Annotated in this window: 49 protein-coding genes, 2 tRNA genes, 1 pseudogene and 1 other annotated feature; of the genes and pseudogenes, 24 read left to right on the top strand and 28 right to left on the bottom strand. The window is 39.1% G+C overall.

What is annotated here, in order from left to right; genetic code table 11:
- Positions 1-141: 141 nt before the first annotated feature.
- Positions 142-255: a WCX domain-containing protein gene (locus H6G68_RS27975; protein ID WP_242045345.1), complete on the top strand. Its 114-nt coding sequence runs from the start codon at positions 142-144 to the stop codon at positions 253-255.
- A 203-nt stretch (positions 256-458) separates the two neighbouring features.
- Positions 459-842, top strand: a complete 384-nt coding sequence (locus tag H6G68_RS20950; RefSeq protein ID WP_190908370.1) for a hypothetical protein — start codon at positions 459-461, stop codon at positions 840-842.
- A gap of 124 nt (positions 843-966) precedes the next feature.
- Here the strand turns inward: H6G68_RS20950 and H6G68_RS20945 are convergent, their stop codons facing one another.
- From H6G68_RS20945 to H6G68_RS20935, 3 genes are all read right to left on the bottom strand, one after another.
- The gene (locus H6G68_RS20945; RefSeq protein ID WP_190908369.1) at positions 967-3,387 is read right to left on the bottom strand and encodes a hypothetical protein; all 2,421 of its coding nucleotides are present in this window, start codon (positions 3,385-3,387) and stop codon (positions 967-969) included.
- Positions 3,388-4,412: 1,025 nt separating this feature from the next.
- Positions 4,413-6,014, bottom strand: coding sequence for a helix-turn-helix domain-containing protein (locus H6G68_RS20940; protein ID WP_190908368.1), 1,602 nt, complete (start codon positions 6,012-6,014; stop codon positions 4,413-4,415).
- A 560-nt stretch (positions 6,015-6,574) separates the two neighbouring features.
- Complete coding sequence (locus tag H6G68_RS20935) at positions 6,575-7,504, bottom strand: tyrosine-type recombinase/integrase (RefSeq protein ID WP_190908367.1); 930 nt, start codon at positions 7,502-7,504, stop codon at positions 6,575-6,577.
- Between the two features lie 474 nt (positions 7,505-7,978).
- Between H6G68_RS20935 and H6G68_RS20930 the strand changes: the two genes are divergently transcribed.
- The 7 genes and pseudogenes from H6G68_RS20930 to H6G68_RS20900 all read left to right on the top strand — a co-directional run bounded on the left by H6G68_RS20930 (position 7,979) and on the right by H6G68_RS20900 (position 12,487).
- Positions 7,979-8,052: transfer RNA gene (locus H6G68_RS20930), tRNA-Ser, on the top strand.
- Between the two features lie 115 nt (positions 8,053-8,167).
- Positions 8,168-8,368 carry a hypothetical protein gene (locus H6G68_RS20925; protein ID WP_190908366.1) on the top strand — a complete coding sequence of 67 codons (201 nt, stop codon included), beginning with the start codon at positions 8,168-8,170 and terminating at the stop codon, positions 8,366-8,368.
- A 468-nt stretch (positions 8,369-8,836) separates the two neighbouring features.
- A complete protein-coding gene (locus H6G68_RS20920; RefSeq protein WP_190908365.1) occupies positions 8,837-9,562 on the top strand; it encodes a hypothetical protein in 726 nt (241 codons plus the stop codon).
- A gap of 32 nt (positions 9,563-9,594) precedes the next feature.
- Positions 9,595-9,665 (top strand) — tRNA-Leu (locus H6G68_RS20915).
- Between the two features lie 234 nt (positions 9,666-9,899).
- A pseudogene (locus H6G68_RS27930) lies at positions 9,900-9,956 on the top strand (SEC-C metal-binding domain-containing protein); the annotation flags it as partial.
- A gap of 273 nt (positions 9,957-10,229) precedes the next feature.
- Positions 10,230-11,669 carry a vWA domain-containing protein gene (locus H6G68_RS20905; RefSeq protein ID WP_190908364.1) on the top strand — a complete coding sequence of 480 codons (1,440 nt, stop codon included), beginning with the start codon at positions 10,230-10,232 and terminating at the stop codon, positions 11,667-11,669.
- Between the two features lie 86 nt (positions 11,670-11,755).
- On the top strand, positions 11,756-12,487 hold the full coding sequence (locus H6G68_RS20900) for a hypothetical protein (protein ID WP_190908363.1): 732 nt from the start codon (positions 11,756-11,758) through the stop codon (positions 12,485-12,487).
- A 41-nt stretch (positions 12,488-12,528) separates the two neighbouring features.
- On the opposite strand, the gene H6G68_RS20895 is transcribed toward H6G68_RS20900, so the two are convergent.
- Positions 12,529-12,708 (bottom strand): hypothetical protein, encoded by a 180-nt coding sequence (locus H6G68_RS20895; protein WP_190908362.1) that lies wholly within the window; start codon positions 12,706-12,708, stop codon positions 12,529-12,531.
- A 161-nt stretch (positions 12,709-12,869) separates the two neighbouring features.
- Here H6G68_RS20895 and H6G68_RS20890 point away from each other — a divergent pair, with 161 nt between their 5' ends.
- From H6G68_RS20890 to H6G68_RS20870, 5 genes are all read left to right on the top strand, one after another.
- Positions 12,870-13,097 (top strand): type II toxin-antitoxin system HicB family antitoxin, encoded by a 228-nt coding sequence (locus H6G68_RS20890; RefSeq protein ID WP_190908361.1) that lies wholly within the window; start codon positions 12,870-12,872, stop codon positions 13,095-13,097.
- Positions 13,090-13,314, top strand: a complete 225-nt coding sequence (locus tag H6G68_RS20885) for a type II toxin-antitoxin system HicA family toxin (protein ID WP_190908360.1) — start codon at positions 13,090-13,092, stop codon at positions 13,312-13,314. Before H6G68_RS20890 ends, H6G68_RS20885 begins: the two co-directional genes overlap by 8 nt.
- Before the next feature lie 160 nt (positions 13,315-13,474).
- Positions 13,475-13,530 (top strand) — a sequence feature (23S ribosomal RNA rRNA prediction is too short).
- Between the two features lie 147 nt (positions 13,531-13,677).
- Positions 13,678-14,502, top strand: coding sequence for a hypothetical protein (locus H6G68_RS20880; protein ID WP_190908359.1), 825 nt, complete (start codon positions 13,678-13,680; stop codon positions 14,500-14,502).
- Positions 14,503-14,547: 45 nt separating this feature from the next.
- Entirely contained in the window at positions 14,548-15,186 is a 639-nt protein-coding gene (locus H6G68_RS20875) for a HesA/MoeB/ThiF family protein (RefSeq protein ID WP_190908358.1), read from the top strand.
- Between the two features lie 111 nt (positions 15,187-15,297).
- A complete protein-coding gene (locus tag H6G68_RS20870; protein ID WP_190908357.1) occupies positions 15,298-16,149 on the top strand; it encodes a M90 family metallopeptidase in 852 nt (283 codons plus the stop codon).
- Positions 16,150-16,163: 14 nt separating this feature from the next.
- On the opposite strand, the gene H6G68_RS20865 is transcribed toward H6G68_RS20870, so the two are convergent.
- From H6G68_RS20865 to H6G68_RS20855, 3 genes are all read right to left on the bottom strand, one after another.
- Positions 16,164-16,982, bottom strand: a complete 819-nt coding sequence (locus tag H6G68_RS20865; RefSeq protein WP_190908356.1) for a peroxiredoxin-like family protein — start codon at positions 16,980-16,982, stop codon at positions 16,164-16,166.
- Between the two features lie 259 nt (positions 16,983-17,241).
- Positions 17,242-19,050: a bifunctional 3'-5' exonuclease/DNA polymerase gene (locus H6G68_RS20860; protein WP_190908355.1), complete on the bottom strand. Its 1,809-nt coding sequence runs from the start codon at positions 19,048-19,050 to the stop codon at positions 17,242-17,244.
- Between the two features lie 218 nt (positions 19,051-19,268).
- The gene (locus H6G68_RS20855) at positions 19,269-19,988 is read right to left on the bottom strand and encodes a hypothetical protein (protein WP_190908354.1); all 720 of its coding nucleotides are present in this window, start codon (positions 19,986-19,988) and stop codon (positions 19,269-19,271) included.
- A 580-nt stretch (positions 19,989-20,568) separates the two neighbouring features.
- Here H6G68_RS20855 and H6G68_RS20850 point away from each other — a divergent pair.
- Positions 20,569-21,117, top strand: a complete 549-nt coding sequence (locus tag H6G68_RS20850) for a hypothetical protein (RefSeq protein ID WP_206757414.1) — start codon at positions 20,569-20,571, stop codon at positions 21,115-21,117.
- A gap of 118 nt (positions 21,118-21,235) precedes the next feature.
- Here H6G68_RS20850 and H6G68_RS20845 read toward each other — a convergent pair whose 3' ends face one another.
- A complete protein-coding gene (locus tag H6G68_RS20845; protein ID WP_190908352.1) occupies positions 21,236-21,928 on the bottom strand; it encodes a hypothetical protein in 693 nt (230 codons plus the stop codon).
- A 128-nt stretch (positions 21,929-22,056) separates the two neighbouring features.
- Between H6G68_RS20845 and H6G68_RS20840 the strand changes: the two genes are divergently transcribed.
- The 3 genes from H6G68_RS20840 to H6G68_RS20830 all read left to right on the top strand — a co-directional run bounded on the left by H6G68_RS20840 (position 22,057) and on the right by H6G68_RS20830 (position 25,406).
- A complete protein-coding gene (locus tag H6G68_RS20840) occupies positions 22,057-22,365 on the top strand; it encodes a hypothetical protein (RefSeq protein WP_190908351.1) in 309 nt (102 codons plus the stop codon).
- 213 nt (positions 22,366-22,578) lie between these two features.
- A complete protein-coding gene (locus tag H6G68_RS20835; protein WP_242045344.1) occupies positions 22,579-24,495 on the top strand; it encodes a M23 family peptidase in 1,917 nt (638 codons plus the stop codon).
- 182 nt (positions 24,496-24,677) lie between these two features.
- Complete coding sequence (locus H6G68_RS20830) at positions 24,678-25,406, top strand: hypothetical protein (protein ID WP_190908350.1); 729 nt, start codon at positions 24,678-24,680, stop codon at positions 25,404-25,406.
- 97 nt (positions 25,407-25,503) lie between these two features.
- Here H6G68_RS20830 and H6G68_RS20825 read toward each other — a convergent pair whose 3' ends face one another.
- From H6G68_RS20825 to H6G68_RS20800, 6 genes are all read right to left on the bottom strand, one after another.
- On the bottom strand, positions 25,504-25,899 hold the full coding sequence (locus tag H6G68_RS20825; RefSeq protein ID WP_190908349.1) for a type II toxin-antitoxin system VapC family toxin: 396 nt from the start codon (positions 25,897-25,899) through the stop codon (positions 25,504-25,506).
- A gap of 8 nt (positions 25,900-25,907) precedes the next feature.
- Positions 25,908-26,255: a UPF0175 family protein gene (locus H6G68_RS20820; protein WP_190562305.1), complete on the bottom strand. Its 348-nt coding sequence runs from the start codon at positions 26,253-26,255 to the stop codon at positions 25,908-25,910.
- A gap of 412 nt (positions 26,256-26,667) precedes the next feature.
- Complete coding sequence (locus H6G68_RS20815; RefSeq protein WP_190908348.1) at positions 26,668-27,753, bottom strand: DUF5895 domain-containing protein; 1,086 nt, start codon at positions 27,751-27,753, stop codon at positions 26,668-26,670.
- 211 nt (positions 27,754-27,964) lie between these two features.
- On the bottom strand, positions 27,965-28,936 hold the full coding sequence (locus H6G68_RS20810) for an N-acetylglucosamine kinase (RefSeq protein ID WP_190908371.1): 972 nt from the start codon (positions 28,934-28,936) through the stop codon (positions 27,965-27,967).
- Positions 28,937-29,031: 95 nt separating this feature from the next.
- The gene (locus tag H6G68_RS20805) at positions 29,032-29,349 is read right to left on the bottom strand and encodes a hypothetical protein (protein ID WP_190908347.1); all 318 of its coding nucleotides are present in this window, start codon (positions 29,347-29,349) and stop codon (positions 29,032-29,034) included.
- Between the two features lie 459 nt (positions 29,350-29,808).
- A complete protein-coding gene (locus H6G68_RS20800) occupies positions 29,809-31,092 on the bottom strand; it encodes an MFS transporter (RefSeq protein WP_190908346.1) in 1,284 nt (427 codons plus the stop codon).
- A gap of 332 nt (positions 31,093-31,424) precedes the next feature.
- Between H6G68_RS20800 and H6G68_RS20795 the strand changes: the two genes are divergently transcribed.
- Both H6G68_RS20795 and H6G68_RS20790 read left to right on the top strand, forming a co-directional pair.
- Positions 31,425-33,314 carry a type IV secretory system conjugative DNA transfer family protein gene (locus H6G68_RS20795; RefSeq protein ID WP_190908345.1) on the top strand — a complete coding sequence of 630 codons (1,890 nt, stop codon included), beginning with the start codon at positions 31,425-31,427 and terminating at the stop codon, positions 33,312-33,314.
- Positions 33,315-33,668: 354 nt separating this feature from the next.
- The gene (locus tag H6G68_RS20790; protein ID WP_190908344.1) at positions 33,669-34,526 is read left to right on the top strand and encodes an SDR family NAD(P)-dependent oxidoreductase; all 858 of its coding nucleotides are present in this window, start codon (positions 33,669-33,671) and stop codon (positions 34,524-34,526) included.
- Positions 34,527-34,737: 211 nt separating this feature from the next.
- On the opposite strand, the gene H6G68_RS20785 is transcribed toward H6G68_RS20790, so the two are convergent.
- The 9 genes from H6G68_RS20785 to H6G68_RS20745 form a co-directional block, all read right to left on the bottom strand.
- The gene (locus H6G68_RS20785) at positions 34,738-35,397 is read right to left on the bottom strand and encodes a hypothetical protein (protein ID WP_190908343.1); all 660 of its coding nucleotides are present in this window, start codon (positions 35,395-35,397) and stop codon (positions 34,738-34,740) included.
- A gap of 96 nt (positions 35,398-35,493) precedes the next feature.
- Complete coding sequence (locus H6G68_RS20780; protein WP_190908342.1) at positions 35,494-35,802, bottom strand: type II toxin-antitoxin system RelE/ParE family toxin; 309 nt, start codon at positions 35,800-35,802, stop codon at positions 35,494-35,496.
- Positions 35,802-36,059 carry a type II toxin-antitoxin system ParD family antitoxin gene (locus H6G68_RS20775; protein ID WP_015217560.1) on the bottom strand — a complete coding sequence of 86 codons (258 nt, stop codon included), beginning with the start codon at positions 36,057-36,059 and terminating at the stop codon, positions 35,802-35,804. The genes H6G68_RS20780 and H6G68_RS20775 overlap by 1 nt, the downstream gene beginning before the upstream one ends.
- A gap of 146 nt (positions 36,060-36,205) precedes the next feature.
- Positions 36,206-38,938 carry a DEAD/DEAH box helicase gene (locus tag H6G68_RS20770; RefSeq protein ID WP_190908341.1) on the bottom strand — a complete coding sequence of 911 codons (2,733 nt, stop codon included), beginning with the start codon at positions 38,936-38,938 and terminating at the stop codon, positions 36,206-36,208.
- Positions 38,939-39,064: 126 nt separating this feature from the next.
- Positions 39,065-39,916 carry a hypothetical protein gene (locus H6G68_RS20765; protein ID WP_190908340.1) on the bottom strand — a complete coding sequence of 284 codons (852 nt, stop codon included), beginning with the start codon at positions 39,914-39,916 and terminating at the stop codon, positions 39,065-39,067.
- A gap of 6 nt (positions 39,917-39,922) precedes the next feature.
- The gene (locus tag H6G68_RS20760; protein WP_190908339.1) at positions 39,923-40,333 is read right to left on the bottom strand and encodes a hypothetical protein; all 411 of its coding nucleotides are present in this window, start codon (positions 40,331-40,333) and stop codon (positions 39,923-39,925) included.
- A gap of 335 nt (positions 40,334-40,668) precedes the next feature.
- Positions 40,669-41,379, bottom strand: coding sequence for an AbiU2 domain-containing protein (locus H6G68_RS20755; RefSeq protein ID WP_190908338.1), 711 nt, complete (start codon positions 41,377-41,379; stop codon positions 40,669-40,671).
- A 50-nt stretch (positions 41,380-41,429) separates the two neighbouring features.
- The gene (fcmB, locus tag H6G68_RS20750; RefSeq protein ID WP_479686161.1) at positions 41,430-42,686 is read right to left on the bottom strand and encodes a filament morphology actin-like protein FcmB; all 1,257 of its coding nucleotides are present in this window, start codon (positions 42,684-42,686) and stop codon (positions 41,430-41,432) included.
- A 313-nt stretch (positions 42,687-42,999) separates the two neighbouring features.
- Positions 43,000-43,659, bottom strand: coding sequence for a hypothetical protein (locus tag H6G68_RS20745; protein ID WP_242045343.1), 660 nt, complete (start codon positions 43,657-43,659; stop codon positions 43,000-43,002).
- A gap of 238 nt (positions 43,660-43,897) precedes the next feature.
- Between H6G68_RS20745 and H6G68_RS26970 the strand changes: the two genes are divergently transcribed.
- Genes H6G68_RS26970 through H6G68_RS20730 form a run of 4 tightly spaced genes read left to right on the top strand, consistent with a single transcriptional unit; the run spans position 43,898 to position 47,947 of the window.
- Positions 43,898-44,059 carry a hypothetical protein gene (locus H6G68_RS26970; RefSeq protein ID WP_206757412.1) on the top strand — a complete coding sequence of 54 codons (162 nt, stop codon included), beginning with the start codon at positions 43,898-43,900 and terminating at the stop codon, positions 44,057-44,059.
- Positions 44,056-46,785, top strand: a complete 2,730-nt coding sequence (locus H6G68_RS20740; protein ID WP_190908336.1) for a TnsA endonuclease N-terminal domain-containing protein — start codon at positions 44,056-44,058, stop codon at positions 46,783-46,785. Before H6G68_RS26970 ends, H6G68_RS20740 begins: the two co-directional genes overlap by 4 nt.
- Complete coding sequence (locus H6G68_RS20735) at positions 46,785-47,795, top strand: ATP-binding protein (protein WP_242045342.1); 1,011 nt, start codon at positions 46,785-46,787, stop codon at positions 47,793-47,795. The genes H6G68_RS20740 and H6G68_RS20735 overlap by 1 nt, the downstream gene beginning before the upstream one ends.
- Before the next feature lie 11 nt (positions 47,796-47,806).
- A complete protein-coding gene (locus H6G68_RS20730) occupies positions 47,807-47,947 on the top strand; it encodes a hypothetical protein (protein ID WP_190908335.1) in 141 nt (46 codons plus the stop codon).
- 9 nt (positions 47,948-47,956) lie between these two features.
- Here the strand turns inward: H6G68_RS20730 and H6G68_RS20725 are convergent, their stop codons facing one another.
- From H6G68_RS20725 to H6G68_RS27335, 5 genes are all read right to left on the bottom strand, one after another.
- On the bottom strand, positions 47,957-48,367 hold the full coding sequence (locus H6G68_RS20725) for a hypothetical protein (RefSeq protein ID WP_190908334.1): 411 nt from the start codon (positions 48,365-48,367) through the stop codon (positions 47,957-47,959).
- A gap of 124 nt (positions 48,368-48,491) precedes the next feature.
- The gene (locus tag H6G68_RS20720) at positions 48,492-48,794 is read right to left on the bottom strand and encodes a hypothetical protein (protein WP_242045341.1); all 303 of its coding nucleotides are present in this window, start codon (positions 48,792-48,794) and stop codon (positions 48,492-48,494) included.
- Positions 48,795-49,020: 226 nt separating this feature from the next.
- Positions 49,021-50,040 carry a DNA polymerase III subunit delta gene (holA, locus tag H6G68_RS20715; protein WP_190908333.1) on the bottom strand — a complete coding sequence of 340 codons (1,020 nt, stop codon included), beginning with the start codon at positions 50,038-50,040 and terminating at the stop codon, positions 49,021-49,023.
- Positions 50,037-50,483 (bottom strand): hypothetical protein, encoded by a 447-nt coding sequence (locus tag H6G68_RS20710; protein ID WP_242045340.1) that lies wholly within the window; start codon positions 50,481-50,483, stop codon positions 50,037-50,039. Before H6G68_RS20710 ends, holA begins: the two co-directional genes overlap by 4 nt.
- A 21-nt stretch (positions 50,484-50,504) precedes the next feature.
- Positions 50,505-50,714: a hypothetical protein gene (locus H6G68_RS27335; protein WP_242045339.1), complete on the bottom strand. Its 210-nt coding sequence runs from the start codon at positions 50,712-50,714 to the stop codon at positions 50,505-50,507.
- Positions 50,715-50,821: the final 107 nt, after the last annotated feature.

The raw sequence follows: 50,821 nt of genomic DNA, 5'->3' as shown, positions 1-50,821 counted from the left end.
GGCATCTCTAACGCTTATTTTAGCGTACCAGCCAGCTACCTTTGCATTGGGGCATCTCACTTTTAAAAGCAGTGGCAGTAACACTTTAGCTATTTCCGGAGATGTCTAATATTTCCTAAATGGACATTAGATGATTTTGATTTGTGGAGATGGATTGTTGGGTTTGGTGGAGGTGTGAAGGTAGTAACACCACAGAAATTAGTAGAAAGGATAAAGGAAATAGGTCAAGGAATTGTCGCTAATTATGAAAGTTAAAATATAATTCTTGTTTATGGAAATTGTTAAGTAATGGGACAGGATTAATTACACAAATGATTTTTCTGTTCCCTCCCCACGCAAATAAATTCACGAATCAAACCGGATTCCTATATTTTCGTCATTCGCATCAGATGCCTACAATATTAATATGTCTGTCTAGTAATCTAGGGGGTAACAAACAGTACAAATAGGAGAATATCGTGCCAAATTTTCGAGAACGGATTAAATTAGCAGCAAAGCATTGGCAAGATAATGGCAAAGACGAAGCATATCTGTTTTCTAAAGATTACGACCGTATGCTTGTTTATCTGTGGTGTCATAGTCAGGGGGGGAAAAAAGAAGGGTATAGTGCAGACATAGCAGAGTTTGCAGCAGCTAATAGAAAAGCAATTGGCGATCTTAATTATGAAAAAATGCTGCGTGTTAGAGACTATTGCAATTTTTGTGCTGAAACATACAAATTAGAAAATCTATCAATTTGTATTGATTGTCAAAACGTTTACTGTTATCGCTGTGCAACTAATCATGATGTATGTGCTAACGGAAACTCTCGCTGTGTCTGTGGAGGAGATTTAGTCGGCTAACGGGGTGAAATGAGCAATCCCACACAGAAAGTTACGCTAAGGCTGAAACGATTACTTCTCCAATTCTGATTTCTGCTCTGACTGTCTGTGGCGTTTGAGGCTAGACTGTGCCGATCTCGGCTCACTAACCCCATCTGCCTGAGCGATCGCAAGGATTCGCTGCTGCCCATGCAGTAGCTTCTGCGACTAGCACTTCATGACCCGAATCAAGGTAAAATTGCATTCGGAAGGTCATCTCCAAGTGTAGGCGCTCTTGACCACAAATGAGCCGCCTGGAAATCACTCCGTATTCCCGCACCTTTTTCTGGGCATGAACTACTGCCATTAGCCGCAGTTTTGTCACCCGCTTGAGTTCCTCAATCCTTGAGTCATCATCAGCACTCAAATCATCAATCAAGCCACTTTCCTGCCCATTATTGGCACTGTAGAGTGAATCTTCTGCCGTTTCTTCTACCCCCGGCTTCTTCGGTTCAACTACACCCAGTCCGTCATTACCCGCCATTGATAAGTTTTGATTATCGCTTTTTGGCGACTCGCCGCCGAGCAAAGACAATAATAAATCCTGATAATAAGAAGCTTGATTTAATTGCAACCCAATCGTTGAAACTGTTGTCTCTAATTGATTGTTGGATTGATTTAAATCAGTTTCAGAACCATTAACAGAATTTATAAGTTCCTGATTTTCTAACAGCTGAGTTATTTCTGATTCGTTGTCACTCCTCTCTCTATCCAGATCACAATGCTGATTTTCCTGCCTTTGTTCATTTACCTGTACGGCTTCCAGACCGTAAAGGTCTGTCGCCGCTGGCGGTAAGCATAAAACCTTCATATAAGAAAAGTGTGTGTAATCTCTTTCTGAGTAAGGGTTTTGGGTTTGTTGTTTTTTCCACGTTGGTGTTTCTGAGTCAAAGTGTGTGTAATCTCTTTCTGGGTAAGGGTTTGCGCTATTTTTTGGCTCTGTGCTGTTTCCTAGATTTATGTTTCTACCCAGGATGTTATCTGATGGGTTAATGCTGTTTATTTGATTTCTATTTTGTTGGTTTTTGTTTGTTTCGACGCTTTTATCTGCGGTGCTGTTTTCTGTCCAAGGGTCTGGTATGTACCATTGGGGATGCCATAAGTGCTTATATTTGTATAGTGTGTTTTGACTCAGGGTTTTGTTGTACAGAATTTTGTATTCTGCACTTATTTGTTTGCTTCTTTCAGTTACTATTTCACTTAATCCTGGTTCTATTAGTTCTGTTTCTGTGTTTAATTCTGTTTGTACTGGCAAGGTATTCTGTATTTCTGTACTTCTGTTTTTCTGTATTCTTTGTTGTATTTCTAATGTTTGTACTATACTCATAATACGCTTTTGCGTTTGCTCGCTGCGTTGCTGGTTTGAGCTTTTTGGTTTTTCAAAGGGGAGTAGGTTGTCTTGGTTTTGTTGTTTTTTTATTTCTCTAATATCTGCTATGGCTAGGGCAAAGGTGTTGATGTATGTCAAGAGTGGGCGGTTGGGATAGCTGGCGTAGGGGGTATACCATTGGTGTCTGATTGTGCATTTGACCCAGTCTCTGACTCTGGCTTCGATGCGTTGTTGGTGTTGACAATACTGTGTGTATCCTGGAGCGTTTCTAGCGGTTTCTACGGCGTATTCAATCAGGTTTTCGTCTTGTAGGTCTAAAAAGACGATGCCGTAGCCGACGATGATTTGCAGGAGGATGTTTGTTTGTCCAATTCCTGTCCATCCTGTGGCGATGATTTCTTCCCAGTTACTTTGCCATTCTTCGATTTTGATGCTGGCTTTTTGACGATATTGTTCTTTTGTATGTCGCTTTCTGGCTTTTTTGCAGGCGTATCTGAGTTTGCTTAGGTCTTGACGACGGGCTGCATGATCACAGTGATCAAGAAAGGTGGCTACTGAGTCGCTGATTGGTTGTAGGTCGTCGTCTAGGAGAAATGCGCCGCTATCGGGCTGCATGGGGCAGCGGATGGCGTTGTAGTTGGTGATGCTGTCTTTTCCCCAGGGTTTGGGGTTGGGGAATATTTCTATGTGTCCAGGACGGATGTTGAAGCCTGTATCTTTGAGGGTTTGTTCTAGGGCGCAGGCTAGGTTAAAGGTGGGTATTTTGGCGGTAAAAGGGATGATGAGGTGGTAGCCGCCGCTATAACTTGATTGGATGGGTACTAGGCTGATTATGCCTATGTCTTCTAGGGCGGCTTTGATGGTTTGATAGGCTGCTAGGTTATGGTAGTCGCTGCCTGTGTCTATGTCTATTGTGGCGTAACGGGTATATGAACTAAAGCGGATGCCTATTAGTTTGTCGCTGTTTTGATGGTCTTTCCACAGTTGGGAGGGCTGGAGGTAATGGTCTATTGTTCTCCAAGCTGGTTTGCTCAGGAAGTTGTTGGCTGGGGCAACTATGGCGCTCCAAGGATGCCAAAAATATGTGACGTACCGTTTCCCTATTTCTGAGGCTGGTTGGTGGGGTTCTATTCTGGTTAGGGAATTTTTCCGGCGTTTTGATTTACGGTTTTGTTCGGGTTTGTTTGGTAGATACATGACTGGCTTGCCTCGATGTTTTGTGTTTGTTCATCGGGTAGCCGCTAGTTGGCATTTAACCTTTGTGGATGTAAAAAGCTGTTTTTGCCTTGAATGGTCTGAAAAGCCTGATTTTTGTTGCTGTTAGCAATTTACAGCTATTTTCAGGTAAATGAACCACATTTTTTCTCAGGCTCCAGGCGCAAAGCCAGAAGGAAATAGAGAAACAAGAGTGTAGTGCAAATACATGAATTCTGCTGTCATCAGAAATTCCCAGAAGTCTTTCATATAAGGGGTTAAGAGCCATTCGCAGATTTTTACTATCTTGGTTTAATGCCTGGTTGTTGGTAAACAGGCAACTCATGGTCTAGAATTGAGATCAAAGATTTTTTGTGAGGAGTTGGATAGCTCCCCGGTTGTTGAGACGACTGGAAATCGTCTTGCGGTCTTTGGTGATCTAATTCTGGCCTCTTGAGTCTTTCAATTCTAGACTTGTGACTGGCCTGTTACCACAACCAAGCAACTAGCGGGCTACCCAGCTTTTTTTTTGGCTTTGTAACATTCCCATGACAAAGACTGATTGATTGAATAAACCCAACAGTTCTATTTTTAAATCCATACACAAAATTCCTTAGTAAATGCAGTCTTTTTGTTGTCACCCTCTGAAACTGCCACGGACGCTGCTAAATCCCCCATATTTCACATCAAAAAGGGGATTTTTCCAGTCAGAGACAGTCGCATAAGTAAATATTTATAGATTATGCCACATTGGCAAGAACAGTGGTTGAAAACGGATCTATCTTCTCCGCAGAAAAAAACCCTTATTTAGCAATGGTTCTAGCCCCAGTTTGTTACGGGATACTAGAGTTTTTGTTACAGGATACTATAATTTTTGTTCTAACGCTCAAAGCCATATACAATAAGGATTATAAGCCTATTTTTCCAACTTTTTTCTCCAGAACAAAATTTTGTTCTGGAACCAAAATAGAACAAAAAATAGTACAGCGATCCTCAATCCCAACTAGCCGCTTAAAGCTGTAGGTAGTTCATATTTTGATATCTAATAGGATACGGATATAGGCGGATTGTTGCGGACTTAGTGGGCGATCGCCTCGTTCAACTAATGAGATAAACTTTTGGGATACATTCAATAAACTAGCTAATTTAGTCTGTGGCCAGCCTTTAGCAATCCGCGCTTCTCTCACTTGGCTGCCAGTCAATTTAATATCTTCTGGCGTTGTCTCCTTGGTTTTGGGCTGTAATCGTTCTACTTTTGGCTTAACCTTGGATGCTATTAGCTCAGGAATAGGATGTGGAGGTTTGATGGTCAGCTTGGCATCCAGTAATTTTTGAAAGTAGCCTTTAGGCTGTTTCTGTGTATACTCTGGTCTGAGCGATTCAGGGTATGTTTTTGGGTCAAATACAATTTGCCAATTCAGCTTGTTGAGCAAGTGCTGTAAAGCATTATCCCAGCGTTCCTTCAGCCTGAAAGCTTTCAAGCGATCGCATAAAGCTTTATCTAGTTCTGTTTTGGGCAAAGCAATTTCTATTAGCTCCTGTACCCTATAGTTACCATCAAGACGAACCCGGCTATCCAATGTCAAATATATAGCCAACCTTAATGTGAGTTCTTCGTGATAAGGATCAATTTCTAAGACTTGTTGAGCTAAGTAGCCAAACTGATATAAAGCTGACCGCGATTCTGCTCCCGCTCGGTTTAAAAAGTATTTAGTCCAAGCACCTGGTTGAACAATGATCTGCACTTCATCAGGCTCTTCTATCTTCCCAGATAAATTTACCTGACCATAGGGGACAATCGTGATGTTCCACATCCGACCAACAGGTGTACTAGCATTTATACCACCTTTTCTATTTCTCCCTTCTATCCATACTGTTTTAACTAACAAACAATCCAATGCAAACGCGGTTTTTGCTATTTCTAGAAGTTTTTGATGTTTGGGTAAATCAGTGCGCTTATCCCAGCCTATTTTTTCAATTAACTCACTACCTTTAATCGTAAATAAGCTGTCCCAAGGTTTCTCCTGCTCCATTGTATAAGCAGCAAATATTAAGTGTAATTTAACACTATTAAACCCAAATTTATCAATAATCTGTTGGGCTTCATTCCAAGGAAGTAATGTGACATCACCGGGGGTACTAATATAATGCTCAATATAATTTTGGGGATTACCTTTAGCTCTGTGTTGCGCCACTGCTATCCCCTCTTCATTTTTTTGCCATGACTCTTGTTTTTTAATTTGAGAATTAATACTTGAAAGCATAAGTGCTGCTGTAGGAATCGCCTCAAATGGCTGTGATTTAAATAATGAATTTTGTTGGCTGTCTCTATAGCCTTGAAGATTGTGATTTATTATATTATAGTAATTTTGGATGGTATTTTCATCAACTTTATATTTTGCGGAAAGTATTGAAGATATCGTACTATATAATACTTCATTAAAGATGGCTTCAAATAATTCAGAATTATCTGATGTTTCAGTTGCAGATAATGTCGGATTAGATAGAAAATACTGATTTAATTTATCACGGATAACTTGTTTAATATTATCTTGAATTTCCAGTAAAATAGGCGGACTAAGTTTCTCTAGATCATGAGAACTAGGAAGTTTCGATTCATCTTGATTCATAACATTAGACGGGGAAGTAAGCTTTATCAAATATCGTTGGGAGAAAATTGCACCAATTTTTCTGCTTTTTTTGATTATCAGTAGTACTAAATACCAAAGATAGCTCGGTCAAAGTTTAAGTAGGTTGGCGTTGAAAATTGTCGTTATGGGAAGGCACTCATGCAAGAGGGAAGAGACTTTCAGGGATTTTACCTTTTCGTACTTGCTACTCTTCGAGAAGCCGCTTCGCGTCTACGGTTTTTTCGAGCCGACTTACTTAGTATAATTTAAAGTGAGATAGATCAGGAAATTACAGCAGTTCTCGATTGTATGAGAAAACCGAAATTCTGACTTTAAAATCATTGCGAAAAAATTTTGTATCTCACTCAACTGCACACCGTTATATCAAAATAAACGGTTGAATTTAAAACAGGGTTTCAAAAATATAGGAATCATGTTTGATTTGTGTCTATCCCCAACGGAAGCATAACAGCTTAACGCCATGCAAGCTAGAGCCAAAGTGGACTGAGTTCTGCACTTAAAAAATTGCGTACACCCGAATCTACCAATCTTCTTGCCTATTAAATATCCATTAATTTCAAAGCACTACTATCATTTGGTCTAGCCTTAAGATACCTGTCAGTGATAGCTAAATTGCTATGACCTAAAGTATCCTTAATCAGCGCCGGGTTTACCCCCCTTTCTGCTGCGTGTGAACCATGAGCATGGCGCAACCAGTGACAACTGACTTTATCACTCAAACCTGCTGCGGCTGCCACCACCTTGATAATTGGATGGAGATTCTGGCGTTCTAGATGTCCCCCCTTCTGACTAGAAAACACAGCATCTGTAGCCAAGGCATCCCCTTTAAATTCCATCAGTTCTGTCCACAACTTTGATTTCAGCAAAATAGTGCGCGACGTGTTACCTTTACCCTGTCGCACATATACTTGCCCACTATCACCTCTAGCGTGAAGTTCCGCCCAAGTTAACTGGCAAAGCTCATGAGAGCGCAAGCCTGCCTGATACAACAATTTCACAATTAACAGATTGCGTCGAGCGATCGCTTGCCGTTTAGCAGTTTTAGCATCACCCACCATCGCTGCTGCCGCCCGTACCATCAACTTAATATCAGCCTCATCTAAATAGCGTTCATTAATCGCATCGGGTATTTCTCCCAATTTCAAAGCCATCCCCACATTGAAGGGCAAATAACCAATTTTGTGAGCAAAACTAATCAAACTTTTCACCGCTGCCAGATAAATGCGCCTAGTGCTGGCAGATTGTGTGGAAAACTGGGTGCTGTACTCCACCAAATCCTCATAAGTAATGTGGCGCAAAGGTTTCCTCAAAAACCGCAAGAAATGCTTAACGTAACGCTGATAGGCACGCACCGACGACTCCGCCTTACCATCCAACCACAAAGTAATCAACTTCATTTCAGCTTGAGCCGGGGATAGTTCCGAGATGGCCTGGCGATATTGAGAAACGTGGACGAGTGAGAGAGGCATAATTTCTACACTATGATCAATAAGACATAACCCATGTTAAGTCTGGTTTTGTGTTGTCTGATTTTTATTGTCACCCTTAATGGGTATTCCAGATCCATCTGTCTGATTTATTAATTTGTGTAAAGTGCTGACTTACTTATGTGGTTTATTAGTTAATTGTTAAATAAAAGACATTTTAACCTCTTCAACTTCCCCACCTGGCTACGCTGTAGCTTGCTTCTTTGAAGGAGTAGATGAGATGGAGTATCTCGCAAAAAACAAGATGAATGTTACGTAATTCATAGTGCAGTTCTCTAACTTTCCCAAAAATTTGTAGTATGCTCTTGACATCGAGTAGTATTTATATTACAAATGTAATATCAACAAAAACGCCTCCCCAAGAGGCAAAACAAAAACCACGCAATCATGCTTTTATTGGGTCTGTAGCTCTAATGGTAGAGTTCCTGGATTCACTTGTGTCCTGACAGAAAAAGCTTACATACTTGCTCAATTGGTAGAGCGATCATCTTGAAAATGATAGGTTGCAGGTTCAAGTCCTGCGGTGTAATCACAGCTTTTTCAACTTACACGAGGTGTGAGTGCAACTCTCACAGGGAGGGTATCGGTTCAATCCCGATCAGATCCATAAATAACAATTTGTAATTAAAAAAAGAGGTGATGACAATGGTTCATATTCGATTTGAGGGACGTTCTGTTGATGTTACAGAAACACAACTGGGAATTACAGCAGGGATGAATGATGTGGCAGTAAAGGAACAGGTTGCTCGACATTTAGATGTGAAAAGAGATCGCCTTTCTGCTTACATAATTGATCGTCGTCCCAGTGGTGATTTAATCATCCGTCCTGAAGCTGTTTATGGTTAAAGTATTTAGTATTCCGCGCCCTGACAGAAGAAACATACATACACATTCATAACGGTTCTAAGGTAGCAAAATTCGAGCAATCGAGCAAGCGAAGCATGATTACTAAATCTCTCGCAGATTTAGCGTGCGTGTCCACTGCCAATATTTGGTAAGAACGACCGTAGCTGTAAAAAGTTTCTTGAACTTGCACGGATTCATTTAAAATTCTGCGCCCCAATTTGTAAAGCCTACACACCATCCGGCAACGGATATGCAGGTACAATTCCTGTCGCTTCCACTAATGGGAGCGTAGCCAAATTGGTATAGGCAATTGTGAAAACCGCTTTGCTGACTTGTGCGGAATTCTCATTATTTAAATTGTATTTAACTGAATCACGTATATGGAGGTAAATCCGATGATGTTCGCTAAATCATTTGCAATCAAAAACCAATCGTTACAACTGCATTTGTATTTAAACAACGTGAGATATGAGCGAACATCGTTTGAGCGAAATTGTGATTGAGCGTCCTCGTGGTGGTAGAAGAATCAGTCTGAAAAAAGTGACTGGCTTTAAAAAACAATTACACAAAATCACCGAGGAAGCAACTGAGGATGGATTATTCAATCCCTACCTGATTAAACCAACAAATAAATCCAAATATCTTTCAGATCATCTGGGACCTTTGCGTCGGTTTTTGCGCTCAAAAGTTGGACAGCCGTGGAACGACATTTACAGCGAACTGTGTCAAAGATTAGATCCCAGCACAATGGCAGGACAGCACGTGATTGGTCATCTGTGGGACTACGTTGAACGCCATGTAGAAATCATTGATGGTCAGGTTTATAGCAAGTCTTACCGCTGGAATCGAGTTCGGTTAGATGGGAGTTACGATAACCGTTTTTACATCCATCCTGAAACCGGAATTCTTTGTGCAGTTAAGAAAGTAAACCGACAGCAGAATCAACAACCAGAACAAACCGATATTGTCATCATTGACAATTATCATCAATATCAAAAAATAAACGATATTTGGTATTTAATTACCTTTGCAGATTTTCCCCCGTTAACTGATTATGTAACGGATGTGATCCAAGGTGAAATCCATCGTTCTGCTGCAACTTTTAGAGGTAAAAAAAGAATTTATGCTGTCAAAAAACAGCAATGTAGCAAGAAAGAAATTCGATTGATTTTCAATCAACTTGCTAAAACTTAGAATTTTCACTTCGTACCCTAACTGAGAAAGCTTACATACTAGCCGAATTGGAACAGGCACTTGATTTAGGCTCAAGCAATTACGGGTTCAAATCCCGTGTGTGAATCAACAGCTTTTTTAACTTGTACGAGGTGATTTTATTTATTTCCACATGGAGGTGAGAATGATGAATAAGATTAAATCTTTTAACATCAAACTGAAGCAAGAACCTGAATATTTTTGCTTTTGAACCATCTAGCAAACGTCGTTATGGCTACCCGTCTGAAAAAGCCGTTAAACGTGGCGTAGGCATCGCTTTGTTCATGGCGATAAGGAACTACAAGAAAAGCTTGGTAACAATGACCTTTGTCCTTGTGGTTCTGGTTACAGCTTTCAAAAAGTGCTGTCGAGATAGCGGCAGATATGACGGTAGTTTACGCAGTTACTACTTTTAGAGAGTAGTACCAGCAATTTCGATACATCAAAACTGGCAGTTGTTGCCGCGCCCTCATCGTGGAAGCTTACATAACTCTGCAATAGTTAAACCCAATGCTTCCACAACTTGCGCGGTGACTCTATCACCCCGCGTGCAACACTGCCTCCGGCAATTTTGGATTTTAGATTTTGGGTTTTCGATTGCAATCCAAAATCGCAAATCCGCAATCCAAAATTCTTAGAGGAGGTTCCCATGAATACCAATACCGCAGAACGTGACTTGCGTTTAGAAATGCTCAACAGTTTGCTGACTACCCCTCACCGCAAACTTGAGCAAGTCGCAGAAATTCATAAATTAATTGTTGAACTTGATCCTATATTTTACGGACATCTAGCTGTTTGGTATCAGCGTTATGGTGATGTTCGTGACCATAAAGAAGTATTTCTCGCTCATTTGCTCACTAGCAATTTGACTGAACACCGGGATGCTGGATTTGTGATGCTGCAAGAGTTTCCACCCTATCAGGTGGCTCGTGTGGTGGATTTTATGAAGCAGCAACAAAATAAGTTGCCTCGTTCGGCTAGAACTGCGGTGCGGTTGTATCTGAAGACACGGGAGAGTAATCCGGCTTTATTTGAGCGCGCTGCTTTGCGGGGTCGTAAGGCAATGAAACACCTGTATGCTTCCCTGCACATCAAGCCCAATGAACGAGCGAATGCAATTTTGTTTCGCAATACTCCGCCAACGGGTTCTTTAGCAGATGTGTTAAAGCAGCTTGCTAAGGCAGAAAAAGCGGCAGAACAGGCACGGTTGATTGTGGAGTTCAAAATTCCTTATGCGATCGCTATTGGTGCTATTAAACAACTCACACCTGTTGTATTGGTGGCGTTAATCAACAGTATGAGTCCTCAAGAAGTGATCAATAACCTCAAGTCTCTCCAAGCTAGAGGGGCAATGGATCACCCAGAAGTCAAGAAGTTGATTGACTCCAAGCTAGAGGAAGCGTCTAAAAGTGGGCGTGTCTCAGCCTTCAAAGCCCAGGTTGCCGCAGATACGGCAGATTTTGACGCAGACACCGTTGCTCGGTTGGACAAGGTTACTAATGAGCAGGTAAAGCGACGGGGGACAATTGCTCGTCCCACTGCCCTACTGGTGGATAAGTCTGGCTCAATGGAGAATGCGATCGCTGTTGGTAAGCAACTCGCTGCTTTAATTTCTGGTATCACTCAGGCAGAACTGTTTGTCTATGCCTTTGACACGATTCCCTATCCTGTTACAGCAAAGGGTAAGGAGTTGACTGACTGGGAACGTGCTTTCCAGTACATCAATGCAGGTGGTGGTACTAGTATCGGTTGTGCATTGGAAGCAATGCGGAAGAAGAAGCAGGTTGTTGACCAGATTATTGTGGTGACGGATGAAGGTGAAAATGCTACTCCTTACTTCGGTGAGGTTTACAAGAGCTATTGCCGGGAGTTGGGGGTAATGCCGAATGTGGTGATTGTCCGTGTGGGTAGTCATTACAACTGGGTGGAAACTCAATTGAAGCAGCAACAAGCACCTGTAGATACCTTCACTTTCGCCGGTGACTACTACAGTTTGCCGAACCTTGTCCCACTCCTAACGCGCCCTTCTCGTCTGGATTTGCTGATGGAGATTTTGGATATGCCTTTGCCTGTCAGGGTGGATAAGTAGAATGTAAAATGGGTGCGTTATGTTTATACTTGACGCACTCAATCTCCTGAGAGAAAATATTCAAACGAATTGAGGCGATTTTTTATATGAGAATCTCTAGAACTATAGATGAATTAGTATTTAAAGTTCAAATATATAACATTCCATTGCTACCAATAGAACAACCACTAACTTTTCTTGATCTTAAAGATGCTATCCAAACTTCAGAAGATATTCTTTATCACTTACACGTTGAGGAATACACAAGCTATCAAGATTTTAAATATAAAGAAGCGATAAAAGAATTCGGTATTTCTTCGGATGGTGTTATCAATTATGAAAATTTAACTTTAGTACCTGATGCTTTGCTATGGGTTCATCAATTTAGGTCAACTTTTTTATCAAGATTTAGTACGTACACAATGACTATATGCGGTTTAGATAAAATGCTTGAAAAAACTTATATAAAATTTTTAGAAGCTCTTAAAAATACTCAATACAACAACCTGATTCCAAATGAGCCGGAAGAAAGCCTGAATAAACGTCTAAAAGAAATAAAGCATTACACTAAGCTAAGGAATAAAGTATTTGCACATACCTCATACGCTATTCCACAAAACGACTCGGAAGAATTACAGTCAGCTTCACTAGCATTTTATTCAGGTCGTAGCATGAGATATGCCGAAGATCACGTCTATATGCAGATTGGTTTTCCTTTGATAAAAACGAATGATCAAATAGAACTAAGAATATTTAAAGATTTTAGTGATACAATAATTCCGCACTACAATGAATGGGCAACTATGTTTACAGAAATTTTAGTAAAATTACCCACATGAAATAGGTCATAAAGTTCTATGATACTAATCCAGTATCAAAATTATAAAGGAAGACCAGAGCTAATAATTTCTTGTCGAATTTGTCTTAATTTTTTACCTAACTTAGAGCCAGATTTTATCTCCTGCTTTTGGCGTTCAAGTGAATCAATAAATGCTAAAACTTTTTCTTGTTCGTCTGCATTTAAAGCTTGCCATTTATCCAGCATTTGTTCGGTGGTCATATTAGCTATCACTCCGATTACCAAGAATACGAATACATTTACAGCGAAAAAATATTTATGGGGGTATTACAATATTAACTCTCCTTAATGAAGTAATTGGGCGCTACCCCATAAATTACCCTAAAATTAAATAACTTGCCCACTGCAAAAAAGAAAGCACTATGAAACGAATTCAGCAATTTACTGCAATTATTGAGCGTGAAGATGACGGTTATGTATCTTTATGTCCAGAATTAGACATTGCCAGTCAGGGGAATTCGGTAGAGGAGGCAAAAAATAATTTGCTGGAAGCGTTGCAACTATTCTTTGAAGTAGCAGATCCTTCAGAAATAGAGAATCGCTTACATACAGAAGTTTTCGTGACCCAATTGGAGGTAGCAATTGGGTAAACTGAGAGTTTTATCAGGTCGAGAAGTTTGCCAAATTCTTTCAACAGAAGGCTTTGTGGAAGTACGGCAACGTGGTAGCCATATTATCATGCAACTTAAAACTGAAGAAACAACCGTTACCGTACCTGTACCTAACTATGCAGAATTAAAGATTGGAACATTGCAATCCATTATTCGCCAATCAGGATTGCCTCGTTATCTTTTTGAGGTTGTCTAATATCCAAAAATATATTCTGGAAAATAGCAAATTTTTGTTGTATTATAAATGTAATATATTTCTTGCGTGACCTAACTCGTGTGAGCCTACATACTAGTACGAGAGGAAAAGTAACACTGTCAAATGCAGTGGGCGTGTGTGAACGGGGAGTGCGAAGAACCTGGGAAGTAGGCTTGAAAGCAGCCATCTTTTAAAGAGTGTGTAACAACTCACCAGCGGAGTCCCTCTAGTAACTGAGAACACGCAATGCTCCACCAACTTGCACGCAGGAAATAATTAAATTAATTCGTAATTAAAAAAGTTAGATTTTATGCTGATTTCTAGATTGCATCTGTAGCTGATTTTGAATAATTGGTATTAGTTATGACTAACATATTTAACCTAATCAACCAAATAGCTAATGCAGAAGCACAGTTGTCTGAAACTCAATTCCTTGCGCCCTGTGTCAAAGGTGGACGAGTCCGCACAAGGGTAGCCGGGATGGTTTACACTTTCACACCAAAGCCCAGTAAATTCGTCGGTTGGGGCATCTTTCAGGCTGTGGATGAAAAGACAGCAAAGCTGGTAGAAGAGGCAGATTTACCCCAAATTGCCGAATACCTGCAAAACTTTCCTCAAATCCGACTGCGTTTAGCACACCAACTGCAAAAACAAACTTGGTTAGCATACCCTGTGAATGAAGCAGATATGCGTCAACGGTTGAAGGTAGTTAAGCCGATCGCATTACATTTAGTAACTGAGGGTGTTGTATTTGAGCAAATCATAGCTCGTTGGGATGGTCAATCCTGCTGGTTTGAGGAAGTTGATCGCCGTACTGATCCAGAAATTGTGGATACTCTGCAATCTGCTGTGAAAAAATTTACCCCGACACAGGAATTGCAGTTCAAAGGCATTACTCCAGAAATCCGCACAGTGTATGAATTAACAAGTCAAAGAATTGAGGGTTTTACTCAACCCCAACAGGATGAAAGACGATTGAGAAAGGCGTTACAAATGGGGGGTGGTACTTTAACTCAATTCCATGATCGCGGTGATTATTGGACTGTTGATTGGACTACTGCGGATGGTATTCGTCATAGTAGTGCGATCGCTAAATCTGATTTGACTGTTGTTAGTTCTGGTATTTGTCTGAGTGGACGCGATCGTGATTTTGACCTGCAATCCTTAGTAGGTGTCATGGAACGCTAAGAGTAATAACAGTGTGTCTCAATTAGCAATTAGCAATTACCCATTATGAGTATCTTTTTCCATGAACAGCTTTACCGCAGCAATGCTGTGATGACAAAGTTAAAGGATTATCCGATCACAATTTGTGGAGCAGGAGCATTAGGCGCTAACATTGTTGAAAACTTAGCTCGCTCCGGTTTTGATAAACTGACTGTCATTGATTGCGATCGCATTGAGGAACGTAATCTTTCCACCCAACCCTACTATCGTGCTGATGTGGGAGCATTTAAGGCGAAGATTTTAGCCAACAATTTATATCGAGCAATTGGCACTAAAGTTGATGCTAAAACAAAGGAGTTGACACCAGCAAATACTAATCAATTACTTCAAGATAGCCAGTTAATCATTGATGCTTTTGACAACAGTGTGGCACGTCAAGCAGTGAAAGATTATGCTGATCAAAAATCTGTTCCTTGTCTTCATGCTGGTTTATCATCTGACTATGCAGAAGTGATTTGGAATAATGTTTATCGTGTTCCTTCTGATGTGAATGATGATGTTTGTGATTATCCCCTAGCACGAAATCTAGTGATGTTAACGGTTGCTGTGGCCTGTGAGGCAATTATCTCATTCATTGCTACAGCAGAACAGCGTAACTTTACTATTACCCTCAAGGATTTGACTGTGAAATCTTGCTTTGAGTGAGTTGCCATAGCTTGAGTGATAGTGTACAAAGCGATATATTAATGACTCTGGGAATGGGTGAAACGTGAGATTTTGATCAGAAATTAATGATTTGATACATGATTTTTTTAAATGATTCAAACAATAATTGTTTTATTCGTGATTGGGCTAATTATCACGGTAATTTTAGCCAATCCCATCCTCATTAAAAGGAGAAGAAACCGTCTCAAACGTCGCCCTTTTCCTCCCCTTTGGAATGCCGTTATTGAGAATAATCTTCCTATATATCTCTATCTTTCTGCTGATGAAAGAAGGCGACTTCAAGGACATATTCAAGTGTTTTTAACCGAAAAGCAATTTATTGGCTGTAAAGGATTACAGGTAACAGAAGAAATGAAACTGATCATTGCTGCTGTTGCCTGTTTACTTCTACTCAATGAACGAGGAGAATACTTCCCCAGACTGCGTTCAATTCTGGTTTATCCCAGTGCGTATGTTGTTAAGGAAACGGCTGCTATTAGCAATTATGTTGTTGAGGAAAGGCGTGTCGCTAGACTAGGGGAATCATGGACAAAAGACCAGGTAATATTGTCTTGGGAACAGATAAAGCACGATACTTTTAATTGGCAAGATGGACATAATGTTGTCCTGCATGAATTTGCCCATCAATTAGATCAAGAGGATGGCAAGGCTGAAGGTGTGCCGATTTTACAACGCAACTCTGACTATCCGATTTGGGCTAAAGTGATGAGTGAAGCATATCAACAACTTTGTAACGATGTTCTCCAAGGAGTCAATAATGTCATAGATAGTTATGGTGCAACAAATCCCGCAGAATTTTTTGCTGTAGCGACTGAAACTTTCTTTGAAAAACCACACCAATTGTTATTTCATGATCCGGCAGTTTATCAGCAACTACAACTTTACTATGATTTAGATCCTGTGCAGTGGAATTATCATTCTTCTGTCAATTTTGGCAAATAAGAAAGCGATATAGTTTACGCACAGTTGTCTGTTTCAATTATAGTTCGCGCACAGTTGTCTGTTTCAATTAAGGATAAAAATGATAGGGGTTGGCTCATATTAGCAGCAAAGCCGAGAATTCCTGGATCTCGATGTTCGTAAAGTAACTGACCTTTGCTATCAAACAAAAAAGTGCCACCGCGCTGAGTTAAGTAGGCAGAATTCGGTACATAAGTCTGCCAATTTCTGAGAACTTCCACCATATTCCGTAGCCGCAGAGTAGCTAACTCAAAGGGGCGTTGAAAGCCACTGCCGCCGGCTAATTGAAAAAACGAGCCTTGGAAAGCAGGCAGAGGAGTACCTTGAATGATTTCATCATCCCCAATGAGTTGAGGGGCTTTGCGGTCGCCCTTGTATCCCCGAAAAACTTCCGCCAGCGTTCCCGGACTACCAATCCCTGCACACATCAAAATTAGATTTAGCCAAGCTTTCCCAGACTCAGCAAGCCCAGGGAGAGAAATATTCAGACCAGAATAGAGATTGAGTTGGCGATGTAATTCTCCATTCGGTTCGACAAATAAATTTTCCGGCGGAAATCCTGTATATTCACAGAATTTTTTTCCAGAAGCGAGATTACCAATTCCCACCGCACGAATAGCGAGTTTTTTATCTGTCAAGTTTTTAGCTTCGCGCTGTAACCACCACGCATATTCAAGACTATCAAAATCTCCAAGTTGTGGCCAAACTAAAATAAGGATATGTGAGGCAGTCTCGCAGTTTTCTAGCAAGGGTCGGCTCATGCCATCACTAACACGTTGATATTTGTTCTGATTAAGGATAGCGTAGGGGTTCATTGCAAGAGATTAACTGCTATTTAGCTCTTAAATTCTAGCCCAATTGATCTGAATTCACGTTGATTTTATTTCATCAGTAACTCAGGGCTGAAGCCACTGAGCTTGCAAGAAGACGCGCTCGTTTCTCAATTATAGCAACCGGGCGGTTAGCACAAAATATAGGCTTGTTATTGCCGTATAGGTGGGAATCCATGTCCTAATCGTTATAGCTACTGCTATACCACGTATTTTTATGACAATTCTTGTCTAAGTTCCCTAGTTACCAGCTATCACCTACCGTAATATCTACTACCACAGGCACAGGGTTGAGAAACTTAAGAGCCGCAGCAACCATACATCTGTGTAGCATTTTGCTCACTCGTTCCACCTCATTCTCTGGACATTCCAGGACAATTTCATCATGGACAACGCAGATCAACTTTGCATTAGTCCTAGTTAACGGTTTAATCAGCTTCACCATCGCCAACTTATTAATATCTGCATTCAAACCCTGCACAGGATGATTAAGCATTTCCGCTAACCTGGGTTTATCTGCCCATCTCCGTCTTCTCCCAGCTAAAGTCCGACTTTCTTTAATACCCCGCAAATATGCCTGCTTAATCGTTTCATGCCACTTAGTCACACCAGAATAAGCATCAAAAAACCTGCTTCTAAAAGCCTTAGCTTCATCCAGTGTCATTGTCACACCATACTTAGTTTCAGCATAGATGCGAAGTTTGGCAGCCCCCATACCGTAAATCAGCCCAAAATTAATCGCTTTAGCCAGTCTGCGGTCTTCCTCACTGACCTCCATGATCCGCTTACCAGTTACCAAAGCTGCCGTGAGTTTGTGCAAATCAGCACCTTGACGGTAGGCTTGGCGCATCTTAGCATCACCAGAGAGACGAGCTACTATTCTTAACTCGATTTGCGAATAATCTGCTGCTAAAATTTGGTAGCCAGGTGCAGCAATAAAGCAATTTCTCGCCGCCGCATGACGGGGAATGGTTTGTAATGGTGGGTGACGACAGGAAAATCTTCCAGACCTTGCGCCTAGTTGATAGTAATTGGGGTGAATTCTCCCAGTTTTGGGGTGAATGTGTTTAGGTAAACTATCAGTAAAAGTGGCAGTAATTTTGGCAAGGTGGCGATAGTCTAAAAGAGCCTTAATAATAGGATATTGAGCTACTAAAGGCACTAAATCTTTTTGATTAGTTGATTGCACAGGAATACCCATAGCTTGAAAAGCAGCTAAAACTTGTTGGGAAGAATTAGGATTAACAGTATCAGTCAATTCTGGTAACAGAGATAATTGAGATTTACCCACCAAACGCAATTGTTTAAGTTGTTGAAGTGCATGAACTTTATCAGTTTCTAACTTTGCACCCAACTTATACCATTGAGACAAATCAAACAACATTCCATTGAGTTCCATTTGAGCAACAACAGGCATACAATGAAATTCAAGTTGGGCAATTTTTAGCAATTTTGCCTGTTTTAATTTCTTGACTAAAATCGGGTAAATGTCAAGTAAAATAGCAGCATCTAGAGCAGCATATTGTAATTGTTCTGGAGTCAGAGGTTGATTCCAATTGCTAGTTTGTAACGTTTTATCTATTTGGATACGTAATAGCTTACGAGTGACATTTTCTAAAGATGCACTGGTTTTAATGCCAGCATTTAAAACTTGGTAAGCCAGTTGAATATCAAAGAAACGTCCAGCAATTTGCAGTCCAGCTTGATTGAGAAATTGCCATTCAAATTTGGCATTATGAGCAATTTTCAAAGCGGAATTACAGAAGAGTTTGTTAAGTAGTAAACGACTAATTTTAGTGCGTTTCTCCCCAGTATTATGTTCCACATTATTGCGTTTATAAATAGCTGGTAAATCAATTATAACAACCGGATAATTAGGTGCAGCTATTTGAATTAATCGAATTGTATCAGTTAAAGGATCTAGTCCTGTAGTTTCACAATCTAAAGCTAGAACTTTTGCTTTAAACAAAGGTTTGATAACACTTTTGAGAGTTGGAATATCTTTGACTACAGTGTAGTTAGGGTATTCAGGGGATTTTGGGGAATAGTTCATAAAGTTTATTGATTTGGTTTTTTAGATATGAATATTAAGTAGGTAGGCGTTAAAAAGTGTTGTTATGACAAGGCAAGATGAAAGAGACTTTCAGAGATTTTAATTTTTGTACTTGGTTTAGTTTTTGATTTGACTTACTTAATTGACATTTATTTGATAAAAAAAGAGAGATTTCATATATCAATCTCTCTTTTATTTGTTGTATTGGGTTAATTTAATTAACCAACTTGACGCTGAGGCTTACCTTTCTGTAAAATATGATAAGGTTGGATATTTTCGTCAGAATCATGAATTGCATTAGGGGCTAATTCTTGAATAATTGGTTTAACAATTTCTGGTGCAATTTCTAAACGATTTTTGATTTGTGCTTGTAACCAAGCTAAAGGAACGTTTTTACCATTGACTTTCTGTTTGATAATTAAGTCAGATTTGGGGTTTGTAGATTTTTTAATGGCACTGGCAATTTTTCTGGCTGTGCGTAAATCAATTTTCTCTATGTCAACAGCAATTGAATTGTTGACTTCAAATTCTGGTTGTAAAGAAGTGCTATCATTTGATTGATTGCCATTGTCATTTTTTAAAATGGTAGAAATACTAAATGTGTTTTCAACCGTGGTTAAATCATCATACTTATGGATATTTGATTGATTACAATTGTTATGTTCAAAATTTGCAGAACTATTAACAACAGAATTATCATTAGCAGATGGATGACAATTTTCTTGTTCAACATTAAGATTGCTATTTGTGGTATCAATAGGTTCAATATTTGATTGCTCAGATGTTTTGTGAGTGGTACAATATTCGACGTTAAAAGCAACTTGATGCCATAAATGCACTAATCCCACCATAAAATCAATAAGCATGACAATGATAGAGAATGCTGTAATTACCAAGATGAGATAATTTAAACTTTCTTGAACTGATTGAATATTCATGGTAACTAAATTGAGATTTGATTATCAAAAACAATGAAGCAATAGCTTCCATTGCACTCTCTTTTATTAAAATGAGGTGAAACATTAAATCTTCATCATGTGTATGTTGATGAGATTGTCCAACGATATATTTGTATATTTGCAAAATGGGATAGGTTGTAAATTTCTATTAAGTCTATGAAGCAAACTTACCGAACTCTTGATATAGGTCGGTTTCCAGAACAATTTACACTTAATGTGGGTTTAAAAATGGAAAGCCGTTTTATGTTCTCGATGGTTGCAGTTCACTAAATATAGGCGTAAACTGCATGAAAGTTATGAGGACAATCGCAGGAAGTTTTCTTGGCTAATATTAATCATATTGAAAGTGTTTCAGTCCTATTTAATCGGTATCGTATTTTTGACAATTAGTGATAAAATCTTAGAGAAACTTTGCCAAATTAAGACCTTCCAGAAATTTTGCCAATTTGGCGAATATCACCCATATATCAGTGTTACTTTACAAGGTACTGAGCCTATAACCAAGATACGTGAATATTAAGATACTTGGAATCGCACTAATATAATCATGGGAATTAACATGAAACCAAGATTTACTTTCAGCATAATAGGCTGTACATTGCTCGCACTATTAACGCCTAACGTAGTCATTGCTCAAACTACTGATTATGGAACAACACGTAGACCACACACTTGTCCATCACGAACAGAACCAAAAATAGGCGCACCTAGCGTTGAACAGGCAAAGAAGTATTTTCTCTGCGATCATGAATGGTTGAGAGGAACTGAAGGTGAAAAAGATAGCTCTGTGTGGCTGATCAACGACCTCACTATTCAGGTGTCTCCGGTTTCCCGTCGATTTACAGAAAATGACCTTCCGTTCAACTGGGCAAATGGGAGAAGAAGTTTAGGAATGAATCCCGATAAACCTGTCTACGATATCCGAGGTAGTTTCACCAGCTATCAATGCTACATTGCTAAATGGGCAAAAGTTGGAAAAAACTGCGATGTTAATTATTTCTCAGATAGTAGTGGCATCTGTTTTCTAGATACTTTTGGAGGATGGCACTGCCGTATGATAGGTGGTCTAGTTAAAACCGATAAAAATGTGCCACCGCCTGCAAATTAATGCGCTTACCCCATCAATTGCAGCCTCCAAAATTCATGGGGGTTAACACATTGTCATACCTTACAAATGTATCCTCAGCTTAAAACTTCTGATTTTAGACTGAGGATTTTTAGTAACTTTAAAACAAGTCCATTTGTACAGATGAATTCGAGGAAGATTCAGGAGGAGTATTTTCAATTGAGTCTAATTTAGACTTAGCATTAACACGACGTTTACCCCATCCTTGCTGTGCTGCGTGTTTAACTATGCTGCGGCGAATTGACTGACTAATATCATGAAAATCATTCTTTACCTGCTGAAAATGAATGATGGATTTATTGCTAGTATCACTCGTAGTACCATTAATAAATTCATAAAAACTCTGGCAGTCTTTTGGTAATTTGTTGTATTTAGTTAAAACTTCATTGCCTACCCAAAGATAAAGATCAGCGTAATCTCGATGTAAAGGTGCTTCGTAAGTTGCAGGCATCATGTAAGTCAGAACTTCTGTAGCTGTGGCATACTTACCAACTTGATTTTGTTCATACTCATTGCAAATTAGTTCTAACCTGTCTTGAATACAGGCAAACTTCAGCCATTGAGGAATTGTATCACTCCAAGAATTTCCATGAATAACCAATGGACCTGCCAGATAGCGAATATGGTGTATAGAAAATTCAGCTATTTCTAATAGAGTTGCTAACAATTCTTTAGGCGTATTTAAACTAGCGATAATTTGCAGCATTGTCAATGTATTATCTGGCAGTTTAGCATTTTTACGATTATTGAAGTCTGCCATTACTTCGGGTGGAATCAAGTTGATTTGTTCCATTTGTCTTCTCGATATGAGCGCATCACTAAAAATAGCCAATAGGCTAATACATAATTAGCCAATAGGTTATTGCTGTTACTCAACTCTTTTTTTATGCTGGTACTGGTATTGTTTTTCAGGTCATACCAATGAATCAAGAACCCGCATTAAATCAAAACTTTGAAGATGAAAATAATCGTCAGGTTAATTCTGCCAACGGTTATCAATCACCGGGTTATAGCATTGAGGAATCGAATTCTGACGATGAAAATAATCCCTGGACAACAGACAGATTTGAAGATGGTTATCAAGAGAATATTTTTGAAATCAACTTTGGCGATACACCCTATACTGAATCAGCCGCTAATCCCAATCCTAAATTACCAGGATATGCCTCTGGTTCAGGTTATAAATCTAAGAAAAGTCAGCATTCAACATCCCCAGAATTAGAGTTATAAATCATATCTTCACTGATACATATAACTCAGAGGTAAAACAAACACAGTCTCAATACTATTCGGTTAAACTTTTTTTGAGCATTATAGACAACGATATTTCAAGGGGTTTAGTCTACTTTATTTCCTTAACCAATTCGTATTGAATCCAGCCTTGATTCAAGAAAATACTTGACTGATTGGGGTGTAGTTGTCGTCATTTTAAAACCTGGAATTATGAACCATTTGAAAAGATGGATATTTTTGCTCATTGTCATAAGTTTTATTATCTACAGTGTGACTGTGCAAGCTGCAAACAGTACATTTGATAATGGTAATCTACCAACTCGAATTATAGAAGTTGCCAATGGTCAATCTCGATTACCTGCTAACAAACTTTTGTTGCCAGACTGGAATCAAATTTCTCTTAGTCAACTACCAGGTATCAGTCAATCAGGGGGAATTGATGGTAGTCCTTACAGTCAAACATTAGGTTATGATTTGAGTCGGACTTGGACTGTGGGAATGACTCCTGATGAATATTTGAAGTTGGGAGATATCAGTGAAGCATTGCAAGCCGAGAAGTTTTCTTTGCAAGCTATTGGAAATATCACATCTATTGATTTAAACAAGATTACTTTGAGTGAATTTCCTTTAATTGCAGAACAAACATTGAGTCATTTAGCTAAAGTTGTTCCTCAATTAGCTCAAACACTAATGAAAGATATTCAACCTGTTGCGGCTTTACTGAAAACTCAAGGAATTGAAGCATCGAATTCAACATTAGCTCAGGTGTTGACACAATATGAAGTTGGGAACATGAAGCTGGGAGAAATCGATTTGTCAAAGTTTTCGCTGACTTCAATTCCGAATTTAGAAACATTACCAATTCAAGATTTAAGCAATTGGATGAATAGCTTTATCAAAAATATTCCTGGACTAGGACAAGTACCTTTAGGATTGATGCCCAATCCTATCAGTGAAATTGGTAATTTAGTCATGCGGATAGATGCAGTTTATGGAATAGCAGAAAATCGCCGTAACAATACAATTTCTGGTTCAGATGTGCAAGGTTTTTCTGTCCCCTGTACTCAAAAAGACTGTGCTTACGTAGAATTGGATAATTTGGAAAATGTAGGTGCAAGCGATCGCTCATCTTTAGAAGGTAAGCAATGGATATCCGGTAAATACCAGGAGGTTGAGGGAGGTTGGGGCATACTCAAAGCAGTTAACAACGGACGAGAACCAACCGGACGTTTACCCTTTGGTAAAGCGTTTAAAGTTGTGGTCATGGAAACAGATGAAACCACAGATACAGTAGATACGGCTTTATACTTTCGGTTCTGCGCTTGGAAGATGGGTTGCTCACCTTATTTTATCGGTCCGATTCCTTTTTTCAGCTATCAGGTGAATGCTTTGATGTTTGTAGGCAATTTGGACAGTGGGAATGAGCAGAGTATAAATACTACTTCTACACCAACAGGTGCGAAAAGAGAAGCAAGAAGTAATCCCAATCAAAATAGCACAACAAGTCAAGTTAATCCTTGCACATTTACCAGTATTAATCGTTCAATCACAGGTCAATCTTTTTCTGGTGTTAATTTGCAAATGTTGGGAAATGCAATTGCTGAAATTGAAAGTTCTGGTAGTGGAGATTATCAAGCAGTTGGTGTGTATACCTGTGCAGATAACGGATTAAATTGTGGTCGTGGACTGGGACGGTATCAATTTATGAGTTATAACCCCTATGCAGTAAATTTGATAGCTGGTAAACCCGGAGGAGAAGAGTTTCTTAATCAGGTAAGACAAGGTTATCAACCTACTGAATCTGAACTATTTGAGTTTTTTCCTCCGGCGGATCAGGATAAGGCATTTATGGCTGATATTGCTAACAAAATTCAAGTAACTCAAGGCGAAATTGACCCTATTACTGGACAATTATTTACTGGTGAACGGTTGATTGAACGAGTAGCACAAAAGCATTTTGGTGGTGATAATAGCAAAGTTGATGCAAATAGTTCTGATGCTTTTGGTCGTCTTAGTCTTCAAGATTATGGCAGAACTGTTTTAGCGTTATATAGCAATAATAACAGCGATAATGGAACTTTGACTTGTATTCCTAGTTTAACTTCTAGATACATAAATGATAATTAAAACATTGGTAATTATATCAACACAAATACTCCAGCTTTTTATGTCTCTCCTAAACAATTTTGTAATGGTGTAAAATTATGATTTTATAACCAACTTGTCTATCTATATTTGTAAGCTGTTAGCGTAGCCATTTACTGATGGCTGAATACTTACAGTACTTTTGCACTGAGTGAGGTGTTTTTATGACTAATTTATCTAGCAAATTTATATCTTCAGAACCAAACACAAAGCAAAAACCTGATAATAATTTGCATTCACGAAAGCAATTTGAACAAGCAATAGCAGAAAGAGAAGTTGTTTCTTTATCAGCATCTTCTCCTCAGTCTCAACCACTGAAAACAACAGCATATCAATTACCACAACCTTCTATGAGAATACGTTACGGAGTGCATTGGTTTCGCATTGGTTTTAGTATCTTTTTGTTGCTTTCTATGATTTTGAGTTTGGTAGGGTGTAGCTTGAATGCTGCAACTGTGAATTGGAAAAAAGCAGTTGATGTTGTTTCTACTCCTGTTTTAGAACAAGTGATTAGAGACAATACAGAATTAAATACCAAAGTTGCTGTTGAAAATATACTGGTTTGGGATGTGGGAGTAAAAGATGGAAATTTCAAACTTTTTAATTTTAATACTCCAGAAGTTTGTGGCGTTTTGGGTTGTCTGTATGCTGGTTATTGGTTCAAACCAAATCAACCAATTACACAGGTATTTTTGAGTTATCTAAATCCCAATTTACCACCAGGAAAGCAATTATTAGCAATAGGAGAAACACGAAATCAGTCTTTACCCTGTATTAAGGTATTGCAAACAGAAAACCAGCAGTTACGGCAATTAAATTACTGTTTTAATGGTAATCGTTATCAAGTCGCTGATAGTCAACTTTTAGCAAATATAAATAAATCAGCCAAATAACTGTTTTTATTATTCACTAACCCATATTCAGCACTTCAGCCAGTAGTATTATTAAACTACATTTCAAGAAAATCTCAAATTATAAAAATCTTTGGGATTAAGTGAAAGGGTTAAGAAGGGGGATAGCACAACTATCAAAATCACGAATATTGCGCGTGACTAGAGTTAGTTGATATATTTGGGCTGTAGCTGCAATCAGCATATCAGCTTGAGTAACTGTTTTACCGCTTAACCTTTGTTGACCTCGTAATTCACCACAAAGTTTAGCAATCTCAGAGGTAATAGGTAAGATTTGGCAATCATTTTTAATAAAGTTATCAAACCAATTTTGAATTCTTAGATTAGGTTTTGATTTTAACCCATAATGTATTTCTTCTAAAGTAATTACACTAATATTTATCGAAGACAAATTATTTACCCATGTTAAAACACCAGGATTAGGCTGAGGTCGCACTAATTCGCTAATGATATTAGTATCACATAAGAAAGTCATTGCAGGTATTAAAAAAACGAATTAGGACGGTCTTGACGAGAGGGAATTTCTAAGGAATAATCTTCTTCAATACAGATTTGTTGGAGTTGCTTAATATCATCAGCTAACATCTTTGTTTGTTGAGCTTGTCCTAGATTTTCTTGGGTATAATTTAGAGATACCTGAGATTGGTTTAAAAAAACTTGAGTTTTTGAAAGTGAATCAAATTTTAGTAACTCTTGAATTTGTCCAGCAGTCATAATACCGCTCCGATAAGCTTCTATTGCTAAAGTTTCTAATATTTTTTGGGGTAAGTCTTGCCAGTTTTGTTGTAGTTGGTTGCCAATATCTTCGGGAATCTCGATAGTGATTTGCATAATTATATTTTTTCCCTCTCATCAGGATTAAACAGATATATCAGTTAGGACATTGTATTTGAATTCAAAGAAAACAGGGTACAGATAATAAATAGAAAAATGTCCTAACAATTTTATCTATTGCTATACTACTATAATTCCCAACGTAAATTCAAGTAAGGAAATAACACAGATTACTAAATCTAGCATTCCTAGTCTAATTAAGTACAAAATTATCTGTGTTTATCTGCATCCATCTGTGTTTAATTATTACTGCTTGTACCTCACTTGAATAGGAATTGCTATATTTTGTCTATTTACCTAAAAATGACTGTAAATAAAAATAAGGTCTGGCTTTTATAATCAGAAATCTACCATAGTTTTTGACTACAGTAGATTTTCTATTCAAAACAGATGATTTAATAGCATTGAACTACTCGTCATCGTCTTCAAAAACGAAATCATCATCGTCCAACTCCTTTTCTAAATCATCATCTTCATCCAGGAAATCATCGTCATCTTCAACCACTTGAATTTTCCGGGGTGGTTTAGTTGCAGTTTTAGATTTGCGGACAGTTTTAGTTTTGCTTTTATTCTTGTTTGGTGGTAAAACTTCCACCTCTACAGAAGTTGATTCTCCTGGTAAAGCAGGTAGAGATTGTGGTTCATTGAAACCAGCGATAGCATCATGCTGTTGCCAAATTAAACTTTTAGCTGTGGTTTTACCTAAATACAGTTGGGGGAAATTTTCAACTGTGGGTTTAGTGTAGGCTACAGTTTTGCAACAGTTATGTTTATTCTTACCTTCACCTTCTTTAATTGCTCTAAACTCAATTTCTAGCACGCCTAAACTCCGCCATTTATCACTTTTACCACTAAATGGTACTTGGAAATAATCAGCAAAGGTTTTCTCTAATGAACGGTAAAACTCTTCACGGACTGATTTAAAACTCCAAAGAGCTACATTCTTGAATCGGACAACAACAGGAGTAGTATGTAATGGTTGATTCTTGTTATCAAGAAACATAATTGCGTGTTCTGAACAGACATCCATTGTTCTTTTATCAAGACTATTCCTGTAGTCATCATAAAGCCCAACAAACGAACCACCTACTTCTTCAACATCTGATTTATAGCGGATATATTCTGGTGCAAAAGCTAAAACCAGTAACCGACCTTCAGTAATTAATAGTCCGGTGACATCTTCAGTTAAAGTGACAGTAGTTAAATCATCTTCTTCAGGCATTTCTAGCCAACCAGCTTTTTCTAACTGGTCTTCTGGAATCAAAAGTCCAGCAGGTTTATCGTTAACGACAATGCCATAGGGAAGAAGCGGTTTACGGACTTGGTTATAATTATCATTGAAGAGTTCTGGGTCTATTTCAAATTCGGTTTCTTCAAAGTCATAATCATCAGGTTCAGTTGCTCTGGCTTTGGTAGTTTTAGGTTTTGCAGCAGCAGTTTTGGGAGGAGATTGATTAGGGCGATGAGAGTTGTTTGTAAATTTTGATTTCACCATTGGACTGTATAAATATGATTGTCCAATGTCTGAGGCGTTAGCCTCTAAATTCAGTTATTGAGTTTGCTTAACGCTCGTTGTGATTTCAAGTTTGAAATTGCCGCAACGGCAAGGTGATGGTTGAAAATAGCAACGGCAAGATGATGGTTGAAATCATACTCGCCCTATAGAAGATTGGGAATTTCGCATTTTTTTGTTAAACACCCATTACTTACCAATTACCAGATAAAGCCTTTAATGCCAACAAACCCGCCCCATAAGCTGGTTCATGGTGGGGATAAATCACATTTACCAAAGGATACTGATCAATAATAGACTTGACAAATCTTTCCCGTAACCCACATTTTCCCTGCCAGATGCTTCCGGTGATGACTACTTCCACAACCTGCTTAGAATCAAAAATGTGATCAATAACTGTAGAAGTAGCTATTACCAATTCTTTAATAGCTTCATCAATAATACTATTAGCAATTTTATCACCTTCACTAGCTGCTTGATCAACAATTGGCGCTAAAGCTGCTATTTCTTTTACACCCCATCCTTTTCGATATATCACCTCTATTAAGTTTTCCATGCTTTCCAGTCCAAGATGCTGTTGCAAATTCTCCACAAGACTTGTTGGTTTACCACGTCCATCATAAGCCTTTAGTGCTGCTTGCATTCCAGCAACAGCTATTTTATAGCCGCTACCTTCATCCCCTAAAATATACCCCCAACCACCGACTCGTTTAGTTTCTCCTTGATGATTTCGTCCAAAAACAATAGAACCAGTTCCGGCTGCTACCACAATACCCACAGCATCACCAATTCCTCCTATTAAGGCAATTAAAGCATCATGACAAATAACAATATGAGATGGTTGTAATTCCCAGGTAATTGGTAGGATATCTTTGCTATTTTGCAATTGACTGACTATAGCTTTTACTACTTCCATATCCTCTGGCCGACTAACACCTGCTAAACCCAAACAAATAGCGATAATATTAATATTATTTATGTGATTTAAGGCTGTAATTGTTGCTTGATGAATTGCAGATTGAATTTGTTTTTGGGCGGCTGCTATACCAATACTTTGATAATTAGAAGCTCCTGCTTCACCTCTTGCTAGAATCTTACCAGCATCATCCATAATGATACAAATAGTTTTGCTACCACCGCCATCAATACCCAAAATACAATTCATATAACGCTCTTTCATCACTATCGGATAAATTGATGAATTTTCAAGGTTACAGCCCATGAGAAATTAAGGTTTCACCCTGATTTGACGGCAGCAGTTTAATCATCCAACCATAAATAACCTTTTTCTCCTGCACTATTACCTTTCCATTCCATTTGTTCACTCATAGCTTTAATTTTAACAATAATTCTTTTTGGATCTTCTGATGATTGTTCCCAATCTTCAATTATTCCTTGTAAATAAGATAATTCTTTTTTGGTTTCATGAAGTGCAAAATAAATACCTTTATCTAATTTTTGTTTAGTCATATGTTTTTTCGCCACCCACCAATGACCACTTCTGAAATACCCATTATTTAATCGTTCCACTCTAAGTCTGTCTTCACAAATAACATGGATTCCTGCAACTCTTGACATTTTAACGTTTCCTTTAATTATTACATTGGTATTTTTAACGCATGAAAACTAGTTGTTGGTCTTAAAATAATAGGTTCTTCATTATTATGCTAAATACGTCTACAAATGAGATGAAAATCCTTACTGGGTAAGAACAACAGCCGTTATTGTTAACGGTTTCGGCTTGGTTATGAAATTTAGTAGACAAAAGCCTGTAAGCATTGATTTTAAAGGCAAGTTCTGGATTTTAATGATTCAGCATAACACCTACCGAAGAGCCAAATAATATAGCAGTCCTACCCTAAACATGAGAAAATACGTAGATAAAAATCCTTGTTTTATAAGCCTTTAATGCTTATTGAACTCTCACGCATCATTTAGGATTGCTATATAATCCAAAATACTTAAACAAAAGAAAACCTCACACTATTTCAACAAAAGATTTCTGAAAATCAGATGAGCAGTGTCCATTCTACAACATTAATTTACTTGGCGATTATTTTCCGGTTCTAGAGGGATAAAAAATATCGTTAACATCCCCGGAATGGTTAGCAAACAAACCAAGACAAAGAATAATGGATATCCTAATGCTTGTTGAATTTGTCCACTAATTGCTCCTGGTATCATCAAACCTAAAGCCATTAATCCCGTAGATATGGCAAAATGAGAAGTTTTATATTCTCCTTTAGAAACATACATTAAATAGACTGTAAAGGCTGTAAATCCTACACCATAGCCAAATTGTTCTAGGGAAACTAGAGGATAAACGAATTTTATTGGTGGTTTAGCATAAGCCATATATAAATAAAAAATATCAGGGAAATTTAATGCTAAAGCCATCGGTAATAGACATTTTTTTAACCCAAAGTTAGCGATTAATAAACCTCCTAAAATTCCACCACATATCAGAGATACAACCCCAAATGTACCGTATACTAAACCAAATTCTTTGGTAGATAAACCTAATCCTCCCAGTTCGGGTTTATCTAATAAAAATAAAGAAGCTATTTTCAGTAGCATTGCTTCACCAAATCTGTAAAGCAAAATAAATGCTAAGATTATGGCTATTTTGGGTTGCTTAAAATAGGAAACAATAATCTTGACAAAAGGTATATTATTTATATTTAATGATGGATTTGATTCTAAGTTGTTATTATTTGATTCTGGTTTTGGTAAAATGACTAGATGAAAAACAAATAAAAATGCAAAGATGACAGCAGCTACACCGATGACAATACTCCAACTTAAAGGAATGTTTTGAGTTGATTCTTCTAAATAACCTGCTAAAAATACTAAAAATCCTGTACTAAATAAAATTGCAAATCTATAAAACAGTGAGCGAATTCCCACAAACAAAGCTTGTTGTTCTGGGTGTAAAGCCAGCATATAAAAGCCATCTGTGGCAATATCATAAGTAGCAGAAATAAATGCCGCAATGGTTAATATTCCTAGAGATATAAAGAAAAAATTGGGAAGATGAAAAGATAACGCTAAAAAACTCAAACAGAAAAACATGATAATTTGCATTGTCAGCAACCATTTTCTTTTCGTTGAGTAAATATCCACAAATGGCGACCAAAACATTTTCAAAATCCAGGGGAAACTGATTAAACTTGTCCAAAAAGTAATTTGAGTATTGTCTATTCCCAGTTTCTTGTAGAAAATGACAGATACTGCATTAATAATCATGTAGGGTATCCCTTCAGCGAAATAAAGGGTAGGTATATAAAGCCAAGGGGAAAGAGATGTAGTTTTATTTGTCATAGATTTGATTTTCAAAATAAATAGTTCCCCTGATATACAGAGGAGTTAAAGGGAAATTATAATACTTTTGTGTCTTTTGAAAAATTTTTAATGTTAAGAGAAGTTACACATTGATAAAAAGACAACAAGTGAATATATTCATATCTTTTTTTACTGTTGCGGTGAGGGAATCTGTTGTTTATAGGATTTGTGTAAAAATAACTTGAACAATTTTTATATGACTAATTAATTGAACTTGATATTATGTCTATCTCAAAAAAAATATCCAGAAGGTCAATTCCCTAACTTTGACTTGGTAACTAAAATTGCTGGTAAACCCATACTCAACCGCCATGAACCCTTACCAGCAAAACTTACCAAACCACCATCTCACCACTCAATCGGCACTAATTCAACTACCATCTTACCAACCAACACTAGCCAGTATTGATTTCGGTAAATTTTTTCAACAGTACAACAACCCCCAAGGCTGGACAATGATAGGTGGACTATTGGTAGTCCTAATTCTACTGCAAATCAGTGGTACGGGTAAAGGCAAAATCACCACTGGTAAAGTCTGCGGTGTCAGCGAAAAACTAGCAGCCACTAACCTCGCATTTAAACAAATCCAAGAACACAAACACAATAAAGTAACCCTGTGGTCTGGTACTCCCCGTTACTGGGTAAAAGGTAAGTGGCGGGGTTTAATGGCTAACCTGCAAATTATGCTAGGTGCAGCACCTACAGTGTGGTTTCCTCATGCTGAACGGGGAACACTGGTAATAGGTGCGCCTGGTTCGGGGAAAACTTACTCAACCATTGACCGGATGCTAGAAAGTGCAATGCAGCAAGGGTTTCCGATTATACTTTACGACAAGAAAGGCGACCAAATGCGACTCCATGCACCTTTAGCTGCAAGGTATGGCTATAAAGTGCGAGTATTTGCCCCTGGTGAAGCTTTTAGCGGTGTGATCAATCCCTTGGATTATATGCGGGATGCACGGGATGGGGTGATGGCTGGGGAAATTGGTCAAGTCATTAACCGCAATGCTGCTAGTGGGGGTAAAAGTGACGAATTCTTTGCTAAAGCCGGGGATTTGTTAGCAAAAGCATTATTACAGTTAGTCAAAGGTTCACCATACCCAGATATGGCCATGTTATATGCGGTGTTGCGGTTGCCAAAATTGGTACAACGTCTTGATCATGCGGTACAGTCTAAACGTTTAGATGAATGGGTAGCCACTTCATTTATCCAATTTTTGAGTGCTAAGGATGCAGAAAAGACCGTTTCCGGGATTTTGACGACAGCGGCAGGGACTTTCTCATCTTTTATTCAAGCTGATTTGTTACGGGCATTTATCGGTCAATCGGATATTCCCACTCAGCTATCAGGTAGAGAAATGGTGGTGTTTAAGCTAGATGATGAACGTCGCAGTGTTGTTGGTCCTTTACTGGCAGCAGCAATGCACTTAATGATTGTCGGTAATTTGAGCCGTCCCCGTAAAGACCCGTTGATTATTTCTTTGGATGAATTACCATCAATTAAGTTAGACCGACTGCCACAATGGATTAATGAATATCGTTCTAATGGTGCTTGTTTTATCTTAGGTATCCAAAGTTTAGAGCAGCTTTACGATATTTATGGGGATAAAATGGGGAGTGCGATAGCGAAGCGCTCCGTAGGAATCGCTTCGGCTTGCAGTACCCATGTTTTGTTCAATCCTGGTAATTACAAAACTGCTGAAGATTACTCAAAACGTTACGGTGAGAAGGAAGTGCTGATTAAAAATCGGACTACAGGGCGAACTCTTGGTGGACAAATGAGCCGTTCAATCAGTTGGAGTGAGAATTTACAAAAGATGCCTGTTATCAGTGCTGATGAAATTCTCAAGTTTCCCCAAGGTAAATGTGTAATTACCAGTCCCGGTTACAGTTCCGGGGGACAGGCTTCTATTCCTTATCCTTTAATTATTCCTGTGTCGAAAACAGATGAAAAACGAGCTAAGGACAGTGAAGGTCTGTGGGACACACAAGTTAGATTGGCTTTAGAAAGTCAGGTGACAATTCCTGATCTTAAAATGCTCACACAGGCATTGTATGACCGCATTGAGGAAGCAGGAAGGATGTTGCCATTACCAGAGGAAGATGTGGCCACAGTCCAGGAGTCGAGTAATCATCAAGAAACTGATGTTTTAGAGAATTTTGCAACACGAGTTTATCAAACTCCGGGATTGCAAGGATAGGAAGTTGATGGTTTTTACGAGAGTTTCATTAACAATTAATGTCCTAAGCATTCTGTCCATTGCTATAAATCTTGTTAAAGATGCTGTTGCTTTTCTGTCCGGTTTTTCGAGCTTTCATTTGCATAATTTATTAGTAAGCCATCTGATAGGCAATGTCTAACCTAAAAATGGTTCTGTCCGGTGAAACCAATAATTTAGGTCTTTGCGGCTAGTAGCGATGAGTAAATTAAAACATATTACTCAGTTTTTAAAATCCGGTTGATCAAGGTGGCATCCATACATAGCGACGTGCTGGCACTTAAAAGAATTGCTACTAATTTGTAATTGCAGTAGTTTCATCATCACAGAAAATTCATGGTTGCAGAAAATCAAAATACAGTAGTGGTTACAGGAGCTTCAACAGGAATTGGCCAAGCCTGTGCTTTGCTTTTAGACCAGTTGGGCTTCTCTGTTTTTGCTGGTGTACGTCAAGAGGTGGATGCTCAAACACTTAAACAGAAAGGGTCTCAAAGGCTGATACCGATTTTTTTAGATGTGACTGATGCTGAGTCTATCGCATCTGCGGTTGATACGGTCACAAATGCAGTGGGTGGTGCTGGAATTTTAGGTTTAGTGAATAATGCCGGAATTGCCGTCCCTGGACCTTTAGAATTATTAGAGATCGCTGACTTTCAACAACAAATGCTGGTTAATGTCACTGGTCAATTAGCTGTAACACAAGCATTCCTCGGTCTATTACGCCAAAGTCGCGGTCGAATTGTCAATATGGGTTCTATTGCTGGTAGAAGTCCGACTCCGTACTTGGGAGCTTACAATGCCTCAAAATTTGCCCTCGTTGCACTCACTGATGTGATGCGGATGGAATTACGACCTTGGGGAATCTCGGTTTCCATTATCGAACCTGGTGCGATCGCTACTCCAATCTGGGAAAAGTCCTTAAGTCAATCGGAAATAGCACAGGATAATCTCCCGCAATCGGCACAAAATCTCTATGGTCAGGCTATGAATATTGTCCGTAAGAAAATGCAGATTCTCGCATCTGGGGGAATTTCTGCGGATATTGTCGCTCAGGCTGTTGTCCATGCGCTGACTGCAAAGCAGCCAAAGACACGCTATCTTGTTGGCAAAGATGCCAAAATCGGAGCGATACTGAAGCATATTTTGCCGGATCATCTGCATGATCGGTTAATTTTATACTCAATGGGTTTGTAGATTACTTGGGACAGAATGGCATGACCATGTTCAGGTCGCAGGTTTATATTGCTACCCAACTACGGTGATGCCCTAATTATAGCAGGAGTCAGGAGTCAGGAGTCAGGAGTTAAACCCTCTTGTAGTGGGAGTTTCATTATCAATTGATGTCCTAACCACCCTGTCCACGGCTATATCATCAATTTTAGCTAATGACTGAGGTATTAGCCTCTTAAATACTGACTTCAGAAATATTGTCTAAATTTATCATTGATGACGTTATTTCCTGATTTATTTGATTTGATTGGGCATCATTTTCTTGAGGTTGATTCAGGAGTTTAATTAACCATCTTTCAGTCTGCCGATGATACTTTTTATGCCAACGTATATTTAATCTTTGGGGTGGTTTCACAGGGTCTAATGCTAAAATCACAAGCTGCATTCGGTTAGGAATAACTGAGTATTGAACGGTCGTAGTCCACAACTTTACTCGGTCTTGCCAGCTTAACTGAGGATGACGCACAGCCCATTCATAAAGTCTGGGGATACCTTGTTTAAATGCTATATTTGTGGTGACTTGAATAAAGTAATTATCGTTATTAATCATTAGGGGGGCAATGACTGGGTTATCAACTAATAACTTTTTGCGAGATTGAAAGATTTCTGGTACAAGTTCCTGTACTTGAGCAACCCATTGAGCAATTTGAGGATGGGCATTTAATAAAGGTTCTACAGGGAGTTGTAAAAATAATTGTTTCATCAGCAAATGGAAGTTATCTGCAATAATAGAATCAACAGGAGAGTGATTTGAATGATGTTTTTGATAAGGGAATAAAAGTTGTTGCTGTGTTTTCTTAATTTGTTGAATATCAGCCAGATTAATTATTGGCATAATTGGGAGAAAATTGCATCTCTCCCAGGCAGCGGTTAGCTGCTATTGTCTTTTATAGTATTAATTGTAATTACATTATTTTACTTTTCAGGCAATTTATTTATTTTCTAAGGAATCCTCAAAAAAGCTAGGGATATCTCTTGCCCCGTGAAATACACGGATAACTTCAATTCCTTGGTTGAGGGGGTAGTAAAAAATCAGATAACTCCCTACAGGAAAACTCCGTAAACCTGGCAGTAATTCATCACGTTTTCTGCCCATACCAGGATTTTCTGCCAGAATTTTGAGTTTGTTTTCTATCTTTTGTAAGAAACTATCTGCTTTTTCAAGGCTTTCATTAGCTATGAAATCCCAAGTATCTAATAAATCAGCTTCGGCAAGGGGTTTCTTCAGAATAATTGCCATTATTGAGACTGTTTCTCCTGCCGCTGTTGTTTTGCTTTGGCAATGATTTCACTCATGTTTAAGGGTGTAGATTCTCCGCTATCAATACCTTGTTGAATTTCTCGTCGTAACTCAGCAAGACGTATTCCTTTCAGGGCATCTTGTTCTTTGAGTAGCCGCAGTCCTTCCCGAATTACTTCACTGGCGGAAGTATACATACCGCTTTCTACTTTAGAATGTACCCACTTTTCTAGTTCGGTGGTTAGAGAAACGTTCATTTACAACCTCTATCTAAAAAGGCTTCCACTAATCATTCTACTGGGAATAACAGAAAATAACAAACTTTGTTATTTTGCTAATCTATTACCCCAGTTTAATCAAGACGAATAAAGCTGTTTATTAACCCTTTACTTGCTATTCTTAATTATTTAGCTATAGCGATCGCATCCAACAACACCAACCCCAGTTGCTTCAATAAAGCAGTATTCCCATCAGGACAGCCATATTGAATTAGGCACTTCGCACAGCCAGTATGACAATTACAATCTCGTGCCATTACCCTACCAACCTCCGCAAGTTTTGGCAAATGTTTAAACACAGCTTCAGCCGCACCATTGCCACCATCACTGGTATCATAGAAGTAACCAGTGTAATTGTTATTTTCCTCTAACTCCTTCACCACTGTAAAATTCACCTGTTTGGGGTCAACTCTAGCTACAAGCTGTAATGCTCTCATAATTTGATGTCCAAAGCTGTGCATAGCAATGAAGGGACTGGAATATTCCCACAACTGTTGATAACCAGAAGGTATCGGTTCTTTACTGCGAGTTAAACTGGTTCTAGTTTCTTTAGCAAACTGTTGGATGTATTCTCGCGCACTTGAGTTAATTGTTACTTTTACCATAGGGGCGGAAAACTGGGTGCGAAAAGGCTGTTCAAACTTGGCTTCTGACAGGGTTTTGACAATTACAGCTTTGCGGGTGAGTTTACGACATAGGGGACAACGCGGTTGTTGAGGTAAGGGTTCTTTATAGTTGAGACAGCGTTTATTCAAACAAGTCTGCTCGTAAATTTGCGTCATTAAACTGTAACCACTAGTAATGTGTTTAACTTCACCAAAACTCAGTTCTAGGGTTAAGTATTCCTGACATTCTTCAACTTTAGACAGAGTTGCAGGGTGCGAAATTTTATCCTTTATTCTCTGTTCCTCTTCCTCCTTCACAGATTTTCCTCTGACTACGATGTCAGTCTTGTGCGAAACTTTCCCCTTTATTTTCTGTTCCTGTTCCCCCTGTTTCTTTTCTTCTATACCATCTGGAGAAAACAGTAATGGTAAATGCACTGGGTCAGTTAACACAGTTAAACTACTGGTTTGTGATACCGTAGTTGCAACTGTAAAAATTGCCTTATCTGTTGTTTGTTTTAAAATCGCTCGTTTACTGTTAAGGTCGAGAGAAATACATTGATAAGTCAGCATTTGTCCCTTAGTATCTTGGCGTTTATAAATGGCTTGGGGATGCACTTCTCGATAAGCGATATCTTCAGATATTTCCTCTAATTCTTCCCCAGAAATTGCATCTACTAATTTGATAGTTGTTTGCGATAAACCACCCCGAAAATTAACATCTTTATGAGGATAACCTTTAGCCCATAAACCATTACGACCTTTGTGTAAATGTCCTTGGGCTAATAACAGTTTGGCAACATCAAAAGCGGCTGCACCAAAATAGTGTTTAATTTTGTTAGTGGGAATGCCTGTTTCTGCGGCTGCACACATCAAATGTTTGGCGGCAAAGATGGGATATTCATCATTAAAAAACACTTCTTCAGATTCTCCAGATACCAGCATTTCTGGATGTTCTGCTACATAACAGTCAATGGGGTTGAAAGCATTGGGAAGCAGCACTGTGAGTCCTGGTTGAGAACGTCCGGCTCGACCACTGCGTTGCTGATATGCCATTTTAGAACCAGGCCAGCCACGTAAAACACAACATTCTAATTCTGGTAAATCTATTCCTGCTTCTAAGGCTTCTGTGGCAATTATCCACTTGATTATACCAGACTGAAGTTGATTAACTACTTCGGCTCGACGCTCGGCAGTAATACCACTGTAAAATGCGGTGACTTGGTTTGATTTTAACAGTTCTGTGACTTCTCGCACACTGCGCCGGGAGTTACAAAAGGCGATTCCTGATTTATTTTGATTGAGTAAAAATTGAATTATCCGGGCTGTGTCCGCAGTTAAATTATAACTTGGTTGGGTGACAATTACTTGTCTGGGTGGTGAAGCTGCGCCACTTTTACGAATCCAAATTAAGGGTTTGGGGTTGAGTTTAGTGGGTTTTAAACCGGAGATTTTCAAAGCTAATTGTTTAGGATTTCCACAAGTAGCACTCAGGAAGATAAATTGCAGGTTTTGGGAGTCACCACCGTAATGATCTACTGCTAGTTTAATACGGCGAATTAACCAAGCCATATTTGCGCCATAGCTACCGGAAAGGGTGTGTGCTTCATCAATTAAGATGTAGCGCAATCGTTGATAAAAGTTTGCCCAATTTGGTGATTTCCAAACTTGTTTGAGTTGGAAATGAATTAATTCGGGAGTGACACCTAATATATGGGGTTCACTTGCTAGAATTTGTTCTCTTTCTGCTGATTTAACATCTCCTGTGATCATTGCTAAAACTGGGCGATATTTTGGGGGTATGGTAGAAAGGAGTTGTGAGATTTTATGGAATTGGTCGAGTGCTAAAGCTCGCAGTCCATAAAATGCTAAGGCTCTGTGTTGTTGATTGATGCAACCTTCGATAATGCCGGGGTATGTGCTGAGGGTTTTACCACTGGCTGTAGGGGAAGTGAGGATGAAACTTTTACCTGTTCTAATTGCTTGTAAGGCTTTGATTTGATGGGAGTAAAGTTGGGTGATTCCTAATGATTGTAGGGCTTTTATTAGTTGTTTTGGTAGGTCTTTGGGGATGGTTTTGAGGTTAGGTTCGGTGGCAGGAATTATTTGTTGATAGAGTAATTCTTCTGCTAGAAATTCGGTGATTTCTGTTGGTTCTGGGGGATGATTATTTGAGGAGGAATTTTCGGCAATGGGTGTGGTAGGTGGTGTCCACAGGCTTTGTAGTAATAAGCTGTAGTTGGGCGTGTTCATGGTGGTGTTTTTTGAACATTGCCCTCATAAATCCCCCATTGGGGGAAGATATTAAGTTGACAAAAGTAAACTCCGAATTTACAAAGTTATTTTTGATAAATGCCATAGTAATTTACTAGAAAATTATCATCTGGCAAATATTTTACTCTCTGAAGGATGTTTGTAATGGGGTTGATTAATTGTTGGACATAAATAGTCAAAGGAATTATCAGTATGTTCTAGTTGCATATTTCGGGGTGCATTTAAAGCAATGACAGCATCTCCAATCTTTTCACAACGTTTGCAGTCACAGGCTGTTGCTCCTTGAGCTAATATTTCTTTTAAATTATTGGCAATATTAATAAATCCTCTAGTATTTGAGTTTTTGGGTAGTTGAGCAGCAATTTGAATTAATTGCTCAATTTCTGCACGGTATTGTACTAAGAGAAATTGGTCAATCTGACATTTGCTGCGACAGTTCTTTACATCTCCAAATTCATCAGCAAACTGTTTTAATCCAGCCGCCAGATTTTGTAAGTCAAGGGTAAGGGGTACAAGGGCGCGGGTACAGGTGGTAGAATCTGTATTGGTATTATTAAACTTTTTTCTGAGTAGAAGTTCAAAACGTTTGATATAAATTCCTAAAATAGAGATAGCTTTTTCTTTATCTTGGGGACTACTAAAGTTGAGTTGGTGGGTGCTAAAAAGTTGGGGAATAAGTTGTAAAATAGCTTTAAGTTCGCTGGTTTTAAATCTATTACTCCACAGTGCAATTGCATCACCAATATTATTAATAGTTTCTAGGCGCAGCACAAAGTAGAAGGAAATAAGATTAATTAGATAACTGCGTCTCATTTCCATCTGCACGTAATTAGAAATATAAAGCGGTTGGTCAGTAAATTGAGATTCAAAATACTGCTTATAGACTTGCGTACCAAGTAGCAGAGAACGTAAAACTGAGGTATCTAGAAAGTGTTGAGGAATAGATTTATCATCCATTTTGTATTATTCTTCGTCTTTATGGATATCCAGGCTTTCATCAAGTTTGACTCCGAATGGTAGGGTATCAAAGCCTAAGTTTTCTAGAGTTAAAATTGCTGTTTCAACTGATGAATTGTTGATTGCTTCTTGATTTACTAGAGATGTAAGTAATTCACAAACGCCCTGGTATTGACTAGCATTATAGTCAATCCAACGGTTAGAATATGCCAGTGCATCATGTAATGCCATTACCACTTCCGTATAGGGGTCAAAAGGTAATTTATCGCGCATAACACGCATGGTACGCAGTAGGTTATCTGCATAGACAGATGCTATTGGTTCTCCAGAGCAAGAGGAGAGTTTTTGTAAATCTATTAAGATAGATTTGGTGATTTCTACTCCTGAAATTTCTAAGACTGTCTGCTCAATATTCATTGTTTTTATTCAATAATTTTTGAGTTTTTAATTAGCTATTGTTTTCTATTTTAATACATATTTATCTGTGTCGGGAATTGTTTGTTGCCAGAGTAATTCTTCACCTAGAAATTCGGTGATATCTGTTGGTTCTGGGGGGATGGTGATTTGATGGTGAATTTTCTGGAATGGGTGTGGTAGGTAGTGTCAAAAGGCTTTGCAGTAATAAGCTATAATTGGGCGTGTTCATGGTGGTGTTTTTTGAACATTGCCCTCATAAATCCCCCATTGTGGGAAGATATTAAGTTGGGATAGATAGTATTTTCGCTTTGAAATATCTAAATAAAAATTTATTTTTAAAAGTTTATCCCTTCTAGTTTTAGCTCTATCGGAGGCATAGATAATTTTTGCATATATCTATTACAAATTATAACACCTTGAGTTGTTAGTTGATATAATTCACTAAAAGCAGGTATATCCTTATCTAAAATTTTATTTTCCTGGTGATTAACAACTTCAAACACTTCTTGACTTATTTGGTTTAAAATTATATTTCTTTCCACAGTAGGTAGTTGTTCAATAGGTTCTGTAGTGATACGACCTTGCTGCCAATAAAAATCGTCTCCATATTTTTTATATACTTTTGCTATATCATCACCAATTCGTGAAGGAAATTGTCTGTGATCTGTATGAGCGACAGTTTTATCCCTCAAATGTTTTAGCTTTTTTACTAAATTATCCTCTCTGACAAATTTTTTATCATCCTCTAAAATTTTATGATCAAGAGTTTCTGAGCATCCCCAATATCTATAATTAGATCCAATCATATTTAGAACTTTTAGAAGTGTCAAGCTATCTAAATCATCATCATAAGCTCTAGTTAGTTTTAATAATCCAGTTTCATAATGAGCCATGCGTGACAAATAAAAGAAGGGTGGATACTCTTGTAATCTTTTGTTAGATTCATGTGTCATCCATTCATTAATTTTTAAGTGAAAATGTGATAGATATAAACTTTCGCCAAGTTCTTGAATTTTTAATGCAAATGTTTCTCTAGTAATGGTCATAGATTATCGGCTGATATTTTGTTTTTATTTCAACTATTGTAACATTAATTTTATGACCTAGCATCACGAATAGCAGCAGATAATTGCGCTTCTCCATAAATATACTGCCCCAAAGCATTAGCTTGTCGGGAAGGTGCAGCTAAATAGGCATTGATTTTAGCTTCTTTGAGCAGACGTTGGACATCTTCCCAAAAGAAATCTCCACCACCACCTGTAATAATCACATCATTTACCCGCTCTGGCAACCACGCTAACACACGAGAGCAGTTTTCACGGTAAAAGTACTCTGTCAGATAGGGGATAAAATCATCTAAGTTGGTAGGCTTACTTGCACCTTTAGGACGGTAAAATCTTTCACCTTTAGGTTTATTCACCGCAGAAATCAATGCTAAAGACTGACTATCAGCACCTCCTATTTCATAGGCTATCAATTCATAAAACTTGCTCATTCCAAAGTCTTCACTATTAGAAAGATATTTAACAAAACGGAAATTATCTACCATGATCATGTCAACAGTTTGATATCCAATATCAACAACTGCTAGTGGTATTTTTGTAAAATCTGGAAATGTTGCGACTTTATTCGGTTGAGTTTCTGACCATAGTAAACTACCATAGCCATTTGGCATTACCCATACCTTAGTAATATTCAAGGACACTAATTCACCTCTAAAATTCATTACATGGAGGCCAATTAACAACCTATCCAAATGCGCTTTCTCATTTTCAAACTGCTCTAAGGAAACGAAAGGTAAACTCAGGACAACAGCAATTTCATCTTTAAGCTTAAAGTAGCCAGCAGATGATAACACTTTGATAAGTGCATCCTCTAATACAGATTGGCCAAGACCGAGATTTGCACCAAAGTCTTCTGCTAATTGACCAACAGCATAACCAATATCTTGATATTCTATCCACAAATTCATTAATGGATCAGTTCCTTTGGCTTCCAACACCAAGCCACGAATTTGTTTTATTGACATTTGCTTCACAGGAGAAGGAATGAAAGCCACATTACCAGGTTCACGACTCACACAGGTTTTTATAGCACTTCTACCTAAATCAACACTGAGAATAGTTTTACAAAAAATATCATTTAGTTTTGCTTTCTTAATTAGTATTTTTTCGCTTGTGTTTTCTGCTTCTATAGCTTTGACTTTTATTGCTTTTAAAAGACGTTCATAGTAGTCATTTGGAACGATGATTAACTCCTCTTGTAGTTGCTCAAGAACTTGGTTGGTTTGTTCTACTGCTGTTTGAAATTTGTTTAAAGTATCTGCTGTAGGTTCTCTATCAATCTCCCACATTAAGTAAATAAGATTTTGCTGTAATAGTAATGCCACGCGCAAATAATTTTTTTCTACTTCACTTAATGCAATCTGTTGAGTTAAGTCGTCAATTTGCTTTTTACTTTCATCAGCAAGTTCATAGTATTGTTTTTGTAGATTCGTGTATTTCTCAACTAATTCATTTGCAACTTTCCTGTGATGTTTCGCAGATTGTCTATCCTTTTCTCCAGCAGCATGAGAAGTAAAAGCACCTGCAACAGCACCAACAGCTAGACCTACAGCACCAAATACAAAAGGTAGTATAAAAATCATAGAATTCTTGATTTATTATTTAGTGACTAGGAGGAAGGTAAGGAAGTTGAGAATTAGGCAATAATTTACTATCTGCTGATGTCAGTCCTAAAGATTGAGCAATAGCCACTGATTCACGTAACCGTTGCATAGCCCCTTCTATTCCTGGTGCAATTGGACGATTTGTAATTTCTTGATTAATTGCTTTTGCTTCTGCCAAAAATGCTAGATTTTTCTGATGTTCATAAATCAGATCATTTTCAATTTCTTGTAATCTTCCTAATTCTTGCTGAGTTAAAGATTCATAATAGGTTTTTACAGCCTGTTTGTGATCATCTAAGATTCTGAAAAACTCAACAGCCATACCTCCAGCACCAACCACAGCTAATAAAGGTGCTACTGTAGTTAAGGCGATCGCTATTGGTGGACAAGCCGCAGCTAATGTTGCTGTCGTAAATGCTGTTACACCCCCAACTGCACCACCCATAGCAGTATCTTTTAATGTTGCTGTAGCTGCTTCCTGTGCAGAAATTTCACCTCGAACTACACGCAGCCCATGAGTTAGAAGTGAGAAAGGTACAGTTGTAACTGCACCCACAGCCGCACCCATTGGTGCAGCTTGCAGTCCAGCTTTTACAGCACCAGTTAAATTATCAAAGTGATATTTAGCATTGAGTCTCATCTGCTCTTGCTTAGTCATGGGTTTACCACCACGAGCTATATTATCTTTGCCGTTCTCCCATTTGATATTGCTCGGATCATTAGAACCGCCTTGACTGTGGGGCTTAATGTGCTTTTACCTCAAAAATGACCAAACTTTGAACCATAAGCTGACTAAAAATTAACGGAACATCAGACATTGCAGCAACAAGTTAGATAAAATTTTGTATCAATACATGGCCGCGTGTTGAAAAAGTGAATCATAATAGAGCCAAGAGTTGTCTAAACCCCAAATAGTCAAAATTGCCCAAATCAAACAGCAATGTCATCAACTTTGGAGCCAAGTTATGGTTCAAAGAAGCTCTGACGGACAGTATTTGTTGATTGTAGTCAAGGTAAAAACTCTTTTTATCAGCACCCTCAATGTTGCAAATCAATGAACTCAGAAGAATTTGAGTATTGGTGTAGACGGCAACAACTAACGGCACAAACAATAGATTTGATTGCCAAAATTCGTGCTGCTCCACCCTCACGTCGTGTACAGGGACGAGCCAAAAACGTCAGTGGAGTATACCCTAGTCGGAAAATGGGTCAAACCATCCAATTTGAAAGCCACACCGTAGAATTGTGGGCAATCTACCAAATGGAAAACGACCCAGAAGTCTTAGAATATTACGACCAGCCCCCACTCTTCAAAATCCAGTACAAAAACGCAGCAGGACGTAACATAGGTCATTATCATACCCCTGACTTCTTTGTATTACGCTCCACAGGAGCAATGTGGGAAGAATGGAAAACAGTCAAAGAATTAGAGCGACTAGCCCAAAAATACCCAGGACGCTATCAAAAAACAGAAACCGGACATTGGCACTGCCTCCCAGGAGAAGCTTACGCCTCCTCCTATGGACTAAAATACAACATCCGCACCGATGCTCAACTACATCCAGTCTTCACCCAAAACCTGATGTTTTTGTCAGATTACTTCGGGTTCAACACCAACATTCCCCCCAGCGTCACCGAAAAAATACAGCAGTGGGTAAAAACCACCCCAGGAGCAACAATTGCAGCAATGCTGGCATCAGTTCCCGGAGTCAGAGCCAACGATGTATACGCCATGATTGCAACCCAACAGCTGTATGTAGACTTGTATGCTGTCCCATTAGTTGAACATTGGCGCGTAAAACTGTGGGCAAATCAACAAACTGCGGATGCTCATACCCTGGTAACACAAGAAACCATATTACCCAACTTAGAATTCATCTCACCCGCAACACTCTTACCTAACACAACATTCTTGTGGGACTCAAGACCGTGGACTTTAGTCAACCACGGTGAAACCACAACCACGCTACTACCTGAAGTTGGGCAACCAATACAGTTGCCAACAGCATTTTTTCTCCAATTGCTCTTTGCAGGTGATATTAGCATCCAATCAAAAGAGGAACTCAAAAGCACCAACGAAACCGTGCGCTCATTGATGGATGCCGCCTCTCCTGCTGACTTAGAACAAGCAAACCACAGATTTCATCTAGTACAAGCATATTTACAGCGTCACGCAGACATCTACAAAGACATCAAACCCCGCACCCTGCGTCGTTGGGTACAACAGTACCGTGAAGCTGCAAATAGCTTAGGTTGTGGTTATGTTGGTTTACTGCCACGGACAAAGAGTAAAGGAAATCGTCAACCCAAAGCACCAACTCAAGAAAGCGAACTACTCGATAAATTTATTACCGAGCATTTTGAAACCCCAAGACTTTCCCCAGCAGCTTCAGTCTATCGAGCATATACCAGAGCCTGTCTATCCTTAAACATCCAACCACTCAGTCAGCGCACATTCTATTCAAGGGTTAAAAAGCGACCAATCCACGAACAAACCAAAAAACGTCAGGGAGCAAAAGCCGCATACCCAACAGAACCAAAAATCTTAGAACTAGCCAAAACCACACCCCGACATGGAGACAGACCCTTTGCCATCGTCCACATTGACCACACCCAACTCGACATCGAACTACGCTCACAAGCTACAGGCCGGAACTTAGGAAGACCTTGGCTAACATTACTCATTGATGCCTATTCTCGACGTATCCTCGCCCTTTATCTCACCTTTGACCCACCCAGTTACAGGTCTTGCATGATGGCACTACGGTCTTGCGTCCAGCGTTTTGGTCGTTTTCCCCAAGCCGTAGTCGTAGATGGAGGTAAAGAATTTCATAGCCTCTACTTTGACACCCTACTAGCACGCTACCACTGCATCAAAAAAACCAGACCTGGTGGCAAACCGCGTTTTGGTTCAGTCATAGAGCGATTATTTGGCACAACAAATACCGAGTTTGTCTATAACCTATTGGGTAACACCCAAGCCAGCAAACAGCCACGACAACTTACTCCATCCGTTGACCCCAAACAACAAGCCGTGTGGACATTGGCAGATTTGTATACCTACCTCACCGAATGGGCATACTCTGTGTACGACACAAGTGAACATGATTCCCTGGGGGCAACACCATTGCAAGTTTATACCGACGGGTTGCTGATAGCAGGAGAACGAGAACACCGACACATTGCCTACAACGAAGACTTCCTCATGTCCACACGCCCCAGTACGCCCAAAGGAACGGCTGTAATCCAGCCCGGACAGGGAATTAAAGTTAACTATCTATATTACTGGAACGACGCTTTCCGTAATCCTGGCGTTGAAAAAACCAAAGTTCCCGTGCGCTATGACCCCTTTGATATGGGTGTAGCATATGCCTACCTAGAAGGACGTTGGGTTAAATGTATCTCCCAGTATTACAGCACCTTTGTGGGACGCACGGAGAAAGAAGTGTTGTTAGCCGCCCAGGAAATTAGACAACAGGATAAACGTAATGTTGTCAGTACGAATATCTCAGCTAAACGATTAGCAGATTTTATCGCCAGAGTGCAAGAGCATGAAACGCTGCTACTGCAAAGATTACGGGATTTGGAAGCCAAAAGTGTACGGGAAAATTTAACGTCTGGTGGACATGAGGTATCCCCAGTTATTCAAGTTCCAGTTATACCGACAATACCGAAGTCAAAAGCCAACAAATCCAACCAGGAAGATGTCGCCAAAGTTCATAAAACTGAAAATGTCCAACTGTTAGATGTCACAAAACTGCCTGTCTTTGAGGAATACAGATAATGGAGAACTTTCCTGAATCAGCACAGTCCCAACTCAAGCAATTCAAGGAATATGCGATATCTCATCCCCAGTTGGCACAAGTGGATATGTTACTGATGAGTGCGATTCGTGAACCTGCGGGGTTTGCTCATGTCCTGGTGTATGGACCTTCTGGTGTGGGAAAGACGACGATGATTCGCCAAATTACTAGACGGTTAAATGGGACTGCTGTTGAACAGAATGGTGTTCGTGAAGGAGGTTATCGCAACGGCAATGTTTCCCCAATGCCACTATTGCCAATCGAAACCCGACCTCCTGACGGTGGGGTGTTTAATCGGGCTGATTATTACCGCACCGCACTGAGGTTGTTGGGAGAACCATACTACGAGCGGCGGATGATGGTGGATATTGATGCCGAGCAGACTTGGGAGAAAAAAGGACGTGGACGCAGTAAAGCGGCACAGTTCAATGATTCTCCTGAACTGCGTCAGGCTTTAGAGGAGGCAATGAGCAAACGCGGTGTTAAGGCTGTGATTTTGGATGAGGCACAGCATTTAATGAAGATTGGTAGTGGGGCTAGTGGTGGTAAGCTTTTAGACCAGTTGGATTGGATTAAGTCGATGACGAATGTGACTGGTGTACTGCATATTCTCATTGGCACTTATGAACTTTTGAATTTTCGCAATTTAAGTGGACAGGCATCACGCCGGGGGTTGGATATTCATTTTCCCCGTTATTTGTTTCAAAATGAACAAGACAGGCAGGATTTTCAGGGAGTTTTACTGGCGCTGTTCAAGCAAGTTCCCCTTCAGGTTGATATTCCGGCTTTAATGCAGCATTGGTTTTATTTTTATGAGCGTTCTATTGGTTGTGTGGGTGTGTTGAAGGATTGGCTGATTCGGGCTGTGGCGGCGGTGTTGCATGATGGCTTTGATACGCTGACTTTGGAGCGGTTACATGAACATACTCTTTCTCTTGCCCAGTGTGAACGGATGGCGATAGAGCACAGCATAAGAAGGATACTGCTATAGTTTCAGAGGAAATGCCACAAGATACACCTAGTTCTAAGAATGAGGTAATATCTTTAACAACTGAGTCGGAAAATGTTGAGGCAGTTCCCAAGAAAAATGGGCGTAGGAGTGTTGGACAACGCAAGCCACAGCGAGATAAGGTTGGGGAGTAGTCACAAAATTTACAATCTTTTGCTCAATAGAGTGATGTATTGATTAAGAGCTTTTTGGGTTGTTTTGTATCCAGGGGCTTGTTTACCTAATTTTAGTTCTTGTAACACTTGGTCACGTAAAGCTTCAAGTTCTGTCATGTTGGGCGGTGTTGGTGTATGCGTTTCAGCGATGTCAGGTTGTTGATCTTGATTTTTATTTCTCCGTGTACTACACGGAAAGAGGTCTCCTTCTTTCCATGTATTACTTGGTAGGTTGTTGCTTTTTACTATTTCTTCTAAATAATCTGCTCTTGTCATTCTGTTGCATTCAGCAGCTATGCCCAATGCTTTCCAGGTGTCATCAGTCAGTCTCAGTGAGCGTACCTGACGGTAATCATCGTTTTTCAGGGCGAATTTTCCCTGGATATCCCGTTTCAGCATAACCGTTACCATGTAATACACCGTTAGGTTAACAAATTTTTACCGTGTATTACATGGCGAAATTAATTTTCTACTTTGACTGTTTTTTTACCCATAAGATGGACATCTACTTTGTGAAGCATATCTATGCCAAAAAGCTCACTTGTTCCTTCAAATTACACTTAATGTGACTAGCGTGTTTATCAGATAAATACTGTTCTACATTCTTATTCGCAGTTTTGCTATCTATACCAGCCCGTTGAGAAGAAGGTATTTTCTCTAGCATTTGTTGGGATTCTATTCTGGTTCTGATAGGTTCGCCAGGGCGAATACCACCTTTACTTAATCTATCTGCTGTACTTTTAGATATATCCTGTAAATTGACATGGTGAATCTTGGTTGTTGCAGCAGCATTGACAGCAGTATTACGCTGGGAATCTTCAGACATAGACGATTACCTTTTTATATTTGACAGCAGTGTTTAATAACATAAATTTACTCTATACCCATAGTAATTGACTACTGCTAAGAATAAATATTGGAAATATTTAAAGAAGAAACGTAACTTGTAAACTTCTTGCTTGCTATCAATATCATTATTAGTGAATTTGGATTTTAGACCGACATCAAACATCCAACCTAAAATCCAAAATTATCCCTCAACTTCTTCCTGATTAAACTACCTGAAACAACCTACAAACACCAAGAATCACTACCAATAAATCCCTACCATCAGCACCCCTCTTAATAGACATCTCTACATCCAAAATCATAGTCACCGCCTTAGCTAAAGCATTGATACTTGTATTTGCTACCTCCTGACGCAAATAGTAAATACGATGAGGATTACTGATATTACACAATTGAGCTAATTCACCATCCTTCTTCACCCCAGAAACAATTGCAGATTTCACCCATAACCAAGTTCTAAACTGCGTTAAAATAGTGCTGACAATCACCATTAAAGGTATGGACTTGCGCCACGCTTCGCTATGAGAACGAGACAGTAAATCATCCAACAACTGCAAAACTTGATGGCTTTTTCCTTCACGCATAGCCGCAGCCAATTGTAGGCTATTCTGAGTTTGACATGGAACTAACTCCTGTACCTCCGCAAGCTCTAACTTTCTCCCCTGAGCATAGATATCCAGTTTGCGTAACTCAGAAGCAGCACGGGTCATATCATTACCAATAGCCTGTGCTAAATATGCCACCGCCTCCTCTGACAGCAGCAGTTTAATTTTCTTAGCTGTAACAGCATTATCTGTAGTGTTCGTGTAGAGTTTTGCAGCCAGCGAAACTATCGCCTGTTCAATCAAATCATGCCGCCAAGGTGGTATCAACGAAAACTCAAACAACTTGCCATACTTAACCAAATGCTTGTAAACCTTCAACCGCTTATCTACATTAGTCGCCACAAACACCAAAATTGTCGAATTAGGCAATTGCACCAACTGTTGCAAAGTTGCTAACTCCGGATCACCCCACTGCTTGAGGTGGCAATTTTCCACAATTACCAGTTTTTTACCACCAGTCAGGGAACGAGTACGAGCCACACTCAAAGCTTTGTCAAGCTGAACAGCCGGAAATCGGTGATAGCATAGAGTCAGCCATTGGGCATCAATCTCAGCTTTGTACTGGTTTAGCTGTTCTTGAATAGCGTATTCGTCATCACCTGTGAGCAAAACAATCATCCTCTTACCCTCCCATTATTACTGAGATTGGCAGTTTTAATCAACACAGTCAGAGGTTTTGGACTTTGGGTAGCTCGTTGCAGCATTTTAGCGATCGCCTCTTTGCTATTCTCAAACTTTTGCAGGTAAGCTGGTGTCACCTCTAAAATTGCCTTAGACCCTTGCAATTTCACCAGATTTGCATGAGCCAATAGCTTTTGATGGTTGGGTTTAGCCTTATCCATCACCTGCTGCCATATTTGCGCTAAATTAGCAGTATTAGAAGCATTAGCGGTATTGGTTGCAACTGCTGGTAACAGGCTTTCTTTACCTGGATCATCCACAGGTTTATCAGTTACCTTGTTGATGGTGTACGTGCCATAAGTTGGTAACAATTTGCCATCATACCCAGGTTTCACATTTACCGTCTTCGTTGCACCCCCAGGCAATAAACCAGGCAGCAAATTGAGTAAACAAACCTCCAGCTACACTGCTGCATTGACTGTATACCGCAGATAATTTTCAGCTTTTTGTAACTCTGCTAAAGACAAATTCAGTGTCTCGAAATTCCAGTGTTTGGCAAAAGCTTTGAGTTGGGTATGGCTGACACAACCAGTCAGTAAGGCTTCTTCCTTGGGTGCAGACTTGATAATCAGTAGATCTCGATATGTTTGCAGTAAATTTGAGATAATCAATAGACATCTCCGAAAAAGAATTAAATTATGGTATAAGAATATAAAAGTGTATTTTTTGGTAAGACGTTATGGGCAGTATATTTGAATATATTCAGAGCAATCCTCAC

Source organism: Anabaena catenula FACHB-362 (assembly GCF_014698735.1).
In the GTDB taxonomy this organism is placed as follows: Bacteria; Cyanobacteriota; Cyanobacteriia; order Cyanobacteriales; family Nostocaceae; genus Anabaena; species Anabaena variabilis_A.
This window is presented reverse-complemented; position numbering and strand designations above follow the sequence as displayed.

Bases quoted from the DNA above. Each gene is read 5' to 3' on its own strand.
- H6G68_RS20945 (WP_190908369.1), bottom strand. From the start codon at position 3,387: ATGTATCTACCAAACAAACCCGAACAAAACCGTAAATCAAAACGCCGG.
- H6G68_RS20940 (WP_190908368.1), bottom strand. From the start codon at position 6,014: ATGAATCAAGATGAATCGAAACTTCCTAGTTCTCATGATCTAGAGAAA.
- H6G68_RS20935 (WP_190908367.1), bottom strand. From the start codon at position 7,504: ATGCCTCTCTCACTCGTCCACGTTTCTCAATATCGCCAGGCCATCTCG.
- H6G68_RS20925 (WP_190908366.1), top strand. From the start codon at position 8,168: ATGGTTCATATTCGATTTGAGGGACGTTCTGTTGATGTTACAGAAACA.
- H6G68_RS20920 (WP_190908365.1), top strand. From the start codon at position 8,837: ATGAGCGAACATCGTTTGAGCGAAATTGTGATTGAGCGTCCTCGTGGT.
- H6G68_RS20905 (WP_190908364.1), top strand. From the start codon at position 10,230: ATGAATACCAATACCGCAGAACGTGACTTGCGTTTAGAAATGCTCAAC.
- H6G68_RS20900 (WP_190908363.1), top strand. From the start codon at position 11,756: ATGAGAATCTCTAGAACTATAGATGAATTAGTATTTAAAGTTCAAATA.
- H6G68_RS20895 (WP_190908362.1), bottom strand. From the start codon at position 12,708: ATGACCACCGAACAAATGCTGGATAAATGGCAAGCTTTAAATGCAGAC.
- H6G68_RS20890 (WP_190908361.1), top strand. From the start codon at position 12,870: ATGAAACGAATTCAGCAATTTACTGCAATTATTGAGCGTGAAGATGAC.
- H6G68_RS20880 (WP_190908359.1), top strand. From the start codon at position 13,678: ATGACTAACATATTTAACCTAATCAACCAAATAGCTAATGCAGAAGCA.
- H6G68_RS20875 (WP_190908358.1), top strand. From the start codon at position 14,548: ATGAGTATCTTTTTCCATGAACAGCTTTACCGCAGCAATGCTGTGATG.
- H6G68_RS20870 (WP_190908357.1), top strand. From the start codon at position 15,298: ATGATTCAAACAATAATTGTTTTATTCGTGATTGGGCTAATTATCACG.
- H6G68_RS20865 (WP_190908356.1), bottom strand. From the start codon at position 16,982: ATGAACCCCTACGCTATCCTTAATCAGAACAAATATCAACGTGTTAGT.
- H6G68_RS20860 (WP_190908355.1), bottom strand. From the start codon at position 19,050: ATGAACTATTCCCCAAAATCCCCTGAATACCCTAACTACACTGTAGTC.
- H6G68_RS20855 (WP_190908354.1), bottom strand. From the start codon at position 19,988: ATGAATATTCAATCAGTTCAAGAAAGTTTAAATTATCTCATCTTGGTA.
- H6G68_RS20850 (WP_206757414.1), top strand. From the start codon at position 20,569: ATGAAACCAAGATTTACTTTCAGCATAATAGGCTGTACATTGCTCGCA.
- H6G68_RS20845 (WP_190908352.1), bottom strand. From the start codon at position 21,928: ATGGAACAAATCAACTTGATTCCACCCGAAGTAATGGCAGACTTCAAT.
- H6G68_RS20840 (WP_190908351.1), top strand. From the start codon at position 22,057: ATGAATCAAGAACCCGCATTAAATCAAAACTTTGAAGATGAAAATAAT.
- H6G68_RS20835 (WP_242045344.1), top strand. From the start codon at position 22,579: ATGAACCATTTGAAAAGATGGATATTTTTGCTCATTGTCATAAGTTTT.
- H6G68_RS20830 (WP_190908350.1), top strand. From the start codon at position 24,678: ATGACTAATTTATCTAGCAAATTTATATCTTCAGAACCAAACACAAAG.
- H6G68_RS20825 (WP_190908349.1), bottom strand. From the start codon at position 25,899: ATGACTTTCTTATGTGATACTAATATCATTAGCGAATTAGTGCGACCT.
- H6G68_RS20820 (WP_190562305.1), bottom strand. From the start codon at position 26,255: ATGCAAATCACTATCGAGATTCCCGAAGATATTGGCAACCAACTACAA.
- H6G68_RS20815 (WP_190908348.1), bottom strand. From the start codon at position 27,753: ATGGTGAAATCAAAATTTACAAACAACTCTCATCGCCCTAATCAATCT.
- H6G68_RS20810 (WP_190908371.1), bottom strand. From the start codon at position 28,936: ATGAATTGTATTTTGGGTATTGATGGCGGTGGTAGCAAAACTATTTGT.
- H6G68_RS20805 (WP_190908347.1), bottom strand. From the start codon at position 29,349: ATGTCAAGAGTTGCAGGAATCCATGTTATTTGTGAAGACAGACTTAGA.
- H6G68_RS20800 (WP_190908346.1), bottom strand. From the start codon at position 31,092: ATGACAAATAAAACTACATCTCTTTCCCCTTGGCTTTATATACCTACC.
- H6G68_RS20795 (WP_190908345.1), top strand. From the start codon at position 31,425: ATGAACCCTTACCAGCAAAACTTACCAAACCACCATCTCACCACTCAA.
- H6G68_RS20790 (WP_190908344.1), top strand. From the start codon at position 33,669: ATGGTTGCAGAAAATCAAAATACAGTAGTGGTTACAGGAGCTTCAACA.
- H6G68_RS20785 (WP_190908343.1), bottom strand. From the start codon at position 35,397: ATGCCAATAATTAATCTGGCTGATATTCAACAAATTAAGAAAACACAG.
- H6G68_RS20780 (WP_190908342.1), bottom strand. From the start codon at position 35,802: ATGGCAATTATTCTGAAGAAACCCCTTGCCGAAGCTGATTTATTAGAT.
- H6G68_RS20775 (WP_015217560.1), bottom strand. From the start codon at position 36,059: ATGAACGTTTCTCTAACCACCGAACTAGAAAAGTGGGTACATTCTAAA.
- H6G68_RS20770 (WP_190908341.1), bottom strand. From the start codon at position 38,938: ATGAACACGCCCAACTACAGCTTATTACTACAAAGCCTGTGGACACCA.
- H6G68_RS20765 (WP_190908340.1), bottom strand. From the start codon at position 39,916: ATGGATGATAAATCTATTCCTCAACACTTTCTAGATACCTCAGTTTTA.
- H6G68_RS20760 (WP_190908339.1), bottom strand. From the start codon at position 40,333: ATGAATATTGAGCAGACAGTCTTAGAAATTTCAGGAGTAGAAATCACC.
- H6G68_RS20755 (WP_190908338.1), bottom strand. From the start codon at position 41,379: ATGACCATTACTAGAGAAACATTTGCATTAAAAATTCAAGAACTTGGC.
- fcmB (WP_479686161.1), bottom strand. From the start codon at position 42,686: ATGTGGGAGATTGATAGAGAACCTACAGCAGATACTTTAAACAAATTT.
- H6G68_RS20745 (WP_242045343.1), bottom strand. From the start codon at position 43,659: ATGACTAAGCAAGAGCAGATGAGACTCAATGCTAAATATCACTTTGAT.
- H6G68_RS20740 (WP_190908336.1), top strand. From the start codon at position 44,056: ATGAACTCAGAAGAATTTGAGTATTGGTGTAGACGGCAACAACTAACG.
- H6G68_RS20735 (WP_242045342.1), top strand. From the start codon at position 46,785: ATGGAGAACTTTCCTGAATCAGCACAGTCCCAACTCAAGCAATTCAAG.
- H6G68_RS20730 (WP_190908335.1), top strand. From the start codon at position 47,807: ATGCCACAAGATACACCTAGTTCTAAGAATGAGGTAATATCTTTAACA.
- H6G68_RS20725 (WP_190908334.1), bottom strand. From the start codon at position 48,367: ATGCTGAAACGGGATATCCAGGGAAAATTCGCCCTGAAAAACGATGAT.
- H6G68_RS20720 (WP_242045341.1), bottom strand. From the start codon at position 48,794: ATGTCTGAAGATTCCCAGCGTAATACTGCTGTCAATGCTGCTGCAACA.
- holA (WP_190908333.1), bottom strand. From the start codon at position 50,040: ATGATTGTTTTGCTCACAGGTGATGACGAATACGCTATTCAAGAACAG.